The 56,011-nt window shown below is 62.0% G+C and carries 55 protein-coding genes (2 of these 55 cut by a window edge); 31 read left to right on the plus strand and 24 right to left on the minus strand.

The features are described from left to right. The 3 genes in view from hemL to ACZ5WQ_RS09035 are tightly spaced (at most 7 nt apart) and all read left to right on the plus strand, a layout consistent with a single transcriptional unit that may run on beyond the window. Positions 1 to 1,134 carry the 3' portion of a glutamate-1-semialdehyde 2,1-aminomutase gene (gene hemL / locus ACZ5WQ_RS09025; RefSeq protein ID WP_269686918.1) on the plus strand. It extends 147 nt beyond the left edge of the window, so only the last 1,134 of its 1,281 coding nucleotides appear in the window; the start codon falls outside the window, past its left edge; the stop codon is at positions 1,132 to 1,134. Further along, positions 1,131 to 1,781 (plus strand): hypothetical protein, encoded by a 651-nt coding sequence (locus tag ACZ5WQ_RS09030; protein ID WP_269686917.1) that lies wholly within the window; start codon positions 1,131 to 1,133, stop codon positions 1,779 to 1,781. Before hemL ends, ACZ5WQ_RS09030 begins: the two co-directional genes overlap by 4 nt. A 7-nt stretch (positions 1,782 to 1,788) precedes the next feature. Further along, the gene (locus ACZ5WQ_RS09035) at positions 1,789 to 2,397 is read left to right on the plus strand and encodes a tetratricopeptide repeat protein (RefSeq protein WP_228245265.1); all 609 of its coding nucleotides are present in this window, start codon (positions 1,789 to 1,791) and stop codon (positions 2,395 to 2,397) included. 18 nt (positions 2,398 to 2,415) lie between these two features. Here ACZ5WQ_RS09035 and ACZ5WQ_RS09040 read toward each other — a convergent pair whose 3' ends face one another. Then, positions 2,416 to 2,745, minus strand: a complete 330-nt coding sequence (locus ACZ5WQ_RS09040) for a DUF1820 family protein (protein WP_228245264.1) — start codon at positions 2,743 to 2,745, stop codon at positions 2,416 to 2,418. 143 nt (positions 2,746 to 2,888) lie between these two features. Between ACZ5WQ_RS09040 and miaB the strand changes: the two genes are divergently transcribed. The 5 genes from miaB (at position 2,889) to lnt (ending at position 8,211) form a co-directional block, all read left to right on the plus strand. Beyond that, positions 2,889 to 4,214, plus strand: a complete 1,326-nt coding sequence (gene miaB / locus ACZ5WQ_RS09045) for a tRNA (N6-isopentenyl adenosine(37)-C2)-methylthiotransferase MiaB (protein ID WP_088273496.1) — start codon at positions 2,889 to 2,891, stop codon at positions 4,212 to 4,214. Between the two features lie 145 nt (positions 4,215 to 4,359). Further along, positions 4,360 to 5,373 (plus strand): PhoH family protein, encoded by a 1,014-nt coding sequence (locus ACZ5WQ_RS09050; RefSeq protein ID WP_088273495.1) that lies wholly within the window; start codon positions 4,360 to 4,362, stop codon positions 5,371 to 5,373. Continuing rightward, on the plus strand, positions 5,363 to 5,821 hold the full coding sequence (gene ybeY / locus ACZ5WQ_RS09055; protein ID WP_233048309.1) for an rRNA maturation RNase YbeY: 459 nt from the start codon (positions 5,363 to 5,365) through the stop codon (positions 5,819 to 5,821). The genes ACZ5WQ_RS09050 and ybeY overlap by 11 nt, the downstream gene beginning before the upstream one ends. A 6-nt stretch (positions 5,822 to 5,827) precedes the next feature. After that, positions 5,828 to 6,667, plus strand: coding sequence for an HlyC/CorC family transporter (locus ACZ5WQ_RS09060; RefSeq protein ID WP_088273493.1), 840 nt, complete (start codon positions 5,828 to 5,830; stop codon positions 6,665 to 6,667). Between the two features lie 23 nt (positions 6,668 to 6,690). Beyond that, entirely contained in the window at positions 6,691 to 8,211 is a 1,521-nt protein-coding gene (gene lnt / locus ACZ5WQ_RS09065; protein ID WP_233048310.1) for an apolipoprotein N-acyltransferase, read from the plus strand. On the opposite strand, the gene ACZ5WQ_RS09070 is transcribed toward lnt, so the two are convergent. Next, complete coding sequence (locus ACZ5WQ_RS09070) at positions 8,164 to 8,340, minus strand: hypothetical protein (RefSeq protein ID WP_464383605.1); 177 nt, start codon at positions 8,338 to 8,340, stop codon at positions 8,164 to 8,166. The two genes, lnt and ACZ5WQ_RS09070, sit on opposite strands and share 48 nt — an antisense overlap. 276 nt (positions 8,341 to 8,616) lie before the next feature. Here ACZ5WQ_RS09070 and leuS point away from each other — a divergent pair, with 276 nt between their 5' ends. The 3 genes from leuS to holA are packed head-to-tail and all read left to right on the plus strand — an operon-like array spanning position 8,617 to position 12,825. After that, complete coding sequence (gene leuS / locus ACZ5WQ_RS09075) at positions 8,617 to 11,223, plus strand: leucine--tRNA ligase (RefSeq protein ID WP_464383606.1); 2,607 nt, start codon at positions 8,617 to 8,619, stop codon at positions 11,221 to 11,223. 20 nt (positions 11,224 to 11,243) lie between these two features. Then, on the plus strand, positions 11,244 to 11,789 hold the full coding sequence (locus ACZ5WQ_RS09080; protein WP_233048312.1) for an LPS-assembly lipoprotein LptE: 546 nt from the start codon (positions 11,244 to 11,246) through the stop codon (positions 11,787 to 11,789). A gap of 7 nt (positions 11,790 to 11,796) precedes the next feature. Beyond that, on the plus strand, positions 11,797 to 12,825 hold the full coding sequence (holA, locus tag ACZ5WQ_RS09085) for a DNA polymerase III subunit delta (protein WP_285676416.1): 1,029 nt from the start codon (positions 11,797 to 11,799) through the stop codon (positions 12,823 to 12,825). A gap of 11 nt (positions 12,826 to 12,836) precedes the next feature. Here holA and ACZ5WQ_RS09090 read toward each other — a convergent pair whose 3' ends face one another. The 3 genes from ACZ5WQ_RS09090 to ACZ5WQ_RS09100 form a co-directional block, all read right to left on the minus strand. Then, entirely contained in the window at positions 12,837 to 13,697 is an 861-nt protein-coding gene (locus ACZ5WQ_RS09090) for a universal stress protein (RefSeq protein ID WP_269686915.1), read from the minus strand. A gap of 17 nt (positions 13,698 to 13,714) precedes the next feature. Then, entirely contained in the window at positions 13,715 to 15,208 is a 1,494-nt protein-coding gene (locus ACZ5WQ_RS09095) for a SulP family inorganic anion transporter (protein ID WP_228245257.1), read from the minus strand. Between the two features lie 337 nt (positions 15,209 to 15,545). Beyond that, a complete protein-coding gene (locus ACZ5WQ_RS09100) occupies positions 15,546 to 16,976 on the minus strand; it encodes an IS1182 family transposase (protein WP_042858281.1) in 1,431 nt (476 codons plus the stop codon). Positions 16,977 to 17,192: 216 nt separating this feature from the next. On the opposite strand from ACZ5WQ_RS09100, the gene ACZ5WQ_RS09105 reads away from it, so the two are divergent. Beyond that, positions 17,193 to 18,494 carry a lytic murein transglycosylase gene (locus tag ACZ5WQ_RS09105; protein WP_269686914.1) on the plus strand — a complete coding sequence of 434 codons (1,302 nt, stop codon included), beginning with the start codon at positions 17,193 to 17,195 and terminating at the stop codon, positions 18,492 to 18,494. A gap of 123 nt (positions 18,495 to 18,617) precedes the next feature. Further along, positions 18,618 to 19,667, plus strand: a complete 1,050-nt coding sequence (lipA, locus tag ACZ5WQ_RS09110; RefSeq protein ID WP_233048316.1) for a lipoyl synthase — start codon at positions 18,618 to 18,620, stop codon at positions 19,665 to 19,667. Between the two features lie 33 nt (positions 19,668 to 19,700). Here lipA and lipB read toward each other — a convergent pair whose 3' ends face one another. The 11 genes from lipB to ACZ5WQ_RS09165 are packed head-to-tail and all read right to left on the minus strand — an operon-like array spanning position 19,701 to position 29,592. Further along, positions 19,701 to 20,333, minus strand: a complete 633-nt coding sequence (gene lipB / locus ACZ5WQ_RS09115) for a lipoyl(octanoyl) transferase LipB (protein WP_269686912.1) — start codon at positions 20,331 to 20,333, stop codon at positions 19,701 to 19,703. Next, positions 20,333 to 20,611 (minus strand): HP0495 family protein, encoded by a 279-nt coding sequence (locus ACZ5WQ_RS09120; protein ID WP_228245250.1) that lies wholly within the window; start codon positions 20,609 to 20,611, stop codon positions 20,333 to 20,335. Before ACZ5WQ_RS09120 ends, lipB begins: the two co-directional genes overlap by 1 nt. A gap of 11 nt (positions 20,612 to 20,622) precedes the next feature. Further along, positions 20,623 to 21,822 carry a D-alanyl-D-alanine carboxypeptidase family protein gene (locus ACZ5WQ_RS09125; protein WP_228245249.1) on the minus strand — a complete coding sequence of 400 codons (1,200 nt, stop codon included), beginning with the start codon at positions 21,820 to 21,822 and terminating at the stop codon, positions 20,623 to 20,625. A gap of 45 nt (positions 21,823 to 21,867) precedes the next feature. Continuing rightward, complete coding sequence (locus ACZ5WQ_RS09130) at positions 21,868 to 22,785, minus strand: septal ring lytic transglycosylase RlpA family protein (protein ID WP_464383640.1); 918 nt, start codon at positions 22,783 to 22,785, stop codon at positions 21,868 to 21,870. Next, a complete protein-coding gene (gene mltB / locus ACZ5WQ_RS09135; RefSeq protein ID WP_373314995.1) occupies positions 22,785 to 23,825 on the minus strand; it encodes a lytic murein transglycosylase B in 1,041 nt (346 codons plus the stop codon). Before mltB ends, ACZ5WQ_RS09130 begins: the two co-directional genes overlap by 1 nt. Then, positions 23,822 to 24,955, minus strand: coding sequence for a rod shape-determining protein RodA (rodA, locus tag ACZ5WQ_RS09140; RefSeq protein ID WP_228245246.1), 1,134 nt, complete (start codon positions 24,953 to 24,955; stop codon positions 23,822 to 23,824). Before rodA ends, mltB begins: the two co-directional genes overlap by 4 nt. Continuing rightward, complete coding sequence (mrdA, locus tag ACZ5WQ_RS09145) at positions 24,952 to 26,835, minus strand: penicillin-binding protein 2 (RefSeq protein ID WP_228245245.1); 1,884 nt, start codon at positions 26,833 to 26,835, stop codon at positions 24,952 to 24,954. The genes rodA and mrdA overlap by 4 nt, the downstream gene beginning before the upstream one ends. 3 nt (positions 26,836 to 26,838) lie before the next feature. After that, positions 26,839 to 27,306 (minus strand): 23S rRNA (pseudouridine(1915)-N(3))-methyltransferase RlmH, encoded by a 468-nt coding sequence (gene rlmH, locus ACZ5WQ_RS09150; protein ID WP_228245243.1) that lies wholly within the window; start codon positions 27,304 to 27,306, stop codon positions 26,839 to 26,841. 6 nt (positions 27,307 to 27,312) lie between these two features. Continuing rightward, the gene (gene rsfS, locus ACZ5WQ_RS09155) at positions 27,313 to 27,669 is read right to left on the minus strand and encodes a ribosome silencing factor (protein WP_088273476.1); all 357 of its coding nucleotides are present in this window, start codon (positions 27,667 to 27,669) and stop codon (positions 27,313 to 27,315) included. An 8-nt stretch (positions 27,670 to 27,677) separates the two neighbouring features. After that, a complete protein-coding gene (gene nadD / locus ACZ5WQ_RS09160; RefSeq protein WP_228245242.1) occupies positions 27,678 to 28,316 on the minus strand; it encodes a nicotinate-nucleotide adenylyltransferase in 639 nt (212 codons plus the stop codon). Positions 28,317 to 28,326: 10 nt separating this feature from the next. Further along, the gene (locus ACZ5WQ_RS09165; protein ID WP_285676418.1) at positions 28,327 to 29,592 is read right to left on the minus strand and encodes a glutamate-5-semialdehyde dehydrogenase; all 1,266 of its coding nucleotides are present in this window, start codon (positions 29,590 to 29,592) and stop codon (positions 28,327 to 28,329) included. 92 nt (positions 29,593 to 29,684) lie between these two features. Here ACZ5WQ_RS09165 and ACZ5WQ_RS09170 point away from each other — a divergent pair, with 92 nt between their 5' ends. Beyond that, positions 29,685 to 30,455: a DNA-3-methyladenine glycosylase gene (locus ACZ5WQ_RS09170; protein WP_464382205.1), complete on the plus strand. Its 771-nt coding sequence runs from the start codon at positions 29,685 to 29,687 to the stop codon at positions 30,453 to 30,455. Continuing rightward, positions 30,449 to 31,660 (plus strand): DedA family protein, encoded by a 1,212-nt coding sequence (locus ACZ5WQ_RS09175; RefSeq protein ID WP_228245238.1) that lies wholly within the window; start codon positions 30,449 to 30,451, stop codon positions 31,658 to 31,660. Before ACZ5WQ_RS09170 ends, ACZ5WQ_RS09175 begins: the two co-directional genes overlap by 7 nt. 3 nt (positions 31,661 to 31,663) lie before the next feature. On the opposite strand, the gene ACZ5WQ_RS09180 is transcribed toward ACZ5WQ_RS09175, so the two are convergent. Next, entirely contained in the window at positions 31,664 to 32,206 is a 543-nt protein-coding gene (locus ACZ5WQ_RS09180) for an LON peptidase substrate-binding domain-containing protein (RefSeq protein WP_269688687.1), read from the minus strand. Positions 32,207 to 32,452: 246 nt separating this feature from the next. On the opposite strand from ACZ5WQ_RS09180, the gene ACZ5WQ_RS09185 reads away from it, so the two are divergent. Continuing rightward, a complete protein-coding gene (locus tag ACZ5WQ_RS09185; RefSeq protein WP_088273471.1) occupies positions 32,453 to 32,908 on the plus strand; it encodes a MaoC family dehydratase in 456 nt (151 codons plus the stop codon). A 54-nt stretch (positions 32,909 to 32,962) separates the two neighbouring features. On the opposite strand, the gene ACZ5WQ_RS09190 is transcribed toward ACZ5WQ_RS09185, so the two are convergent. Next, positions 32,963 to 33,565: a flavin prenyltransferase UbiX gene (locus ACZ5WQ_RS09190; protein ID WP_233048320.1), complete on the minus strand. Its 603-nt coding sequence runs from the start codon at positions 33,563 to 33,565 to the stop codon at positions 32,963 to 32,965. Beyond that, positions 33,558 to 34,919, minus strand: a complete 1,362-nt coding sequence (mpl, locus tag ACZ5WQ_RS09195) for a UDP-N-acetylmuramate:L-alanyl-gamma-D-glutamyl-meso-diaminopimelate ligase (protein WP_464382206.1) — start codon at positions 34,917 to 34,919, stop codon at positions 33,558 to 33,560. Before mpl ends, ACZ5WQ_RS09190 begins: the two co-directional genes overlap by 8 nt. Positions 34,920 to 35,270: 351 nt before the next feature. Here mpl and ACZ5WQ_RS09200 point away from each other — a divergent pair, with 351 nt between their 5' ends. From ACZ5WQ_RS09200 to ACZ5WQ_RS09210, 3 genes are all read left to right on the plus strand, one after another. Continuing rightward, positions 35,271 to 35,717 (plus strand): GNAT family N-acetyltransferase, encoded by a 447-nt coding sequence (locus tag ACZ5WQ_RS09200; protein WP_088273468.1) that lies wholly within the window; start codon positions 35,271 to 35,273, stop codon positions 35,715 to 35,717. 184 nt (positions 35,718 to 35,901) lie between these two features. Then, positions 35,902 to 36,429, plus strand: coding sequence for an inorganic diphosphatase (gene ppa / locus ACZ5WQ_RS09205; protein WP_088273467.1), 528 nt, complete (start codon positions 35,902 to 35,904; stop codon positions 36,427 to 36,429). A gap of 68 nt (positions 36,430 to 36,497) precedes the next feature. After that, positions 36,498 to 37,283 carry a methyltransferase domain-containing protein gene (locus ACZ5WQ_RS09210; RefSeq protein ID WP_228245233.1) on the plus strand — a complete coding sequence of 262 codons (786 nt, stop codon included), beginning with the start codon at positions 36,498 to 36,500 and terminating at the stop codon, positions 37,281 to 37,283. Here ACZ5WQ_RS09210 and ACZ5WQ_RS09215 read toward each other — a convergent pair. From ACZ5WQ_RS09215 to ACZ5WQ_RS09235, 5 genes are read right to left on the minus strand one after another with little or no spacing between them, the layout of a single operon-like run. Next, a complete protein-coding gene (locus tag ACZ5WQ_RS09215) occupies positions 37,280 to 38,314 on the minus strand; it encodes a GGDEF domain-containing protein (RefSeq protein ID WP_464382207.1) in 1,035 nt (344 codons plus the stop codon). The genes ACZ5WQ_RS09210 and ACZ5WQ_RS09215 overlap by 4 nt on opposite strands. A gap of 41 nt (positions 38,315 to 38,355) precedes the next feature. After that, positions 38,356 to 39,708 carry an MATE family efflux transporter gene (locus ACZ5WQ_RS09220; RefSeq protein WP_464382208.1) on the minus strand — a complete coding sequence of 451 codons (1,353 nt, stop codon included), beginning with the start codon at positions 39,706 to 39,708 and terminating at the stop codon, positions 38,356 to 38,358. A gap of 4 nt (positions 39,709 to 39,712) precedes the next feature. Further along, positions 39,713 to 40,078 carry a translation initiation factor Sui1 gene (locus ACZ5WQ_RS09225; protein ID WP_088273464.1) on the minus strand — a complete coding sequence of 122 codons (366 nt, stop codon included), beginning with the start codon at positions 40,076 to 40,078 and terminating at the stop codon, positions 39,713 to 39,715. After that, entirely contained in the window at positions 40,075 to 40,620 is a 546-nt protein-coding gene (locus tag ACZ5WQ_RS09230) for an NUDIX hydrolase (protein ID WP_464382209.1), read from the minus strand. The genes ACZ5WQ_RS09225 and ACZ5WQ_RS09230 overlap by 4 nt, the downstream gene beginning before the upstream one ends. A 3-nt stretch (positions 40,621 to 40,623) precedes the next feature. Next, a complete protein-coding gene (locus ACZ5WQ_RS09235) occupies positions 40,624 to 41,583 on the minus strand; it encodes a DUF2333 family protein (protein ID WP_088273913.1) in 960 nt (319 codons plus the stop codon). A 175-nt stretch (positions 41,584 to 41,758) separates the two neighbouring features. Between ACZ5WQ_RS09235 and ACZ5WQ_RS09240 the strand changes: the two genes are divergently transcribed. The 12 genes from ACZ5WQ_RS09240 to ACZ5WQ_RS09295 form a co-directional block, all read left to right on the plus strand. Continuing rightward, positions 41,759 to 43,726, plus strand: a complete 1,968-nt coding sequence (locus ACZ5WQ_RS09240) for a methyl-accepting chemotaxis protein (protein WP_233048326.1) — start codon at positions 41,759 to 41,761, stop codon at positions 43,724 to 43,726. Between the two features lie 109 nt (positions 43,727 to 43,835). Continuing rightward, entirely contained in the window at positions 43,836 to 45,641 is a 1,806-nt protein-coding gene (gene dsbD, locus ACZ5WQ_RS09245; protein WP_464382210.1) for a protein-disulfide reductase DsbD, read from the plus strand. A gap of 137 nt (positions 45,642 to 45,778) precedes the next feature. Then, a complete protein-coding gene (gene aroQ / locus ACZ5WQ_RS09250) occupies positions 45,779 to 46,222 on the plus strand; it encodes a type II 3-dehydroquinate dehydratase (RefSeq protein WP_228245221.1) in 444 nt (147 codons plus the stop codon). Positions 46,223 to 46,253: 31 nt separating this feature from the next. Continuing rightward, a complete protein-coding gene (gene accB, locus ACZ5WQ_RS09255; RefSeq protein ID WP_233048328.1) occupies positions 46,254 to 46,709 on the plus strand; it encodes an acetyl-CoA carboxylase biotin carboxyl carrier protein in 456 nt (151 codons plus the stop codon). 19 nt (positions 46,710 to 46,728) lie between these two features. After that, complete coding sequence (accC, locus tag ACZ5WQ_RS09260; RefSeq protein WP_088273459.1) at positions 46,729 to 48,069, plus strand: acetyl-CoA carboxylase biotin carboxylase subunit; 1,341 nt, start codon at positions 46,729 to 46,731, stop codon at positions 48,067 to 48,069. Positions 48,070 to 48,195: 126 nt separating this feature from the next. Next, a complete protein-coding gene (prmA, locus tag ACZ5WQ_RS09265; RefSeq protein WP_464382211.1) occupies positions 48,196 to 49,074 on the plus strand; it encodes a 50S ribosomal protein L11 methyltransferase in 879 nt (292 codons plus the stop codon). A 71-nt stretch (positions 49,075 to 49,145) separates the two neighbouring features. Further along, positions 49,146 to 50,357, plus strand: a complete 1,212-nt coding sequence (locus ACZ5WQ_RS09270; protein ID WP_464382212.1) for a DUF3426 domain-containing protein — start codon at positions 49,146 to 49,148, stop codon at positions 50,355 to 50,357. A 272-nt stretch (positions 50,358 to 50,629) separates the two neighbouring features. After that, on the plus strand, positions 50,630 to 51,565 hold the full coding sequence (gene dusB / locus ACZ5WQ_RS09275) for a tRNA dihydrouridine synthase DusB (RefSeq protein ID WP_464383641.1): 936 nt from the start codon (positions 50,630 to 50,632) through the stop codon (positions 51,563 to 51,565). Next, a complete protein-coding gene (gene fis, locus ACZ5WQ_RS09280; RefSeq protein WP_088273456.1) occupies positions 51,562 to 51,885 on the plus strand; it encodes a DNA-binding transcriptional regulator Fis in 324 nt (107 codons plus the stop codon). The genes dusB and fis overlap by 4 nt, the downstream gene beginning before the upstream one ends. Before the next feature lie 82 nt (positions 51,886 to 51,967). After that, on the plus strand, positions 51,968 to 53,575 hold the full coding sequence (gene purH, locus ACZ5WQ_RS09285; RefSeq protein WP_464382213.1) for a bifunctional phosphoribosylaminoimidazolecarboxamide formyltransferase/IMP cyclohydrolase: 1,608 nt from the start codon (positions 51,968 to 51,970) through the stop codon (positions 53,573 to 53,575). Positions 53,576 to 53,667: 92 nt separating this feature from the next. After that, positions 53,668 to 54,948 carry a phosphoribosylamine--glycine ligase gene (gene purD, locus ACZ5WQ_RS09290; RefSeq protein WP_464382214.1) on the plus strand — a complete coding sequence of 427 codons (1,281 nt, stop codon included), beginning with the start codon at positions 53,668 to 53,670 and terminating at the stop codon, positions 54,946 to 54,948. A gap of 119 nt (positions 54,949 to 55,067) precedes the next feature. Next, positions 55,068 to 56,011, plus strand: partial view of a response regulator gene (locus ACZ5WQ_RS09295; protein ID WP_285676429.1) — the 5' portion only. 1,798 nt of this gene lie beyond the right edge of the window; the window shows 944 of its 2,742 coding nt (coding positions 1-944); the start codon lies at positions 55,068 to 55,070; the stop codon falls past the right edge of the window.

Here is a 56,011-nt window from a genome sequence, read left to right on the forward strand (position 1 = left end):
AAGCGCTACGTTGACTACGTCGGCTCCTGGGGCCCGATGATCCTCGGCCACAGCCACCCGGACGTGCTGGACGCGGTGCGTAATCAACTGCAGCACGGCCTGTCCTACGGTGCACCGACCGCGCTGGAAACCGAGATGGCCGAACTGGTCTGCTCGCTGGTGCCGTCGATGGATATGGTGCGCATGGTCAGCTCCGGCACCGAGGCGACCATGAGCGCCATCCGCCTGGCCCGTGGCTACACCGGCCGCGACAGTATCATCAAGTTCGAGGGCTGCTACCACGGTCACTCCGACAGCCTGCTGGTCAAGGCCGGTTCCGGCCTGCTGACCCAGGGTGTGCCCAGCTCCGCCGGCGTGCCAGCCGATTTCGCCAAGCACACCCTGACCCTGCCGTTCAACGACATCGAGGCGGTGCGCAAGACCCTGGCCGACGTCGGCCAGCAGGTCGCCTGCATCATCGTCGAGCCGGTGGCCGGCAACATGAACTGCGTGCCGCCGGCGCCCGGCTTCCTGCAGGGGCTGCGTGAGGCCTGCGACGAGCACGGCGTGGTGCTGATTTTCGACGAGGTGATGACCGGTTTCCGCGTGGCTCTCGGCGGCGCCCAGGCGCACTACGGCGTCACCCCGGACCTGACTACCTTCGGCAAGATCATCGGCGGCGGCATGCCGGTCGGCTGCTTCGGTGGCAAACGTGCGGTCATGGAGTGCATCGCCCCGCTCGGCCCGGTCTACCAGGCCGGCACCCTGTCCGGTAATCCGCTGGCGATGGCAGCCGGCCTGACCACCCTGCGCCTGATCAACCGTCCCGGCTTCCATGACGAGGTAAGCGCCTACACCAGCCGCATGCTGGCTGGCCTGCAGGAGCGCGCCGATGCCGCGGGTGTGCCCTTCGTGACCACTCAGGCGGGCGCGATGTTCGGCCTGTACTTCTCCGGTGCCGATGACATCGTCACCTTTGAGGATGTTATGGCCAGCGACGTTGAGCGCTTCAAAAAGTTCTTCCACCTGATGCTCGATGGCGGCGTCTATCTGGCACCCAGTGCCTTCGAGGCCGGTTTTACCTCGATCGCCCACGGCGAAACCGAGCTGAAGCTGACTCTGGATGCGGCCGAGAAGGCCTTTGCCGCGCTATGAGCCAGCTCGCCTACGGCCTGCTGACCCTGCTGCTGATCGCCGCCAGCTTCTGGCTGTGGCGACAGCGCAGGCCGCTGTCTGCCGCGGCTCGAGGGGCCATGACAGCCGCCTTGCTGGGGCTGGGTCTGGCTGCCGCAGCCAGCCTGCTGCTGAGCCTTGGCTCACTCGCAAAGGAGCTGGAACATACCCAGCGCATACTCGGGCTGGCGGCGCAGAACCTCAGCCTGCCGTTACTGGGTCTGGCCGCGTTCTACCTTGGCCGCGGCCTGCAATGGCAGCCGGCAGCCTGGGGCCGCATCCTGCTCGGCCTGATGGCCGCCTTTGAACTGCTGCGCCGGATGGACCAGCTGTTCGGCTACCAGTGGGTGATCAACAGCGCCGCGTTGCTGGTGATGCTCGCTGGTTGCCTTCTGGTCGCACGGCAAGACCGACGACCACTGCCCTTCGTGGCCCTCTGCGCCGTCGGCACGCTGACACCGTTGCTGCAACCGGGCGCAGCTCCCCTGGCTGAACTGTTTGTTCCGGGCGACACACTGCTTCTGCTATTCCCTGCCCTGCTGGGAGCGGCAGTGACAGTTGGCCTGTTGAGTGAACAGGCGCACAATAGATCACAACCTGAACCCGACGATCACCAGCCGAGGCCCTGATCCCGTCATGCAACGCCTGCTTACGCCCGCTGTCCTTACCGGCCTGCTTATGCTGCCGGCGTCCACCCTGCTGGCAGAGTCGGATAACCCGCTACTGATCAGTGCCGACGACCGCTGCGCCTTTGAACGGGTTGACGATGAAAGCCTGCCGCTGGCGCTGGACGCATGCCAGCGCGCGGCCGACGGCGGCGACATGCAGGCGCAATTCGAATTGGGCCAGCTGTACTACAAGGGTGAGCGCGTAGAGCGCAACTATGCGACCTCGCTGCAGTGGCTGGAAAAGGCATCAATCCAGGGTGAGCCCAGAGCCCAGTACCTTCTGGGTATGATGCACTTCAACGGCGAAGGCATCCCGCGCAACCTGCCGCAGGCCTACATCATCCTCAAGATGGCCGCCGTCAACGGCAATGATGACGCCATGGATGCTGCTGACCTGGTCGCGCAAGAGATGGACGCACAGGAAGTTCAGGTGGCCAACCATGTGCTCGGCACCCTGTTTCGGGACTATCTGGCGCAGATTCGAGAGGAACAGCTCAGTGGCACGATGGCGCCGGGCGCCCCCGTCGAGCCACCCGGTGATATCGACCAGACGGATCAGGAACTTCAGCAGCCTTGAGGCTGCTGCATGAGTCTGTCAGCCGTCGTTACGCGGCGGCATCGGGAAATGCATGATGTTGCTGCCGCCCTGAGCGTCGGTGATTTTTGGCGTGCCGACGCGTTCAACTTCGTCAATACGAATGATCGAGTGCACGGGAATGAAGCTGCGCTTGACCCCTTCAAACTGATTCTTCAGTTTCTCTTCGGCCGGATCGACCAGCATCTGTGACCGCTCGCCGAAGATCAGCTCTTCAATTTCCATGAACCCCCACAGCTCACTCTGAAAGATCTGCTGGGCGTAAAGCTCGAACACCTGTCCCTGGTTCTGGAAGATGACCCGGAAAACCGGTTGCTTTTCTTTGCTCATGACGGGTTGATCAACACCTTGAAAAACGTGGAAGGACACCGTGGCATCAGCCGCTCGGCGGGCGCGCATCATAGCACAGGGGGCGGCAGAAGCAGATGTGTGTATAATCGCCCCTTTTCCCAGCTAGCCCCCAGCACAATCCCATGGCCAAGAAACTCTTTATTCAGACCCACGGTTGCCAGATGAACGAGTATGACAGCTCGCGCATGGCAGACCTGCTCGGCGAACATCAGGCAATGGAGCTGACCGACAACCCCGATGAGGCGGATGTCATCCTGCTCAACACCTGCTCGATCCGTGAAAAAGCTCAGGAAAAGGTTTTCTCCGAGCTGGGCCGCTGGCGCCCGCTTAAAGAGAAGAACCCGGAGCTGATCATCGGCGTTGGCGGCTGCGTCGCCAGCCAGGAAGGCACCGCCATCCGCGATCGCGCCTCCTACGTTGACGTGGTATTCGGCCCGCAGACCCTGCACCGCCTGCCTGAGATGATCAACGCCGCGCGCACCACACAGCAGCCGCAGGTGGATGTCAGCTTCCCCGAGATCGAGAAGTTCGACGCCCTGCCCGAGCCACGCGTAGACGGCCCGACGGCCTTCGTATCGATCATGGAAGGCTGCAGCAAGTACTGCAGCTTCTGCGTGGTGCCCTACACCCGTGGCGAGGAAGTCAGCCGCCCGCTGGCCGACGTGCTGGCCGAGATCGTTCACCTGGCCGAGAACGGCGTCAAGGAAGTCACCCTGCTGGGTCAGAACGTCAATGGCTACCGTTTTGACGGTACCGACTTTGCCGACCTGCTGCACGCTGTGGCAGCGATCGACGGGATTGAGCGCATTCGCTACACCACCAGCCACCCGCTGGAATTTTCCGACGCCATCATCCAGGCCCACGCCGAGATTCCGAAGCTGGTGAAGTACCTGCACCTGCCGGTGCAATCAGGTTCCGACCGGGTACTGGCGGCGATGAAGCGCAACCACACCGCACTGGAATACAAGTCGCGCATCCGCAAGCTGAAAGCCGCAGTGCCGGATATTATCCTCAGCTCGGACTTCATTATCGGCTTCCCGGGTGAAACCGACCGTGATTTCGAGCAGACCATGAAACTGGTTGAGGACGTCGGCTTCGATTTCTCCTACTCGTTCATCTATAGCGCCCGTCCCGGCACGCCGGCGGCCGATCTGAATGATGACACGCCAATGGAGACCAAGAAGCAGCGCCTGCAGATTCTTCAGGCACGCCTGAACCAGCAGGGCTTCGAGAACAGCCGCCGCATGGTCGGCACCACCCAGCGCATCCTGGTCAGCGACTTCTCGAAGAAGGACCCGGGCATGCTGCAGGGCCGCACCGAGCACAATCGCGTGGTCAACTTCCGCTGCGACAACCCCGGCCTGATCGGCCAGTTCGTCGACGTCCGGATTGAAGAGGCGCTGCCACACTCGCTGCGCGGCACGCTGATCAGCAACACGGCACACTGAGCAGGTGTGCCCCGCCCCCGCTGCAAAACCGCCACCGTTGTACTGATAACCCAGTGACAGGTATGGATGGGCGGGTCTTTGCAGCGGGATATTTGCGCGCTATCCTGTGCGCTTCTCAGTGCCATATGGCGACCAACGGACCATTTTGAACGCGCCCCAGCATATCCATCGCTTCAGTATCGAACCTGTCGACCCCCGCCGCTTCGCCAGCCTTTGCGGCCAGTTCGATGAAAATCTCCGCCTGATCGAACAACGCCTCGGCATCGAAGTCCGCAACCGCGGCAACCACTTCGAGCTGATTGGCGACGATTCCCTGACCCGCTCTGCCGAAGCCGTGCTGCGTCAGCTGTATCGCGAAACCCGCAATACCGACGACCTGAGCCCGGATACCGTGCACCTGTATCTGCAGGAATCGGGACTGGAAAGCCTGGGCGAAAGCCTCAGCAATGGTGAAGACCACAAGCCGGTGATCCTGCGCACGCGCAAGATGAGCATCCAGCCGCGCGGCCCGAATCAGCAGAAGTACGTGCGCTCTATTCTCGAGCACGACATCAACTTCGGCATCGGCCCGGCCGGCACCGGCAAGACCTATCTGGCGGTGGCCTGCGCGGTCGATGCACTGGAGCGCGAGCAGATTCGGCGCATCCTGCTGGTACGTCCGGCGGTGGAAGCCGGCGAGAAGCTGGGTTTTTTGCCCGGTGACCTGGCGCAGAAGATCGACCCCTACCTGCGCCCGCTCTACGACGCCCTGTACGAGATGCTCGGGTTTGAGCAGGTTGCCAAGCTGATCGAAAAGCAGGTGATCGAGATCGCGCCGCTGGCGTACATGCGTGGCCGCACCCTGAACAACAGCTTCATCATTCTCGACGAGTCGCAGAACACCACACTGGAACAGATGAAGATGTTCCTGACCCGTATCGGCTTCGGCTCGACCGCGGTGATCACCGGCGACATTACCCAGGTCGACCTGCCCCGCGGCACCCGCTCGGGCCTGGCCCACGTCACCGAAGTGCTGAAAGACGTCAAGGGCATTGGCTTCACCCACTTCGAGTCCAAGGACGTGGTGCGACACCCGCTGGTCCAGCGCATCGTCGAGGCCTACGACCGCTTCGACGCGCTGCAGGAAGCTGCCCGCAAGGAGCGTCGCAATGAGCATTGAGCTCGACATCCAGCGCGCTTCCAGTGCACCCGATCAGCCCGACGACGACAGCTTCATACGCTGGGTCGGGCTGGCCCTGGGTACCGGCACCGACCGAGAACTGACCATCCGTCTGGTGGACGCCGATGAGGGCCGCCAGCTGAACAGCACCTATCGCGGCAAGGACTACGCCACCAACGTATTGTCCTTTCCTGCAGACCTGCCCCCCGAACTTGACCTGCCGCTGCTTGGCGACCTGGTGATCTGCGTCCCCGTAGTCGCCCGTGAAGCTGACGAGCAGGGCAAACCCCTGCACGCGCACTGGGCGCACATGGTCATCCACGGTTGCCTGCACCTGCTCGGCTACGATCACATCGAAGACGCCGATGCAGAAGAGATGGAAGCCCTGGAACGGGAATTGCTGGCAGAACTCGGCATAGCCGACCCCTATCTTGAAGATGATGAGTAAGGACCAATGAGCGAAGATCGATCGACCAACGGGCATAAGTCGTGGCTGGATAAACTGGTCCAGGCTTTTGTCCATGAACCCAAGAACCGCCAGGAACTGCTCGAGCTGCTGCGCGAGGCGCACAGTAACGAGGTTCTGGATATCGAGGCCCTGTCGATCATCGAAGGTGCGCTCCAGGTGTCGGACATGCAGGTCCGCGACATCATGGTGCCGCGCTCGCAGATGACTACTATCAAGGCAAGCCACAGCCCGCGCGAATTTCTGCCTGCAGTGATCGAAGCCGCCCACTCGCGCTTTCCGGTCATCGGCGAGAACGTCGATGATGTGCTGGGCATTCTGCTCGCCAAGGACCTGCTGCCGCTGCTGCTGGAAGAGAACACCGAGCGCTTCAACATCAAGGACATCCTGCGTTCCGCGACCTTTGTACCGGAATCCAAGCGCCTCAACGTGCTGCTCAAGGAGTTCCGCGCCACCCGCAATCACATGGCCATTGTCATCGATGAATACGGCGGCGTATCCGGTCTGGTTACCATCGAAGACGTGCTGGAGCAAATCGTCGGCGACATTGAAGACGAGCATGATGTTGACGAGGACAGTCAGATCAAACCGCTGCCCAGCGGTGATTATCTGGTCAAGGGCCTGACCCCCATCGAGGAGTTCAACGAACACTTCGAAACCGAGTTCTCCGACGAAGAGTTCGATACCGTTGGCGGGCTGGTCATGAACGCCTTCGGCCATCTGCCCAAACGCAATGAAGTGGTCGAGCTGGACGGTTTCCGGGTTCGCGTGCTGAACGCCGACAGCCGCCGGGTTCATCTGCTGCGCGTCACCCTGGTCAACCGCTAGCCGGCACCGATAAGGACATCTCCATGCATGCCCTGCTCAGCCGCCTGCGCGGCCCCGGCCTTGTCGGCCACCTGATCGCGCTGGTCGCCGGCGCGCTCAGCACCCTCTCCTTTGCCCCCTACAACATCTGGCCGCTGGGCATGCTCTCAGTGGCCCTGCTGTATCAGGGGCTGAAGGACGTCACGCCAAAGCAGGCCCCCCTGCGCGGTGGCGCCTGGGGGCTGGGGCTGTTCGTCTCCGGCGTTTCCTGGATCTATATCAGCATCCACGTCCACGGCAATGCCTCACCGCCGCTGGCCGCCTTGCTGACCGGCGGACTGGAACTGGGACTGGCTTGCTTTTTTGCACTGATGGCCTGGCTGTGGGTGCGTTTTCTGCGCCCGCAGGGCCCGTGGCTCGCCAGCCTGTGTTTCGCCCTGCTGTGGTTTGCCCAGGAAATGTTCCGCAGCTGGTTCCTCACAGGCTTCCCCTGGCTCTATCACGGCTATGCGCACACTCACAGCGCGCTGGCCGGCTGGGCGCCGATTGGCGGTGTCTGGCTGCTCGGCGTGATATCAGTGCTGATCGCCTGCCTGTTGACCGAGTGGCGTCTGCTGCGACGCCCACTGCAGGCGGCGGCCGTTGCTGCGCTGGTCGGCTTGTTCTGGGGCGGCGGGTTGCTGCTGCAATACGTCGACTGGACCGGGCCAGTCGGCAAGCGCCTGAGCGTCAATCTGGTGCAGGCCAACATAGAGCAGGCCAACAAGTGGGACCCGGCCTACATTACCCACACACTGGAACTGTACCGTGACCTGACCTACGCCCAACCGCCAACCGATCTGGTGGTCTGGCCGGAAACCGCGGTACCGGTCCTGCAGAGCCAATCGCTGTACTTTGTTGACGGCATCGCCGCCAATCTGGCGCAGCAAGGCCGCACCCTCATCACCGGCATCCCGGTCGATACCCACGATGGGCATGGCATGCGCATCTACAACGGCATCATGGTCGGTGGCAGCGAGCCCCGCAGCCAGTACCTGAAACAGAAGCTGGTACCCTTTGGCGAGTACGTGCCACTGGAAGGCCTGCTGCGCGGCCTGATCGATTTTTTCAACCTGCCGATGTCCAGCTTCAGTCGCGGGCCGGCCGATCAGCCGCCACTGCAGGCCGCCGGTTACCAGCTGGCGCCACTGATCTGCTACGAGGCGGTCTACCCCGATTTTGCCGCCAAGCTCGCCGCCCGGAGCGACCTGTTGATCACTATCAGCAACGACAGCTGGTTCGGCTCTTCCATTGGCCCGCTCCAGCACCTGCAGATGGCGCAGATGCGCGCCATCGAAAGCCAGCGCTGGATGATCCGTGCGACCAATAATGGCGTAACCGCGCTGATCGATCCGCGCGGCATCATTCGCCAGCGGATTGCGCAGTTTCAGCAGGAGGTATTGATCGGCGAGGTGCAGCCGATGACCGGGCAGACGCCCTATCTGCGCTGGCGCAGCTGGCCGCTGATAGTTATGGCACTAGCAATACTGCTGCCCGTTGCCTGGCGCCGGCGTCACGCCCGGTAGCGGCGTGCGAGTGGAGATGGCGACCAGAATCTGCTGTAGCAGCGCCATCTCCTCGGGGCTCAGCCCTTGCAGCTCGAGTTCACTCGGCAATTCCGGATAGCCACTGAGCCATTGCCGGGTGTGCGCCATATCCAGCGCCTGGTCCAGCCGTCTAAGCAAACGACCATAGGCACTGTCCTGTGGCTGTCGAGCTACCACCGAAGGCAATCCGCCACACATCTCGCACCCTCCCGCAGTAGCCTGAAGCAAGCCCCGGTGACCTGCCTTCCCACCTAGAGAATAGACCCACCGACCGGGTGTCTACCGAGCCGGCGACGAATGGCATGTGACTACCTGATGAGCGCCGGGTGGTGTATCCTGCCCCATTACTTTTTCACGTCACCACGAGTCACCAGACCCCACGCCATGCAAGAACAGTATTCACCGAGCGAAATCGAAGCCGCTGCCCAGACCGACTGGGACAATGCCAACGCTTTCAAGGTCAGCGAAACCCCCGACCAGGACACCTACTACTGCCTGTCGATGTTTCCCTACCCCAGCGGCAAGCTACACATGGGGCATGTGCGCAACTACACCATCGGTGACGTGATCGCCCGCTACCAGCGCATGCAGGGCAAGAACGTACTGCAGCCCATGGGCTGGGACGCCTTCGGCATGCCGGCGGAAAACGCAGCGATGAACAATAAAGTCGCTCCGGCTGCCTGGACCTACTCCAACATCGATTACATGCGTACCCAACTGAAAAGCCTGGGCCTGGCAATCGACTGGTCGCGCGAGATCGCCACCTGCAAGCCGGATTACTACCGCTGGGAGCAATGGCTGTTCACCCGCCTGTTCGAGAAGGGCATCATCTACCGCAAGAACGGTACCGTGAACTGGGACCCGGTCGACCAGACTGTTCTGGCCAACGAGCAGGTAATCGACGGCAAGGGCTGGCGCAGCGGCGCCGTGATCGAGAAGCGCGAGATCCCGATGTATTACTTCGCGATCACCAACTACGCCGAGGAGCTGCTGAGCTCGCTCGATGAGCTGACCGGCTGGCCCGAACAGGTCAAGACCATGCAGCGCAACTGGATCGGCAAGTCGGTCGGCATGGAAGTCCAGTTCCCGTACGACACCACCAGCATCGGCCACGACGGCACCCTGAAGGTTTTTACCACACGCCCGGACACCCTGATGGGCGCGACCTACGTTGCCGTTGCCGCCGAACACCCGCTGGCCACCCAGGCCGCGCAAAACAACCCCGAACTGCAGGCGTTCATCGACGAGTGCAAGCGTGGTGGTGTGGCCGAGGCCGACATCGCTACCCAGGAAAAGAAAGGCCTGCCGACCCCGCTGTACGTGCTGCACCCGCTGACCGGCGAGAAGCTGCCGGTATGGGTCGCCAATTACGTGCTCATGGGGTATGGCGAAGGCGCCGTGATGGCCGTACCGGCGCATGATGAGCGCGACTTTGCCTTTGCCAGCAAATATCGCCTGCCGATCAAGCCGGTAATCCGCACTTCTGCCGGCGACGAAACACCCGAACCCTGGCAGGACGCCTACGCCGAGAAGGGCGAGCTGATCAACTCAGAAGAATTCGACGGCCTGGACTACGACAGCGCCTTTACCGCCATTGGCGAAGTACTGAAGCAGAAAGGCCTGGGCGAGCCACGCACCCAGTTCCGCCTGCGCGACTGGGGTATCAGCCGTCAGCGCTACTGGGGCTGCCCGATTCCGATCATTCACTGCGACAGCTGTGGTGACGTACCGGTGCCGGATGACCAGTTGCCGGTAGTCCTGCCCGAAGACGTGATCCCCGATGGCGCCGGCAGCCCGCTGGCCAAGATGCCCGAATTTTATGAGTGCAGCTGTCCGAAGTGTGGCGCCGCCGCCAAGCGCGAAACCGACACCATGGATACCTTCGTTGAAAGCTCCTGGTACTACGCCCGCTACGCCAGCCCGCAATATGACAAGGGCATGGTCGACCCGGCTGCGGCCAATCACTGGCTGCCGGTGGACCAGTACATCGGCGGGATCGAACACGCTATTTTGCACCTGCTCTACGCGCGTTTCTTCCACAAGCTGATGCGCGACGAGGGCCTGGTCAGCAGCAACGAGCCGTTCAAGAACCTGCTGACCCAGGGCATGGTGCTGGCCGACACCTACTACCGCCTTGAAGCCAACGGCAGCAAGACCTGGTACAACCCGGCCGACGTGGATGTCGAGCGCGACGCCAAGGGCAAGATAGTTGCTGCCACCCTGCGCAGCGACGGCCAGCCGGTCGAGATCGGCGGCACCGAGAAGATGTCCAAGTCGAAGAACAACGGCGTTGACCCGCAGGCCATGATCGACCAGTACGGCGCCGACACCTGCCGCCTGTTCATGATGTTCGCGTCACCGCCGGACATGAGCCTGGAATGGTCCGACTCCGGCGTTGAAGGCGCCCAGCGCTTCCTGCGCCGCGTCTGGCGCCTGAGCCAGCAGCACCATGCCAGGGGCCCGGCCGCAAACGCCGACCTCACCAGCCTGAGCGACGAGCAGAAAGCCGTACGCCGCGCCATCCATCTGGCCATCAAGCAGGCCAGCCAGGATATCGGCCAGCACCACAAGTTCAATACCGCCATCGCCGCCGTGATGACCCTGATGAACGTGCTGGAAAAGGCACCGCAGGACGCCGAGCAGGACCGCGCCCTGATGCAGGAAGGCCTGGAAACCGTCGCCCTGCTGCTGGCGCCCATCGCCCCGCACATCTGCCACAGCCTCTGGCAGGCATTGGGTCACAGCGATGCGATCATCGACGCGCGCTGGCCGAGCGTCGACGAGAGCGCGTTGGTACAGGACAGCCTGCAACTGGTTATTCAGGTCAACGGCAAGCTGCGCGGTCACATTGAAGTCGCCGCCGACGCCAGCCGCGAGCTGATTGAAGCCACCGCGCGGGAAAACGAGAATGTGCTGCGCTTTACCGAGGGCCTGACCATCCGCAAGGTGATCGTCGTCCCGGGCAAGCTGGTCAACATTGTCGCCAACTGATTTTGCAACGGAGAGCCAAGATGTCACTGACCACCCCCCGCCTGCTGCTCAGCTGCGCCGTTCTCGGCGCCACCCTGCTCGCCTCCGGCTGCGGATTCCACCTGCGCGGCACCGGTGTCGACAGCGTCGAGCTGACCCAACTCGATGTAACGGCGCAAAACCGCTACGGCCGAACCTATCAGCAAGTGCTTGAGGCACTGGAAGTGGACGGGGTCCAGGTCACGCCGACCGCAGCCTATCGGCTGCAACTGCTGAACGAAGGTCAGGAGCGCAGAGCAGTAAGTTATACCAGCAGCTCGACTCCGGCAGAATACGAGCTGACCAGCAACCTGACCTTCCAGATCGCCGACCGTCAGGGTCGCCCGCTGATCGGTCCGGAAACCCTGGCCACACGCCGTATTTACGTCAACGATAAGGACAACATTATCGGCACCACCGAGGAAGAGGAGCTGCTGCGCCGGGAAATGCGTCAGGACCTCACCCGCCAGTTGCTGTTCCGTCTCTCCAGTATCAGCGAAAGCGACCTTTCCAGCCGCGAATCGCGTCTCGACCAGCAGGGCAACTGAGCAGGTAATGAAGCTCAACGCCCCCCAGCTGGGCAAGCAGCTCAGGGACGAGCTGGCCGCCGTCTACGTTGTCAGCGGTGATGATCCGCTGCTCTGTGGCGAGGCCTGCGACCTGATTCGCCAGGCCTGCCGCAACGCCGGCAGCGAGGAGCGCCAGGTTTTTGATGTGGACCGCAGTTTCGACTGGTCCCAGCTGTACGAAGCCAGCCACAGCCTCTCGCTGTTTGCCCAGAAGCGCTTGCTCGAACTGCGCATTCCCTCGGGCAAACCGGGTGACGCCGGAGCAAAGGCGTTACTGGCCTATCTGGAACAGCCTGCCGAAGACACTACCCTGCTGATCAGTCTGCCCAAGCTCGATGGCACGACCCAGCGCAGCAAGTGGGCAAAAACCCTGATCGAACACGCTGACAGCCGGTTCGTCCAGATCTGGCCGATTGAGCCTGCCCAATTACCCAACTGGATTCGCGAGCGCCTGCTTGCCGCCGGCCTGCAGGCTGGCCCCGAGGCGATCGACCTGCTCTGCGCGCGGGTGGAAGGCAATCTGCTGGCGGCGGCGCAGGAAATCGAGAAGCTGAAACTCTACTGCCCGCAGGGCCAGCTGAGCCTGGAGACGGTGCAGCAGGTTGTTGCCGATAGCGCCCGCTTCGACGTTTTCAACCTCAGCGATGCCATGCTGCAGGGGCAGCCGGAACATGCCCTGCGCATGCTTCATGGCCTGCGCGGCGAAGGGGTCGAGGCTCCGGTGATTCTCTGGGCTGTGAGCCGTGAACTGCGGGCCCTGGCCGATATGGCCCAGCAGCACAGCCGCGGCATACCGCTGGACAAGGTATTCGCCAGCCAGCGTCCGCCGGTCTGGGATAAGCGCAAACCCTTGCTCCGCGCGGCACTGCAACGCCATCCGGCGATGGCCTGGGAACGCTGGCTGGGCGATGCCCAAACCGTTGACGAGCAGATCAAGGGCCAGGCACCGGGTTCACCTTGGGATGGCCTGGCACGGATTCTGGTCGAGGCCTCGGGCGCGCGTCTGGCGCTCTGATTCAGGGGCGGTCAGCGCAGCAGCAGCAACGGGCACTCGGCATGGCGGAGCATGGACGTGGTCGTGCTGCCGACCAGAAACCGGCGAATGGGCGAATGGCCGTAGGCACCCATGACGATCAGATCCATTGCCTGCTCGCGCTGACAGGCCAAAAGCACCGAGTCCACCTCTGCGCCAGCGCGGATCTCGGCCGTTGCCGTGACGCCTGACTGCTGCAGCTGCAAGCGGGCGAACTCAAGAGCCTCCCGCGCGTCAGCGGTATCAGCACCGACCATCAGCAGGTGCATCGCCAGACCGGCCAACAAGGGACTCTGTAACAACAGGTCCAGTCCCTTGCGAACACTTGGGCTGTTATCGAAGGCCACCAGCACGCGCTGCGGTGAGCGGAATACGCCGGTAGAGACCAGTACCGGCCGATGCATGGTGCGAATTACGCTTTCCAGCTGACTGCCAACCTGGCTCGCTGCCGAGCCGCCGGCTTCACCCTGTCGCCCAACCACCAGCAGCCGGATATCGCTTTCCAGCTCCTGCAGGGTGTCGACCAGGCGCCCGTGGCGCTGCCGCAGAGCGGGTTCTGCCACTCCATCTGCGCGCACCCGGGCTGTCGCAGCATCGAGCATCAACTTGCCCTGTTCGCGCAGCAGGCGTGCACGTCGTTCGTCCAGCTCCGCCAGCTCGCTCAGCAGATGCTCGCGACTGCCCAGTCCGATGCTGCCGGACAGGTCGGCAGGCGATGCGCCGACGTTAGGCTCCAATACATGCAGCAAGGTCAGCGGCGCGGACAGGCGCAAGCTGGCCCAGGCGGCATAATCGCAGACCGCCTCGCTGGATGCGGAGCCATCGATGCAGGCCAGTACCTGTGGTTCGTTCATCCTGCTCTCCGTTGCTTTCAGTGACCGCCGATGTGGTCTACCGCATCAGGTTTGTCATGCACGCCAAACCGATCCACAATCGTGGCACTGGCCTCATTCAGGCCGATGACCTCAACCGCTGTACCCTCCCGGCGGAACTTGATGACGACCTTATCCAGAGCACCCACGGCGGTGATATCCCAGAAGTGGGCGCGACTCAGGTCAATCACCACCCTATCAAGCGCTTCCCTGAAATCAAAGCCCGCAGCAAACTTGTCCGCAGAACTGAAAAACACCTGGCCCACCACCTCGTAGCGACGCTCTTCGCCATCGGCGCTCAGCACGCTGCCGATATGCAGGTAATGACCAATCTTGTTGGCGAAAAACATTGCCGCCAGCAGCACGCCGACAAACACGCCATAGGCCAGGTTATGGGTCGCCACCACCACTGATACGGTGGCCAGCATGACCAGGTTGGTCGACAACGGATGGTGACGCAGGTTGCGGATCGAATCCCAGCTGAAGGTGCCGATCGAGACCATGATCATCACCGCCACCAGCGCCGCCATGGGAATCTGCCCGACCCAGTCGCTGGCAAACACCACCAGCACCAGCAGCACACTGCCGGCCACAAAGCACGACAGGCGGGTGCGACCACCGGATTTCACGTTGATCACCGACTGACCGATCATGGCGCAGCCCGCCATGCCGCCAAGCAGGCCCGATGCGATATTCGCTACACCCTGGCCCTTGCACTCACGGTTCTTGTCACTGCTGGTATCGGTCAGATCGTCGACAATCGTGGCAGTCATCATCGACTCAAGCAGCCCAACCACCGCCATCGCGGCAGAGTACGGCAGAATGATCATCAGCGTATCGAGGTTGAGTGGCACGTCCGGCCAGAGGAAGACCGGCAGGGTATCGGGCAACTCGCCCATATCACTGACAGTGCGAATATCCAGCCCGAGATAGATCGATACAGCGGTCAGCAACAGAATGCACACCAGTGGCGAGGGAATAACCTTGCCGACGCCCGGCAGCAAGGGGAACAGATAGATGATACCCAGGCCGGCGGCAGTCATGGCGTAAACGTGCCAGGTTACGCCAGTCAGCTCGGGCAGCTGGGCCATAAAAATCAGGATCGCCAGCGCGTTGACAAACCCGGTCACCACCGAGCGCGAAACGAAGCGCATCAGCGAGCCGAGCCGCAGATAACCGGCGCCGATCTGCAGCACACCGCACAACACGGAAGCGGCCAGCAGGTACTCCAGGCCGTGCTCGCGAACCAGGGTAACCATCAGCAATGCCATCGCCCCGGTTGCCGCCGAAATCATGCCGGGACGACCGCCGGTAAATGCGATCACCACCGCAATACAAAAAGAGGCATACAGGCCAACCTTGGGATCCACTCCGGCGATGATGGAGAAGGCGATGGCCTCAGGGATCAGCGCCAGGGCAACGACCAGGCCGGACAGCAGGTCGCCGCGCACGTTGGAGAACCATTCGCGGCGCAGGGTTTCGATGACAGTCATGGGCAGGCAAACCTGTTTTCAATTCAGAAGACGACACCGCAGCATCGTCAGGGTGCGGGGCCCCTGTTCACATGCGGCAACACAATGTCACATGCCCCGCGAAATCGCCGAAGGCGCGCGGGCAAGGAAGCAGGGTCAATAGAGGCCTCGAACTCTAGCATAAATGCCGGCATACGGCCCAGAGTGTGTAAAAACACTTTCGCATCTTGGGTGCCTCAGCCCAGTGCTCCTGGGCGAGGCGGTTTCCCAAGCAAATAGCCGCGATCAGCGCCAATAGCGCGTCAGAGCGTTTATGAAGCGCTTTGGCACCTCTTGGAGCAGCAAAAGCTGGGGCTTTTTACGCCGTCATCGCCTTCAACAGGCCTTCGGTGCCGATGATTTTCATCACCCGTTTCAAGTTGTAGGCGAGCACATTCAAGCTCATCTCCGTACTCACCCCGTTCAGCTTTCGGGTCAGGAAGTGCGTTGCGCCCATCCATTGTTTGAGCGTGCCGAAGGGATGCTCAACAGTCCGTTTTCGAACCCGCATCATATCCGGTGCTTGGTTCAACCGGCGCTGCATTTCCTCCAGCACTGCTTCATGCTCCCAGCGCCTTACTCGACGATTTGTGCTTGGTGTGCACTGGGTTTTCAGCGCACAACTCTGGCACTTAGAACTCCAGTAACAGTGCATATTCATGCCTTTCTCAACGCTGGAGAATCGCCAGATCAGGGCCTCTCCCGCCGGGCAGGTGTATTCGTTTTTCGTCGCGTCATACACGAAGGCATCTTTGTTGAATCGGCCTTCTGCTTTAGCACTGGAGGTCATCGGCTTCGGCACGTAGGCGGTGATGTTTGCGTCGTGACAGGCCAGGATTTCCTCGCCTTTGAAGTAGCCTCGGTCGGCGACTACCGACAACGTTTCTGCGCCGATAGCTTCACGTGCTTGCTTCGCCATTGAACTGAGTTGGTCACGGTCGGAACCGCTGTTGGTGACCTCGTGAGCAACGATCAAATGGTGCTGCGTATCGACCGCCGTCTGCACGTTGTAGCCGACGATACCGCTGCCGCGCGTCATCATCGAGCGGGCATCCGGGTCGGTCAGCGAAACCTGTTTATCTGGCGACTCGTTGAGCTGAGTTTCGATCTCCTGAAGCTCTTTCATCTGCGCTCTGAGCTTGGTTATTTTCTCTTCCAAGCTCGCAGTGTCTGGCGCAGAGGCGCTAGGAATCTGCCGATCAGCCGCATCGAGCGCGGCCAAATAGCGGCTGATGCTCGCCTCGATTTCTTCCATGCGCCGCTTCAGTTTGGCGCTGGTGAAATTGCGGTCACGGTTGTTCACTGCCTTGAATTTGCTGCCGTCGATGGCAACCAGGTTTTCGCCAAACAACCCCAACTGCTGGCAGAGCAAAACGAACTGGCGGCAGACGCCGCGAATGGCCTTGCTGTTGTCTTTTCGGAAGTTGGCGATGGTCTTGAAATCGGGCATCAAACGCCCGGTTAGCCACATGAGTTCGACGTTGCGCTGGGCTTCTCGCTCAAGACGTCGGCTCGATTGAATGCGGTTCAAGTAGCCGTAGATATAAATCTTCAGGAGGATCGCAGGGTGGTAGGCAGGTCTGCCGGTTTCGGCTGGAATGACCCCATCAAAACCTAGTTTGGCCAAGTCGAGTTCATCGACGAAAACGTCGACTACCCGAACCGGATTGGTATCGCTGACATAGTCGTCGAGGCTTTCGGGAAGTAAGGTGCTTTGACCTCGGTGTTCACCCTGGATAAACCGTTTCATGGGCTTCCCTTGCGATGAGATTTTCAGAAATCATAGCAAGGGTTCACCGGGGCGTTTTTACACACTCTGGGCCATTTGCCGCCCTTGCCGAGTCGCGCGTCACCTGTCATTGTCGGGTTTTGCTGCCGGAACCTTTCCAGTAAGACAACCTCGAAAAGCTCAAGGACGGGGCTTGTAAAGCACCCGACAGCCCAGACAAGAATCCAGAGAATCTGCATGCCAACACCCCTCAGCCGCAAGGCCCGCCTCCATCTGATCACCTCGTTCAGCCTTATCTGGCTCACCGCCTGCGCAGACGCACCCAGCGCCGCGCTCGCGCAAGCGGCACCGACCCAGCCGCCCGCCGCAGCCGTTGCGCCGGCAGCGGTGCCGGCACAAGCGCCCAAACCGCAGACATTCGCCCAATGGCGAGACAGCTTTCGCCAGGAGGCACTGGACAAGGGTATCGACGCCGAACTCTTTGACCGCGCCTTCGCAGGCGTCACCCCGGATGAAGATGTCATCAGGGCGGACCGCAGCCAGCCCGAGTTCTCCCGGCCAGTGTGGGCCTATCTCGACAGCGCCATGTCCAGCCAGCGGGTATCGACCGGCCGCAGTCGCCTGGCCGCCCAACGCGAGACGCTGAATGCCATCGAACAGCGCTACGGGGTAGACCGGCACATTCTGGCCGCCATCTGGGGGCTGGAGAGCAACTACGGCCAGAACATGGGAAACCGCCCGGTTATTCGCTCGTTGGCCACCCTGGCCCACGAGGGCCGACGCCCGCGCTTTGCCCACGATCAGTTACTGGCAGCACTGGATATCCTGCAGCACCGCGACATCGAACCGGCAGGCATGCTTGGGTCATGGGCAGGTGCCATGGGGCAGACCCAGTTTATTCCCACCACCTACAACCAGTACGCAGTGGATTTCGATGGCAATGGCAAACGTGATATCTGGAACTCACCAGCCGACGCCCTGGCCTCGGCTGCGCATTACCTGCAGCAATCCGGCTGGCGCTCCGGCCAATCCTGGGGCCAGGAAGTGCTGCTGCCAGCCAACTTCGATTATGCCCAGGCCGACCCGGCGGTGAAGAAGACCGTTGCCGAATGGCAAGCGCTGGGCGTCACCACCCCCGGAGGCCAGCGCCTTGCCGATAATCTGGCTGACCAGCGCGCCGCGCTGCTGCTGCCCGCCGGTCATCGTGGCCCCGCCTTCCTGCTGCTGCACAACTTCAGCACCATCATGCGCTACAACAACTCGTCGAGTTATGCACTGGCCATCGGCCTGCTGTCCGAGCGGTTTCAGGGTGGCGGACGGATCGTCGCCGACTGGCCGACCGATGACCGCCCACTGTCACGCAGTGAGCGCATCGAACTGCAGACCCTGCTGACCGAGAAAAGCCTGGAGCCGGGCGGCATCGACGGCATTATCGGCGCCAATACCCGGCGCGCCATTCGCAGCTTCCAGCAGCAACAGGGCTGGCCGGCCGACGGTTACGCCTCGGTCGAGCTGCTCGAGGCGTTGCGCCGGCCATGATCGTCAGCGCGCAGCTCAGCGCTGCGCGCGCTTGTGCCACTGTGGTAGAATTTGCGACGGCCACAAGCCGACCCGTGCCTATTTCAGCACCCTACGGAGCCTCTACCAGGAGCCCTGCCGATCATGTCCGACACCCCGCAGAAGTCCGTTGCCAGCGGCGAAAAGTTTCGCAACGCCCAGGGCATTGCCGCCATCAAGGATGGCCAGAAACGTCGCGCCAACACTGAACCCCAGGTGTTTTCGCCAAAGCCCAAGTGGTTGCGGGTCAAGGCACCGGGCGGTGACCGTTTTGAGGCAGTCAAACGTAATGTCAGCGAACATCGCCTGAGCACGGTCTGCCAGGAATCCCATTGCCCCAATATGGGCGAGTGCTGGTCCAACGGCACCGCCACCATCATGCTCATGGGATCGGTCTGCACCCGCGCCTGCCGCTTCTGCGCGGTGGACACCGGCAACCCGAACGGCTGGCTGGACAAGGAAGAACCGGAGAACACCGCGAAATCCGTCGAGCTGATGGCCCTGCGCTATATCGTGCTGACCTCGGTCGACCGGGACGATCTGGACGACGGCGGCGCAGCCCATTACGCCGCCTGCGTGCGCGCGATCAAGGCACGCACGCCCCAGGTGGTCGTCGAGGCCCTTACGCCTGACTTTGACGGCGAGCTGAGCGCGATTGAAGCGGTCGTTGATTCAGGCCTGGAAGTCTTCGCCCAGAACGTCGAAACCGTCGAACGCCTGACCCACGAGGTACGCGACCCGCGCGCCGGATACCGCAAGACCCTGGACGTGCTGGCCCACGCCAAGAAGCACCGTCCGCAGGTGCTGACAAAGACCAGCCTGATGGTCGGTCTGGGTGAAACCGACGACGAAATTCTGGAGACCTTCAAGGACCTGCGCGAAATCGGCGTGGATATCGTTACCCTTGGCCAGTACCTGCAGCCGACCCGCAATCACTTGGCGGTACAACGCTGGGTCAGCCCTGAAGAGTTCAACCGCTATCGCGAGATCGGTCTGGAGATGGGCTTTATGGAAGTGGCCGCCGGCCCGCTGGTGCGCTCCAGCTACCGAGCCGACAGGGTATTCGAGAAGAACAACCTGGGCCTGGCCACGCCTGCGCCAGTGCCGGGCCAGGCAGTCGACGCCAGCCTGATTCCGACCCTGAATCTGAGCTGAAACCGAGCCGGGCGCAGACGCGCCCGAACAACTCTACTCTGCGAAGTATCCAAGGCGCTTGCGTAGCGCCGTTGCCAGCTGCTCCTCGACCAGAAGCATATCCACCGGCCCCTCCACGTGCTCAGTCAGCTGGGTCATGCGCAGACCGGCGTAGCCACACGGGTTGATCCGCCGAAACGGCTCCAGATCCATATCCAGATTCAGTGCCAGCCCGTGGAACGAGCAGCCGCGGCGTACCCGCAGCCCCAGCGAGGCAATCTTGTCTGCACCAACATAAACACCCGGCGCATCCGCACGCGGCGCCGCCTCGACGCCATGCAGCGCCAGCACGTCGACCAGGCTCTGCTCCATGGCAGTCACAAGGTCGCGCACGCCCAGGTTCTTGCGGCGCAGATCCAGCATCAGATAGGCCACCAGCTGCCCCGGGCCATGATAGGTCACCTGACCACCACGCTCGACCTTGATGACCGGAATATCACCGGGCGCCAGCACATGTTCAGCCTTGCCCGCCTGCCCCTGGGTAAATACCCGGGGGTGCTGCAGCAGCCAGATTTCGTCGGGAGTATCGGCGCCACGCTCCTCGGTTAGCCGGCGCATGGCATCAAGGGTGGGCTGATAGTCCACCAGCCCGAGGCGGCGAATGACCAGCCCGGAAGGACCTGCCATCAAAGCACCATATGCACGCGACCGGTGGCCTTGAGGTCACGATGCAGTGCTTCGAGCTGCTCCTGACCAGTGGCCGTGATGACCACCCGCAGTGACAGAAAACGACCGTTCTTGCTGTCCCTGATCTCGACCGTGGTGGTATCGATGCCGGGGGCGTGTTTCTCCACCACCTCGCAGATCACCTCGGCAAAGTCGTCACCGGCAGTCCCGATCACCTTGATCGGGTACTGACAGGGAAATTCGATTTTTGGAGCCTGAGGCTCGGTTACATCGGCCATATGCGGCCTCCTCAATCAAACAGGCCGTAGAAGAACAGACGAATACTGTCCCACAGACGACCAAACAAACCGCCCTCTTCAACCGCAGTGAGTGCAACCAGAGGCGCCTTGTGAACAACCTCTTCACCGAGCTTCACCTCGACTTCACCCAACACGTCTCCCACCTGAATGGGGGCAATGAGCGGCTTATTCAAGCTCAGGCTGGCCTCCAGCTTGTCTGCCTGGCCCTTCGGCAGCGTCAGCATCAGACCGTCCTGCAGCCCCAGCTGCACGGAGCTCTGCGCGCCTTTCCAGACCCGTTCATCGGCCAGAACCTGACCCGGCTGATAGAAGGTTTTGGTTTCAAAGAAGCGGAAGCCCCAGGTAAGCAACTTCTGGGTTTCTGCGGCCCGGGCCGCCTCGCTCGTGGTGCCCATCACCACCGAGATCAGACGCATGTCATCGCGCTTGGCCGACGCTACCAGACAGAAACCCGCCTCGTCGGTGTGACCGGTCTTCAGGCCATCCACCGTACTGTCGCGCCAGAGCATCAGGTTGCGGTTGGGCTGACGGATATCATTCCAGACGAACTCCTTCTCACCGTAGATCGCATAGTGGGATTTCGGATCATCCCGAATGATCGCCTGCGCAAGAATCGCCAGATCACGGGCCGAGGCATAGTGATCCTCGGCCGGCCAGCCGGTCGCGTTGACGAAGTGCGTGTTGGTCATGCCAAGCCGCTGCGCTTGCGCATTCATCAGGTCGGCAAAGGCATCCTCGCTGCCGGCAACGTGCTCGGCCAAAGCAATACTGGCATCGTTGCCGGACTGGATAATGACGCCGCGCAGCAGGTCGATTACCGATACCTCGGTACCGACGCGGATGAACATTTTCGAACCACCCATGCGCCAGGCCTTCTCGCTGACCAGCACCGGATCATTCTCGCCGATCTGGCCGCGCTTGATTTCCTGACTGACGATATAGCTGGTCATCATCTTGGTCAGGCTGGCCGGCGGCAGGGGAGTATCGGCATTATGCTCCACCAGCACGGCGCCACTGTTGGCATCAATCAGCAGATAGCTGGTCGCTGCCAGCTCCGGCGCAGTCGGCACGATCGGCGCAGCCGCCGACGGCGCATTCAGGGTCGGGCGGGCCGGCGTCTGTGCCTGAGCGGTCAGCGTCAGAGCCGCGACGGAGGTAATCAGCAGGGTCGAAATCAGTTTTTTCAACATGGTGCTCACAATCAATGGTGGGTTGCGTTTACGCGGGTACTAAAATCAGTTGGAAGTGACCAATGCAGGCGTCCCCAGGTTGGCTACGCGCAGGGTTTCCATCATCCGTCGAGCCTCGTCCTGAGTATTCAGCGGCCCCACCCTGACACGATGCAGGGTACGGGAATCAATCTGTACCGGGCTGACCCGGACATTGCTGCCAACCAGGCCCATCACGCGCTGACGCAGCGCCTGTGCGGCCTGATCGGATGAAAATGCACCAACCTGAAGATAATACCCCCCGGCCTGCACGTTCTCGACCGGCTCTGGCGGCAGCGCGGCCATGACCGGTGCCGCGGCAACGGCCTCTCGGGTCACCAGATAGTCAGGGTTGTTCTGTTGCTGCCAGGCCACCGGATCAATGCCTTCGACCCGCACCCTGGCCGTACCCTGATCAGCAAACCCCAGTTTTTTTGCTGCGGCGAAGGACAGGTCGATAATCCGGTCCGAATAGAAGGGCCCACGGTCATTGACCCGGACAATCACCTTACGCTGATTATCAAGGTTGGTGACCTGAACGTAGGTCGGCAACGGCAAGGTCTTGTGTGCGGCAGACATCCCATACAGATCGTATACCTCGCCATTGGCGGTGTGCTGACCGTGGAACTTGGTGCCGTACCAGGACGCTGTGCCCTCCTCCCGATAGCTGCGGCCATCCTGCATCGGATGGTAACGCTGGCCAAGGACCGTGTAGGGCGACGCCTTGAATGCCCCGGTGTGCGGCGTCGGCACCGCATCCGGAATCAGCGATACATCCTGCATATAGCTGGGTGGCCCGTCACGCAGCGGCCGGCTGTCGGCCGGCGCGCCCGCAGCGGCGCCAGGGCTGGTCGAGGGTCCGCTCTGCGGATTGGATGAGCAGGCAGCGAGCGCGGCCAGAGCGCCGAGCAGCACATAACGCATGGATGACAGGACATTCGGCATCATTCGGGCCTGGCCTCACGTAACAGGTCTGCGAGTTGATGTACCACCATGGCATACATGACGCTGCGATTGTAGCGGGTGATGACGTACAGGTTGTTCAGACCCACCCAGTACTGCATTCGTTCCCCGGCGTCGAACTCGAAAGCCATGACCTGCTCATCGTCTGCCAGGGTGGCCTGCGGTGTCCAGCCCAGTGCCTTGAGTTCGCCAACACTCTGCCGCGCTTCCAGGCCCTTGGGCTCGGTCAACCCGTCCCGGTAGCGGTCGCCGCTGACCTGTGCCTCGATGGCGACCCGGGCGCCGTGTGTCCAGCCGTGCTGGTGGAAATAGTTGGCAACACTGCCGATCGCATCAACCGGGTTGTTCCAGATATCAACCTTGCCGTCGCCATCAAAGTCGACGGCATAGGCCTGGTAGCTGGACGGGATGAACTGGCCGAAACCCATCGCACCCGCGTACGACCCCTTGAGGGTCAGCGGGTCGATCTGCTGCTCACGGGTCAGCACCATGTAGCTCATCAACTGCTTGCGGAAAAAGTCGGCACGCGGCGGGTAGTCGAACCCCAGGGTCGCTAGCGCATCGAGGACGCGATACGAGCCCATGTTGCGGCCGTAGAAGGTCTCGACGCCGATGATAGCCAGAATCACCTCCGGCTCTACACCGTACTCCCGCTCGGCCCGCGCGAGCGTATCGGCATGTTCTGCCCAGAACGCCAGCCCACGCTCGATGCGCTGATCGGTAATGAAGATAGCGCGGTACTCATGCCAGGGTTTGACCCGCTCGGCCGGACGCGAGATCGCCTTGATGATGTTGTCCTGGTGCACCGCCTGATCCAGCAGTGCCTGCACGTGCTCGGCACTGAAGCCGTGCTCACTCTGCATCTGCCGCACAAAATCCGGTACCCCCGGATGATCAGGGCCATAGTCCCCCGCCTGCAAGGCGGCAGCGCCAGTGGCAAGCAGCGCGGCAGCCAGCGCCGTGGAGCAGGTACGCAACGCCGCGCCCAAACGGGCACGCCGGAAAAACGAAGATACGATCAATTTTGTGCCATCCATTTCTTGTGCGTCTGGATCGACATGAGGATTCCGAATCCGAGTAACAGGGTCACCAGCGAGGTTCCCCCGTAGCTGATAAACGGCAGCGGCACCCCCACCACCGGCAGCAGGCCGCTGACCATGCCGATGTTGACGAAGACATATACGAAAAAGGTCAACGTAATACTGCCCGCCAGCAGTTTGCAGAAAGCATCCTGGGCTTGCAACGTGATCACCATGCCACGGGCGATAACCAGCAGATAGACCCCCAGCAGCAGGCAGACACCCACCATGCCGAACTCCTCGGCCAGTACCGCGATGATGAAATCGGTATGCCCTTCTGGCAGAAAATCGAGATGAGACTGGGTGCCCTGCAGCCAGCCTTTGCCGAACACCCCGCCCGAGCCAATGGCCGCCTTGGACTGGATGATGTTCCAGCCGGAACCCAGCGGATCACTCTCCGGGTTGAGGAAGGTCAGCACGCGCTGCTTCTGGTAGCCATGCATGACGAAGTACCACATACCGGCCGCCGCCGGAGCCAGCGCCAGCAGGGCACCGATAATGTAGCGCCAGCGCAGGCCGGCCAGCAACAGGGCAAAAATGCCGGATGCGGCGATGAGCAAAGAGGTACCGAGATCAGGCTGCTTGAGAATCAGCAAGGTCGGCACAAATATGATCGCCAGGGTGACCACCACCTGCTTGAAGCTCGGCGGCAGATTACGCCGTCCGAGGTACCAGGCGACGCTCATCGGCATGACCAGCTTCATGATTTCCGACGGTTGGAAACGTGTCACCCCGGGGATCGTCAACCAGCGCTGAGCGCCCTTTGCCTCGGTACCCACCAGCAGTACGGCCAGCAACAGCAGCGCACCGCCTATGTAGGCAACCGGCACCCAGCGCTGCATAAAACGCGGCTGGAACTGCGCCACTACGATCATCGCCGAGATACCTACTGCGAAATACGCCATCTGTCGCACTACCATCGGCATGCTCTTGCCACTGGCGGAATAGAGAACAAAGGCATCCACCGTTGCCAGCGCAAGAATAAGCAGCAAGAGCCAAGGATCGACGTGAATGCGCATCCAGATCGACTCGCGCCGCCGAAGACCATGACTGGAAACCGGAATCGACTTCATTGTCCATTCTCCTGAGATTCGGCGTGCCCCTGCTGCTGCTCGGCCTCAAGGCGCGGCACTACCCAGGCGTCAAACACAGCCCTCACCACAGGACCGGCAACCCGGCCGCCCCCCTCACCGTTCTCGACCAGGGCAGCAACCGCGATCATGGGGTTCTCGGTCGGTGCAAAACCGACAAACAGGGCATGGTCGCGATGCCGCTCGCGCAGCGCAGCGGAGTCGTACCGCTCACCCTGGGCAATCGCTACCACCTGAGCAGTACCGCTCTTGCCTGCCATGTTGTAGGTCGCGCCTGCGGCTGCAGCCCTCGCAGTTCCATGGGGCGACTGCATGACATCCTGCATGGCCTGGGTAATGAAATCCCAGTCTGCGGGGTTGCGCAGCTGAATATTCGGCGGGGTCTCGGATTCGTCCGGCAGCACGCCTTCGGCGTTCTTCAACAGCCGCGGGCGGTGCCAGACACCGCGACTGGCAATCAATGCAGTGGACTGGGCCAGCTGCAGCGGAGTAGCCAGCATGTACCCCTGGCCAATGCCGGCAATCAGGGTTTCCCCCGGATACCAGGGCTGGCGGTACTTGGTGCGTTTCCAGCTACTGGACGGCATGAGCCCGGCAGCCTCTTCGTACATGTCGATCGATACACGCTGACCGATCCCGAACTGACTCATGAAATCGTGCATCCGATCAATGCCCAGCTTGTTGGCCAGATCGTAAAAGTAGGTATCGTTGGAACGGGCAATGGCATAGGACATATCAACCCAGCCGTCCCCTGAGCGATTCCAGTTGCGGTATTTGTGGCTGACATTGGGCAGTTGATAAAAGCCAGGGTCATAGACCCGACTGGTACGGGTTACCACACCCGCATCCAGACCCGCCAGCGCAACAATCGGCTTGATCGTCGAGCCTGGCGGATACTGGCCCCGCAGCACCCGGTTGAACAGCGGCTGGTCGAGCGAATCACGCAAGGCGCCGTAATCGGCATAGCTGATGCCGGTCACGAACAGATTGGGGTCAAAACCGGGCTTGCTGACAAAGGCCAGCACCCCGCCGGTGGCAGGATCGATAGCCACTACCGCGCCGCGGCGATCACCCAGCGCCTCCTCAGCTACCTGCTGAAGCTTGACGTCCAGCTCCAGAGTCAGATCGCGGCCGGGAATCGGGTCGGTACGATTGAGCACCCGCAGCACGCGGCCGCGGGCATTGGTTTCCACCTCCTCATAGCCGACGGTGCCGTGCAGCAGCTGCTCGTAATACCGTTCGATACCGGTTTTGCCGATGTAGTGGGTGCCGGCATAGGCGACCGGATCAATTGACTTGAGCTCCTGCTCGTTGATGCGGCCAACATAACCCAGAGCATGGGCAAAGTGATCGGCGAAGGGGTAATAGCGCACGAAGCTCGCCTGAACGTCGACGCCGGGCAGGCGGAACTGGTTGATCGCAATACGCGCAATCTGTTCCTGGGTCAGCTCGAACATCACCGGCACCGACTCGAACGGGCGACGAGCCTGCGACAGCCGGCGCTCTGCCTGCGCCGCGTCCTCCTCGCTGAGTTCGAGCAGGGACTTGAGCAGCTCGAAGGTGGCCGGCAGATCCTCAACCCGGTCACGGGTAATAGTCAGGCTGAAGCTGGGCCGATTCTCCGCCAGCACCACCCCGTTACGGTCGTAGATACGACCGCGAGTCGGCGGAATGGGCTGAACATGGACCCGGTTGTTCTCGGACAGCGTCGAGTGATACTCGTACTGGGTCACCTGCAGGTAATACATGCGCGCAACCAGCGCGCCAACCAGCCCCAGAATGAACACCGCAGCCAGAATCAGGCGACGCTGGACGATACGGGCATCATGGTTATGATCTTTCAGGTGAATCGGCTTGGCCATGAATCACTTGTGATAGGGATGACGATTGAGAATGGTCCAGGCCCGGTACAGCTGCTCCGCCAGCAGGATACGCACCAACGGATGCGGCAACGTCAGCGGCGACAACGACCAGCGCTGATCGCTGCGTGCGGCAACCTCTTCGGCCAGCCCCTCGGGGCCGCCCACCATGAGGTTCACGTTGCGCGCATCCAGCCGCCAGCTCTCGAGCTGCTCCGCCAGCGTCTCGGTAGACCAGGCGCGACCATTGACCTCCAGAGTCACGATACGTTCCCCCGGTTGCACCGCAGCCAGCATCTGCTCACCCTCACGGCGCATCAGGCGTGCCACGTCGGCATTCTTGCCGCGGGTCGTCAACGGGATCTCGACCAGCTCCAGAGGCAAGTCAGGCGGCATGCGCTTGGCGTACTCCTGATAGCCGTCCTCGACCCAGCGCGGCATGCGTGAGGCCACGCTGATCAGGCGAATGCGCAAGGTCGATTACTCCGTCGGCTGGTGCTGTGCCCGACGTGACTCGGCGCTCTGCCACAGGCGCTCAAGGTCATAGAACTCGCGGGTAGCCGGCTGCATGATGTGCACGACCACATCGGCCAGATCGACCAGCACCCACTCGCCAGACTCCTTGCCCTCAACGCCCATCGGTTGACGGCCGGCATCCTTGGCCTTCTCCACGACGTTGTCTGCCAGCGCCTTGACCTGACGGTTGGAGCTGCCGCTGGCGATAATCATGTAGTCGGTAACGCTGGTGTGTTCGCGCACATCGATCTTGACGATGTCCTTGGCCTTCAGCTCTTCGAGCGCGTCGACCACCAACTGAACCAGTTCTTCAATCTGCATGTAGATTTTCAATCCTTAGTAGAGGGCCGATACAGCCCTTCGTTTTCAATATAGTCAAGCACCGCATCCGGCAACAGAAAACGCGGCGACGCGCCGCTGCCTACCAACGTGCGAATATGGGTTGCCGAGATTGCCAGCGGCGTCTGCGACAGGCAGATGATCTGCCCGTGGCTGCGCTCGGGCTGGTCTGCGCTGCGCGCGGCCAGCAAATCCTTGAGCACCTCCGGCACTTCGAGGTCGTAATCAGGGCGCTGCAGCACAACCAGATTGGCCAACTCCAGCAGCGACTCCCAGCGGTGCCAGCTCGGCAGTCCGCAGAAGGCATCCCAGCCCAGCACCATGAACAGAGCCACGTCCGATCCCAGTTCCTGGCGCAGCGATTCCAGTGTTTCTACCGTATAGGACGGGCGTTCACGCTGCAGCTCCCGATCATCCACCTGCAGACCGCCACCCTGCCCCAGCGCCAGCTCCACCATCCGCAACCGCTGTGCAGCTGTGGCTCCCGGCATTCCGCGGTGTGGTGGACGGGCACTCGGTATCAGCCTCAGCTCATCCAGCTGCAGCTGCTCGCACACTTCAACCGCACTGCGCAAATGCCCGAAATGCACCGGATCAAAGGTGCCGCCAAGCAGGCCGACACGGCGCATCAATAACGGCTCACTGACGGATATGGCCGTCACCGAACACCACGTACTTTTCGCTGGTCAACCCTTCCAGGCCAACCGGACCGCGAGCGTGAATCTTGTCGGTGGAAATACCGATCTCCGCACCCAGACCATACTCGAAGCCATCGGCAAAGCGGGTCGAGGCGTTGATCATCACCGAACTGGAATCCACTTCGGCAATGAACCGACGGGCACGGGTGTAATCTTCCGAGACCATCGCATCGGTGTGCTGCGAACTGTAGATGTTGATGTGCTCAATCGCGGCGTCCATGTCGGCAACGATGCGGATCGACAGAATCGGCGCCAGATACTCGGTTGACCAGTCTTCTTCGGTCGCGGCTACCGCCTCCGGCAGCAGCGCGCAGGTCGCCGGGCAGCCACGCAGCTCAACGCCCTTGGCGGCATAGAGCGGGGCAACACGTGTGAGGAACGACTCGGCGACGGCTTCGTTAACGAGCAGCGTCTCCATCGCGTTGCACACGCCATAGCGGTGGGTCTTGGCGTTGATGACGATGGCCTCGGCCTTGTCGAAATCGGCGCGGTCATCAACGTAGACGTGGCAGATGCCGTCCAGGTGCTTGATCACCGGCACACGCGCGTCCTTGCTGATGCGCTCGATCAGGCCCTTGCCGCCGCGCGGCACGATCACGTCAACGTATTCGGGCATGGTGATCAACGCACCCACGGCGGCGCGATCGGTGGTTTCCACCACCTGCACGACCTCGTTGGGCAGACCCGCTGCCGCCAGCCCTTCACGCAGGCACTCGGCGATCGCTCGGTTGGAATGGATGGACTCGGAACCACCACGCAGAATGCAGGCATTGCCGGACTTGAGGCACAGACTGGCAGCCTCGACGGTCACGTTCGGACGCGACTCATAGATGATGCCGATCACACCGAGCGGCACGCGCATCTTGCCAACCTGGATGCCCGAAGGCAGAAACTTCATGTCGCGAATGGCGCCCACCGGGTCGGGAAGTGCCGCCACCTGGCGCAAGCCTTCGACCATAGCGGCCAGACGGGCCGGCGTGAGCGCCAGACGGTCGAGCATCGCCTCATCAAGGCCGTTGTCGCGGCCGGCCTGCAGGTCCAGCTCATTGGCTGCAACCAGACGCTCGGCGGCCGCTTCAATCGCCTCGGCGGTAGCCAGCAGGGCAGCATTCTTGACGGCGGTCGGGGTGCGGGCAATCACTCGCGAGGCCTTGCGGGCCTTCTGCCCCAGCTCGGTCATGTATACCGCTACCTGTTCAACGCTCATGCTGTCACCTGCCCCTGTCTGGCCAAATGCGGCATTATAGCGGGCTCGCCATTGGCTTGACAGCGCCGCCTGCGGTCGCTGTGCAATTCAATGTGTCATGCAACCCCTGCTACCATGATCCCATGCCCGATACCCGTACCAACCGTCCCTCTCCGACCCCGTTGCCAGAGCGGTTCTTTCAGCGCGACGCACGCGAACTGGCGGTTGCGCTGTTGGGCAAGGTCATTCGCCGACGGCTCGGCGACCAGTGGCTGGCCGCCCGCATCATCGAGACCGAGGCCTACCTGCTGGAGGAGCGCGGCAGTCACGCTTCGCTGGGGTTCACCCAGGCCAGGCGCGCCCTGTTCATGGACCCTGGCACCATTTACATGTACTACGCCCGTGGCGGCGACTCGATGAATTGCAGCGCGCTGGGCGAAGGCTGTGGCGTACTGATCAAATCAGCGCATCCGGTCATCGATGCCATCAGCCCGCCAAGCAGCCTCACGCGCATGCAACAACTCAACCCGCAGCGCAATGGCCAGCCACGCCGTCCCGAGCGCCTGTGCGCCGGACAGACGCTGCTGTGCCGCTCGCTGGCCATTCGGGTACCGGAATGGAACGCCCGCAGGTTCGATGCACACTGGCTGCTGATTGAGGATGACGGCTACCGCCCCGAGCAGGTGATTCAGGCTCCTCGCCTCGGCATTCCGAGCGGCCGCGATGAACATCTGCCGTATCGCTGGGTAGACGCTGCCTATGCCCCGCACTGCACCCGCAACCCGCTGGGGCGCAGCCGACTGCCCGGCCGCGACTATCGGACAATGGATCATGCACAGGCTCTGGCCAACGCCAGCGCGAGCACAGGGGATGTGACATGCTGAGTTCCCTCACGGACTGGCTGGCAAGCCACCAGCAGTGGCTCGGCATTGCCATTTTCCTGGTCTCGCTCACCGAATCGCTGGCGGTAGCCGGACTGGTGGTGCCTGGCGTCTTCCTGCTGTTCGCCATTTCCGCACTGGCAGCGGGCGCCGGCGTATCACTGACCGAGGCCGTCATCTGGGCCTTTGCCGGAGCCGTGCTGGGCGACTTGCTCAGCTTTGCCCTGGGCCGCTGGTTTCATCAGGACATTCGCCGCCTCCCGCTGTTCCGGCGCAATCCGCAGTGGATTGACCAGGGGGAACGCTTTTTCCGCCGCTACGGCTGGCTAAGCGTGGTACTTGGCCGCTTTATCGGCCCGCTGCGCCCGATCATCCCGATGATCGCCGGCATGTTCGACATGCCTGCCTGGCGCTTTATCGCCATCAACGTTCTTTCGGCTCTGGCCTGGGCGCCTGCTTACCTTATTCCCGGCTACACCGCAGGGCAGGCAGCAAGCTGGGCCGTCCCCCCACTGTTCTGGGGCCAGGCGCTGAACCTGGCCGCCGGCGCCGCGATTGTGCTGGGCGGTAGCCTTTACCTGTTGCGCTGGCAGCGCCGCTGGAGCCCGCTGGCAGCTGCCGGCCTGTGCCTGCTGGCACTGCTGGTGCTGATCCTGCAGCAGCACACACTGGATGTATTCAGCGCCACTCTGGTTGCCAGCCGGGAGCACCTGCAGCTGCCTGGCCTGCCAGCGCTTGCCCGGCCACAGCCGGAGGTGCTGCTGCTGGCCCTGCCGATCCCCCTGAGCCTGCTGCTGGCCCGGCAATGGGGCGCGTGCTGGCTGCTTCTGCTCGCCCTGACGCTGACCCTTGCTCTGAGCTGGCTGGCCGAGCTGTCCACGGCCAGCAGCATTGCCGCCCTGATCACGGCCATGCTGGGAGTCAGCATCGTGCTTTGCAACCGGGGGCAGGGATTCTGGACCCGGGTCAGCTGGTTACTCTATCCGTTGCCACTGCTGGCGCTGCTCGACAGCAACCTGCTGCTGCAACAGGTTGCCGATCCGATGGCGCTGCTGAGCAGCCTGCTGTGCGCCAGCAGTGCAGTGCTGCTGTCCAGCTGGCTGGTCCAGCGCGCCAGCCCGCTGGCACCAATGCCGCCCCTGGCAAGACTGCTGGTCGCATCCTGGCCTTATCTGATCGCATGCTGGTTGCTGCTGACGGCACCGTAGCCTTTATGCCTGCATTTGCGCCAGCCAGTCACCAATCTGATCAAGCCGCTCCAATGGCGGCGTCATTGCCAGCAACGAGGTCTTCTGTTCCATGCTGAGCGGCAGCAGATAGCCCAGCTGCCAGGCCAGCGCCTGCTGACTCCCGGCAACCGCCGGCATCTGCAGATTGCTGACCAGCGGGTGTTCCAGCAAAGCCGCGTGCAACGCCAGCAACTCGTCGTGCTCGGCCTCCAGCGGCGCATCGAGGGCCTCCGGCAACCACTGTGCTTCAGCACATACCAAGCCATCGGCGGCCACCTCGACCTGCGCAAGCCGAGCCCGGCGGTGCCCCTCGACACGAATCCCCAACAGGCCGTTGTCGCGCTGCTGCCAGTCAATAATCCGCGCCTCGCAGCCAATGGCGCTGAAACGCAGGTTGCTCGAACCCACCTCAGAACCTTCCTCAAGCCCGACGACAACGAAACCCTGCTGCTGACGAAAGCAGCGGCTGACCATATCGAGATAGCGCGCTTCAAATATCTGCAAATCCAGATAACAGCCCGGCATCAACACGGTCTTCAGCGGAAAAAGCGCGACCTGCTCGCTCACAACATCCCCCTTGCCATCAACTGCGACACGACATAGCCTGCCGACAGGTGGTCGAATCATTCAGCAAACCTATGGAAGCCCGGCTTGCATTGACCGCCGCCCGCCCCACTTGCAACCATGCCTGCGAGCATTATTTTCCTGCGGCAGGGTAGCAACAATGCCACGGGCACGCACACCCTCACAATAAGAGTCACGGAGAGCACGATGAAAGCCATTCCCGTTTCTGAACTTACGTCCCTGATCGGCAAGGATATGGGCCATTCTGACTGGCTGCAGATCGACCAGGAGCGCGTCAACCAGTTCGCCGAGTGCACTGGCGACCACCAGTTCATCCACATTGATGAAGAAAAGGCCAAGCAGACCCCGTTTGGCGGCACCATCGCTCACGGCTTCCTGTCACTGTCGCTGCTGCCGGCCCTGTCAGCCGGCCTGATGCCGCGTCCGGAAGGCCTGAAAATGGCCGTCAACTACGGTATGGACAGCCTGCGCTTCATCCAGCCGGTGCGCGTGGGTTCGCGCGTTCGTCTGCACACCACCATTCTCGACGTGACTGAGAAGAACCCGGGACAGTGGCTGATGAAAGCCCGCAACACGCTGGAAATTGAAGGCGTCGACAAGCCCGCGTTCATCTCCGAAGGCCTGTCGCTGTACTTCGTCTGATTCAGACAAGTGCTGCAACCCGCGACCCACGACAGCTGGGTCGCGGGTCGCGGGCTACTCTCCCCAGCGCGGGATAAGTGCCTGCTCCATCCCCAACTGCCCCAGAATCCGCGCCACCACAAAATCGATCAGATCATCAATCGACTGCGGCTTGTGATAAAAGCCGGGACTGGCCGGCATGATGACCGCCCCCATCTGACTGAGCTTGAGCATGTTTTCCAGATGAATGCTGGAGAACGGCGTCTCGCGTGGTACCAGAATCAGTTTGCGCCGCTCCTTCAGCGCCACATCCGCCGCCCGCTCGATCAGGTTGTTGCTGGCTCCGGTTGCAATCGCCGACAGCGTGCCGGTCGAACAGGGACACACCACCATCGCCGCTGGCGCGCCGCTGCCCGAAGCCACCGGCGCCATCCAGTCCTGCTTGCCATACACCCGGATCTGCCCTTCGGCCGCCTTGAACTGCGCGGTCAGGTATTGCTCCAGTGCCTGCGGCTTGGGCGGCAACCGCCACTCGGTTTCCGTTGCCGCGACCAGCTGCGCTGCCTGCGAAATCAGAAACGACACTTCTACCCCGGCCTCGACCAGGCAGCCAAGCAGCCGCATCGCATACTGCACGCCCGAGGCACCGGTTACCGCCAGCGTAACTCGCTCAACCATGGCGCGCCTCCAGGGCCTGAATCAGGCGCTGATGAATACCACCAAAGCCACCGTTACTCATCACCACTACCCGTGTTTGCGGGGTCGCCGCAGCGACCACCTGCTCGACAATGGCATCCAGATCACTGGCCACCTGCGCAGGTACAGGGCTATCTGCAACTACACTCTCAAGCGACCAGTCCAGCCCTGCCGGCTGATACCAGAACACCTGCGAGGCATCACAAACGCTGGCCGGCAACGCAGCCATGTGACTACCCAGACGCATGGTATTGGAGCGCGGTTCAATTACCGCAATCAACGGCGCGTCACCGATCTGCGCCCGAATACCGGCCAGCGTGGTCGCAATCGCCGTTGGGTGATGGGCAAAGTCATCGTAGACGCTGATGCCATTGATCTCGGCCAGCTTCTCCATGCGCCGCTTGGCATTGCGGAACCCGCCAAGCGAAGCGATACCCTGCGCCGGCGTCACGCCAACGTGACGCGCGGCCGCAAGCGCCGATAGCGCGTTGGCAACGCTATGCTGGCCGGTCTGCTGCCATTCGGCGACGCCCTGCAGCTCCCCATCGAGCCAGACTTCAAAGCGCGAGCCGTCGTCACTCAGCAGCCGGGCCTGCCAGTTGCCGCCCTCGCCGGTGGTCTGGCACGGGGTCCAGCAGCCCATCTTGATCACGCGCTGCAACGCCTCATCCTGGACCGGATGAATGATCAAGCCGGTAGCCGGAACCGTACGCACCAGATGGTGGAACTGCCGCTCGATGGCGGCCAGGTCCGGGAAGATATCCGCGTGATCAAACTCAAGGTTGTTCAGCACCGCCGTGCGTGGACGGTAGTGCACGAACTTGGAGCGCTTGTCGAAAAAGGCGCTGTCGTACTCGTCCGCCTCGACGACGAAGAACGGCGTGCCCCCCAGGCGCGCGGAAATCCCGAAGTTCTGCGGCACCCCGCCGATGAGAAAGCCGGGCGACATGCCGGCGTCTTCCAGCAGCCAGGCCAGCAGACTGGAGGTCGAGGTTTTGCCGTGGGTGCCGGCTACCGCCAGTACCCAGCGATCCTGCAACACATGCCGCGCCAGCCATTCGGGGCCGGACATGTAGGGCATGCCCTGATCCAGCATGTACTCCACCGCCGGGTTGCCGCGGGCCATGGCATTGCCGACGATGACCATGTCCGGGGCCGGCTGCAGATGCTCGGGACTGTACCCCTCCTGCAAGGCAATACCCTGTTCGCTGAGCTGGGTACTCATCGGCGGATAGACATTGGCGTCCGAGCCGCTGACCTGATGGCCCAGTTCGCGTGCCAGCAACGCCAGCGACCCCATGAACGTACCGCAGATGCCGAGAATGTGGAGATGCATGAAATGTCCTTGTCACAATCGAATGGCTACAGCTTACGCTGAAAGCTGAAAGCTGAAAGCTGAAAGCTGAAAGCTGAAAGCTGAAAGCTGAAAGCTGAAAGCTGAAAGCTGAAAGCGCAACAGCATGGCGACGGCCGGCAGTATGTCAAGCATCGGAACCACCTGAACGCCTGCCGCCGCGCGACAGCGCTCCAAAAGCCGGCCGACACAACGCGTCTGTGCGCCCGCAAGCACCGCATCCCAGCTTTTTTAGGGGCCTGCGATTGCAGATTCAAAAGTACTGATGCACGATGCTGTTAATGACCACCCAAAACCTGCCAGCCACTTAATGACCATAATTGGAGCACTCGTATGCGCATAGTCCAGGCTGATATCGATCGACTCGACGAGGTGACGCCGCTCTTTATCAAGTACCGCGAGTTCTACGGCCAGCCGCCGCTGCCCGAGGCATCGCGCCGCTTCCTCGAAGCGCGGCTGGTACACGAACAGGCCATCATTCTGATCGCCGAGGATGAAGACAGCGGCAAGGCCCTCGGCTTTTGCCAGTTCATTCCCAGTTTCTCGGCCCTGACGCTTGCGGCCAGCTGGGTCCTCAAAGGCATCTACGTCACCGAGGAGGCGCGTCGTCAACTGGTTGCCGACAAGCTGATCAATCACGCCAAGAACATGGCGCGCGAGGCCGGGGTCAAGCGAATGACCGTGATGACCGGCGAGGAAAACGTGGCTGCACAAAGTCTGTATCGCTCGCTGGGCTTCTCCAACGACCACGATTTCATGTACTTCGCACTGAAACTCTGACGCCCTGCGCCGCCGCGCCGATGCACGCGTGGCGGCGCTTGTGTGCCCATTTCCCGACAGCCGTGGCCGACACTCTCGGCCAGAGCACATCTACGACCAAGGTTCACCCCGTTTTTGCTTGGTATCGGCCGGCGATGCGCCTATAATGCCGGCCAGTTTTCAACTATGGCCCCTCAGGTAACCCATGAGCTACGACAAGATCCCCGCCGGCAAAGACATTCCCAACGACATCTACGTCGCTATCGAAATCCCAGCCAACCATGCGCCGATCAAGTACGAGATCGACAAGGACAGCAGCACCCTGTTCGTTGATCGCTTCATGGCGACCCCGATGTTCTACCCGGCCAACTACGGCTACATCCCGAACACCCTGGCTGACGACGGCGATCCGCTGGACGTGCTGGTCGTTACCCCGCATCCGGTCGCTCCCGGCGCAGTTATCCGTGCACGCCCGGTTGGCGTTCTGCACATGACCGACGATGGCGGCGGAGATGCCAAACTGATCGCCGTCCCGCACGACAAGCTGAGCGTGCTGTACCGCGATATCAAGGAATACACCGACCTGCCGGAACTGCTGATCCAGCAAATCCAGCACTTCTTCGAGAACTACAAGGATCTCGAACCCGGCAAGTGGGTCAAGATTGACCGCTGGGGCGGCGCTGATGAAGCCCGCGCGGAAATCGTCAAGGCTGTAAACGCTTACCAAAAATAAGCGTTTCGCCCCGCTAAAAAGCCGGCCACAAGCTGGCTTTTTTTATGCCTGCACGGCAGAGTCTCGCCATGACCGACCGCTACTTTGACCACCTGGGCGCCCGTTTCGCCCAGCGCATCTATGACAGCCCCAAGGGTGCCATTCGTCTGGCCGTGTTGCAGCGCGACCTGCAGCAATGGCTGCCGGCATTGCTGCAGGCAGAATCGCCGCTGCACATTCTCGACATTGGCGCCGGCCTCGGCCAGATCAGCGGCTGGCTGGCTGGCCTCGGCCATCAGCTCACCGTCGCCGAACCTTCAGAAGCGATGCTTGATGCGGCCCGTGAGCGCATCAACGCCAGCAACCCCGCCCTGCCCGTACGCTTCATGCAGGCGCCGCTGCAGGATCTCGCCGCGCAGGGTGAACGGTATGACCTGGTGATCTGTCATGCGGTACTGGAATGGCTGGCCGACCCGGCGCAGGCGCTGCAGCAACTGGCCGCCCTCGTGCAGCCCGCCGGCGCGCTGTCCCTCGCGTTCTACAACCGCGACGCACTGATCTACAAGAATCTGGTCAAGGGTCAGTTCAAAAAGCTGCGCAAGAAGCCGTTGTCCGGCCAGGGCACGAGCGGGCTGACCCCGCAGCAGCCGATTGACCCGCGTGACGCCATGCAGTGGATCGCCGCGGCGAGCCTTAGCTGCCTGGCCACCAGCGGCGTACGGGTGTTCTATGACTACATGCCGGAGCCCTTCTGCAGTAACAGCAGCCTCGAAGATCTGATTGAATACGAGCTGCGCTACAGCCAGCATCCTGCCTACCAGCATCTGGGACGCTACCTGCACTGGTGGCTGCGCCCGGCTACTACGCTCGACTAACCGCGAACCACACGGTTACGCCCCTCACGCTTTGCCCGGTAAAGTGCAGCATCAGCACGGGCGATGAGATTCTGAGCAGCGCCATCCACATCCTGCGCTGCGGCCAATGCGGTCCCCAGGCTGATGGTAACCTCCAGCGGACCATCTTCCAGCTCGAAGGCGTGGCGACAAAAACTCTCGCGCAAACGCTCTGCAACGGTATCCAGCTCATCCTGACCCTGTACCAGCGCTAATACCGCCAGCTCCTCGCCGCCCAGCCGCAATGCCAGGTCGTGCGGACGAATCGTCGCCACCATGCGCTGGCCGGCCTGAATCAGCACTTGGTCACCACCAGCGTGCCCACGCTCATCATTGATCCGCTTGAAATGATCCAGATCGCCATAGACAAAGCCGACCAGCAACCCCTCGCGCTCGGCACGACTGATGATCGCAGGCAACATGGTGCGCAACCCCTGACGGTTCCACAACTGCGTCAATGGATCAATCAGCGCCCGCCGCTCGGCCGCACCCAGCGCCTCCTGCAGCCAGACCGCATCCATGCGCAACTGATGCGCAACAAACAGGGCCTCCAGCAACTGTTGAAAGTCGCCCATCGCCTCACGTTCGCTGTCGGTCAGCTCACGCGGCGCGGTATCGTGCACACAGAACGAGCCGATCCTGCTGCCATCGGGCGCATGCAGGGCAATGCCCGCATAAAAACGCACAAACGGATAGCCGGTTACGGCCGGATTATCGAAAAAGCGCTCATCGGCGTGCGCATCCTGCACGTAGAGAATATCGTCGGACAGAATGGTGTGACCGCAGAACGAAACGTTGCGCGGCCCTTCAAGATTCGTCGCTCCGATGCGCCCCTTGAACCACTGGCGATCAGAGTCGATCAGGGTCACCAGCGTACTGCCCACGCCAAACATCCGCTGAGCGATGCGCAGCAATGCATCAATATGCGGATCAGGTGGCGTATCCAGCAGTTGCATGGCGCGGAGCGCGGCCAGACGCTGCTGTTCATCTGCCGGTATGGACGCCTCTATCATTGCTCTTCTCCCATTACTGCCCAGCCCTTTCAGCATCACTTCTAATCTAGCTGCATCCAGCGGTCCGTGCGCCAGAGCCAGGCAAACCAGCCCCCCAGAAGCAGCGAGCGCAACGCCATAAACGTCAAAAAGCCAAACCAGACAAGATGATTACCTTGGCCTTGCAAGGCCCACGCCAGCGGCAAGTAGCACACCAGCGCGAGCAGCATGGTATTGCGCATGGCCAACGCGCGGGACGCGCCGATGAACAAGCCGTCAAGCAGATAACTCCAAACGGTCACCAGCGGCATGATCGTAACCCAGACCAGATACTGCCGGGCCAGTGCCCTCACCTCCGGCAAATCCGTAAGCAAACGAATGAGCAGATCGCCGCCCAGAGCAAACGCCGCAACAAAAGCCAGGCTCAGCACCAGCGACCAGCCGGTGGTAATCACCAGCACCTGGACCAGCCCACGCTTGTCCCGCTTGCCCAGGGCGTGACCGCCAAGCGCTTCGAGCGCGTGTGCCAGACCATCAAGCGCATGGGAGGTAATCAGCAGAAAGTTGAGCAGCACCGCGTTGGCCGCGACCACCTCATCTCCGAGCCTGGCACCCTGCACCACCAGCAGATAGAACACCGACTGCAGCGCCAGGGTACGAATGAGAATGTCCCGATTGACCCGCAGCAGCGGCGCCGCGCCTTTGAGCCTGAGACCTCGCACCCAGTCAAACGCCCCGGGATATTGCCGCAGGGTAGACCGCACAAGCGCGAGCCCGAGCAGCAAGCCGAGCACATCACCGCAGACGCTGGCCCAGGCCGCACCCTGCACGCCCAGATCCAGCCCAACCACCAGCAGCACATCCAGCAGCATATTGGTCAGGTTGACGGTCAGCAGCATCGCGAACGGCACGCGGCTGTTCTGGGCGCCGATAAACCAGCCGATCAGCACAAAGTTGGCCAGTGCCGCCGGCAGACTGATCAGGCGAATCTGAAAATAGGCGCGGGCCTGCTCAAGCAGCGCCTCACTGCTCTGCAGATAGTGCAGCCCCATATTTAGCAGCGGCGTGCGAAACAGCCAGACCAGTGCACTGATCAACACCGCCAGCCAGATTGCCTGCAGCAGGATACGTCGGAGCTGATCGCCATCTGCGCTGCCACAGGCCTGCGCCGCAAACCCGGTGGTACCCATGCGCAGAAAGCCCGTTGCCCAGAGCACGAAGGTAAACAGCGTGCTGCCAACAGCCACAGCGCCCAGATGATGAGCCCCGTCCATATGCCCGATAACCGCGGTATCGACCAACCCGACCAGCGGCACACTGATATTGGAGAGAATCAGCGGCAGCGCGATATGCCAAACCCGGCGCTGCGCCAGCGGGTCGCGCCAGGCGCTCAGCAGTTGCCGCCGAAGGATCACCCGCTCAGCCTCCGGCGCGCTTGACCTTGAACCCTTCCGCCACCAGCAGCTCGCAGACCTGATCGGCCTTGTCGCCCTGAATCTCGATAATGCCGTCCTTGACCGCGCCGCCACAGCCGCAGCGATTCTTCAGCCGCTTGGCCAGCGCCTTGAGGTCATCGGCGTTCAGCAGTACACCGGTCACGGTGGTTACCGTCTTGCCACCGCGGCCTTTGGTTTCCCGGCGCACCCGGGCGATGCCGTCACCCTCGGGGATAGCCTGGTCAGCACAGCGACATTGCGCCACCGGCTGTTCACAGCCCGGGCACAGACGCCCGGCATCGGTCGAATACACCAGGCCACCCAGGGCCTGCAAACCGGTTTTTTTCATGCATGAAGTTCCAATGACGAGTGTTGCAACAGACGCGCCAGCGCTTCCAGGGAGTCGGGAGCGTATTGCTCCCCCGCACGCTGCCAGTCACTGCGCGGGTCTACCCAGCGCACCGCTTGCACCTCTTCCGGCTGCAGCGTCAGCGGGCCATCCCAGCGGCAACTGAATACCCCGCCCCACAGCTGGCTCTCGGCCGAGTTGAAGAAAAATCGGAAGTGTTCGGTCAACGGCACACCGGCTACCCCCAGCTCTTCGGCCAGCTCCCGTTCAGCGCCCTGCAGATAACTCTCACCAGCCGCCACTACACCGCCAGCGGCCACATCCCAGAAGGAAGGATACAGGCGCTTGTGCGGCGTGCGCTGATGCACACACAGCTCACCACGGGAGTTGAATACGAAGATAAAGGTACAACGGGTAATCAGGCCACGGGACTGGGCGTCGGCACGCGACACGATACCCAGTTCACGATCCTGCTCATCGACATGAATCACCCGCTCGCTGCCGGAGGCCTGAAGATAGGCCGCGATGTGTTGCTGATCCACAAATCAGCCCTGTTCCAGCAAGCGGCGCAGCTCAATCATGCCGGCGTTGGCACGGGACAGATAGTTGGCCATGACCAGCGAATGGTTGGCCAGCATGCCGAAGCCGTCACCATTCAGCACCATCGGACTCCACAGCGTCTGCTGGGTGGCTTCCAGTTCACGGATGATCTGCTGCAGGCTTACCAGCGCGTTCTTCTTCTCAAGCACATCGGCGAAGTCATGCTCAACCGCACGCAGCAGTTGCACCAGGGCCCAGGAAGTACCGCGAGCCTCGTAGAACACGTCGTCGATTTCCAGCCAGGGCGTTGTCTCGCCAAGCTTTCCGCCGGTCGTCAACGGCGCGCGCCCCACACTGGCAGACAGGCGTTGCGACATGGAGCCAAGACGGGTGCTGACATCCCCTACCCAGCTGGAGAGGTTGTCTGCACGGGAGTAGAAGTCCGCCTCACCGCGTTGCAGGCGTTCGATATAGCTGTCGAGTGAGCGAATACCGTCGCGATATTCGCTTTCGCTGGCCGGCATGGCCCAGCTGTTGTTGTCGAAATGCAGCCGCGGCTCCGCCTTGGCCAGATCACGGTCCTCGGTAGACTGCGACTGCGAACGCGCCATATCGCGGCGCAGCGCACGGGTCATGTCACGCACCTGAACCAGCACGCCATACTCCCAGCGCGGCATGTTATCCAGCCACAGACCGGGCGGCATGATGTCGTTGCTCAGGTAGCCACCCGGCTTCTCAAGCAGGGTCTGCACCACAGCTCGCAGGGTGCGGGCGGTGTATTCGCCATTGACCATCTCGGGTTGCGGGGCACCGGCAACCGGCTCCAGATCAGGCTCGCTGCTCCAGTACCAGCCCACCAGCAGGCAGATAAAGAGCCAGACCACAACCAGTGCGAGCACTGCACTGCTTACCAGTGAGCCATGACCGTCGCCGCCCGTAGCTGCGTTGCGCTTGCCAAATTTCATATTCCGACTCCTGTGGCTGTTCTGCGGACCAGCATATCACGGCTGTTTGAATGTGCTGCGCAGATCAGCGCAAACGCACTGCCGGGGGCGCGCCATCATCCGGCCAGCGCATTCATCAAGCTGTCACACAACTGACATTATTATCCCGGCAGTCCGATTCTACCGGGGTACTGCCATGCGCCTGAAATCTCTCACCCTGTTCAATACCGTGCTGCTCGCTGCTGCCGGCGTAGCGCTGGGTGCCAGCCTGTGGTGGTCGCAACAAGCGTTGAAGGCTCCCTATGCACTGATGGACGCCTATCTCAACATGGTCGGACAGACCCAATCCCTGCAACAGGACACCGAGGCCTACCGCCAGCACGGTGATGCCCTGCGCCTGCAACAGGCCCAGAATACGGCTGCCGCCTTGCAACAAAACCTGCAGCAGTTCCCGGAAACCATCCGCCAGCCATTCGACGCACCTCTGGCAGAGTTTGTCGAGTTTATGCAGACCGATCTGCTGGCGGTCGGCAAGCTGGCCGGTGATCCGCAGGCATTACTGATTCAGGCCGAGCGCGAAGTGCTGGCCGAGCTTTCACACCTGGCTGCCTACAGCCGCGACGGACAACGCCAGGGCGCTGAGGCGGCGGCAGATTATGTGCGCCTGATTGACGAATTGCAGGCCAACCTGGTGCGGATCAGCCTGGCAAGAGCCCGCCTGTTCAGCCAGAACGATCCCGCCTTGATTGAAAACCTGCAGCGCCTGCTTGCCACCACACGCCAGAACGCCGACGAGCTCGACCGGCTGCCGCTGCTCGGCGTGGTCGAGGCGCAGCAGAAAAGCAACGACCCCTTCGCCTCATTGCTGGGTGTCGATACAGGCAGCAAGGCAAGCGCCAGCGACCCTGGCAGCGACTACAAGCGCGCCCTGCAATCGCTGCTCAACCGCTACCCGGCAGAACTGGAACGAACCAGCGCATTGATCAGCGAGCGCGCCAGACTGCAACAGATCACCGGCGAGCGGATCGCCGGCCTGCTGCAAGGGGCCGAGCAAATGCGGCCGGCACTGACCGCTGCCCGCGACCGTGTCACCGCCCAGGTGCGCAACGTTCAGTTGGGCATCATCGCCATGCTGATTCTGATCGCGATTCTGATCGAGCGCATGCAGCGCTCCCTGGCCAACGGCATCAGCCAGTTCGCGCCGGTCCTGTCGACCTACGCCGGCGGTGACTTCACCAAGCCCGTTGCTACCCGCAGTCGGGTACAGGAACTGAAACAGCTCGAGCATTCGGCCAACCAGTTGCGCCAGTATCTGATCGAACTGGTGACCACCATCAATCAGCAGGCCGAGGCACTGAGCGGCACCAGCGACGACCTGGAAAGACTGTCTGCCGACACCCATGACCGGGCAGCCCAGCAACAGCGCGACACCCAGTCAATCAACCAGGATATCGGCGGCATGGACGAAGCCATCCGTCTGGTGGCCACCAACGCCGGCGAAAGCGCCGAGCTGGCACGGATCGCCAACCGCGAGGTGCGCGATGGCCAGCAGGTGATTGGCGGCACCATCGCCCAGATGCAGCAACTGGTGGTCGAGGTACAGAACAGCGCCCGTACCATCGACCGCATGGTGGCCGAATCAGACACCATTGGCAGCGTGCTGGAGGTTATTCAGGGCATTGCCGAGCAAACCAACCTGCTGGCCCTGAACGCCGCCATTGAGGCGGCCCGGGCTGGTGAGGCCGGGCGCGGTTTTGCCGTGGTCGCCGATGAAGTGCGGGGGCTGGCCCAGCGCACTGCCGGCTCGACCCAGGAAATCCGTCAGCTTATCGAACGGCTCCAACAGGTGGCTCGCCAGTCCGCCGGTCAGATGGAAGAGCAGGTCAAGCACGCACGCAATACCGCAGAGCAAGGCCAACTGGCGGACGCGGCACTGGGCCGCATCGTCAACGCCATCGAGCGCATCAATGAATTGGCCGAGCATATCGCAACCCACACCGACGCCCAGTCTGATCGGGTGCGCACCATCCGAGAAAACAGCCAGCAGATTCACCATCTGAGCGAGGCCAACCTCGGCATGGTGGTGCATACCCGCCAGCATACCCAGCAGATCAGCCAGCGCAGCCGCGCCCTGCTGTCGGCGGTCTCCGCCTTCCGAATCTGACCGGCTGAGCCATTCAGCAACAATTGCGGCACTGCGCCTCATGGCCAGTGCCTTTCACCTGCCTGCGTCAGCCTTTATGATGACCGTCCACTTTTCGGTCGGTTATCCCATGCGCGCGTTTCGTTTTTGCCTGATGCTGCTGGTATTGCTAAGCGCCAGCGTCCACGCCCAACTCTCCGGCAATGGCTCTCTTACCGGGCTGATCCAGAGCGGCAGCAGCCAAAATACCTTTCTGCCGGTTCATCAGGCCTTTCGCCCGGATATTCTTGACGCCAGCGCGCAACAGGTCACGGTCATCTTTGAAATGGCGCCTGGTTACTACCTGTATCGCCACCGCCTGCACCTGAGCAACCCGCAAAGCCCGGACCAAGACCTGCAGATCAGCCTGCCGGAAGGCAAACACAAGACAGACGAGTATTTCGGCGACGTTGAGGTCTACTACGACCAATTGCAGATTCAGCTCGACGCCAGCCAATTGACCGCAGGTCAGACCCAGCTGCGGGTCGGCTTCCAGGGCTGCGCCGACGCGGGTCTTTGTTACCCGCCGGAAACCGTCATGCTGGATCTGCCGGCACCGGCTACCGGCGGCACCACAGCAAGCAGCAACGCCTCTGCCACAGAGCCGGCAACGGCAACAGCCCCCGACGATCAGGAGCATGATCGCCTGATGACCTGGCTGCTGTTTCTGCTGGCCGGCATCGGCCTGACCTTTACCCCGTGCGTACTGCCCATGCTGCCGATTCTCTCCAGCATGGTGTTGGGCCGCAGCCATATCAGCCGTGGCCGCGCGCTGTCGCTTTCGCTTGGCTACGTGCTTGGCATGGCCGTGACGCTGGCCATTGTCGGCGCCCTGATCGGCAGCTTCGGCGCCGCCCTCAACCTGCAGGCGCGGCTGCAATCACCCTGGATACTGGGCACCTTCGCGGTGTTCTTCGTGCTGTTCGCACTGGCCATGTTCGGCCTGTTCGATCTGCGCTTGCCCGAGTTCCTGCGCGAACCGCTGGAACGCCTGAATCGCCGAGCCCACGGCGGCTCGCTGCCCGGCGCCACTGCCATGGGTGCGCTGTCGACACTGGTGGTATCGCCCTGCATCTCTGCACCGCTGGCCGGCGCGCTGGTCTACATCAGCAGCACCGGGGACACCATAGGCGGCGGCCTAAACCTGTTCGCCCTGGGTCTGGGCATGGGGGTGCCGCTGATTCTGGTAACCCTGTTCGGCAAGAGCCTGCTGCCCGGTTCCGGCCCGTGGATGGAAACGGTCAAGCATCTGTTCGGCTTTGGCTTGCTGGCAGTCGCCATCTGGCTGCTTGAACGTGTCCTGCCGGGCCCGATAAGCCTCGCCCTGTGGGCTGCATTGGCCGCAGGTCTCGCCGTGCGGCTCGGGCTGATGCAAGGCGGCAACTACCTTCGTCAGACCATAGCCCTGCTGTTTGCGCTGTATGCCGCAGCCGCGCTGTTCGGCGCACTGGCTGGCGGCGAAGACCCGCTCAGGCCGCTGCAGCCACTGGCTGGCGGCAGCGCGACTCAGCCGGCCACTGCGGCTTTCACGCTGATCAGGGAGCCCGTCGAACTCGAACGCCAGCTGGCTTTGGCTGCCGAGCGCGGCCAGCCCGCGATCGTCGATGTTTATGCCGACTGGTGCATCAGCTGCAAGATCATGGAGCGCACCATCCTCAGCCAACCAGAGGTACAGGCACTGCTGGCCAACCATCTGCGCATCAAGCTTGATCTGACCGACAACAGCCCGGAACAACGAGCCTGGCTGACCCGCCACCAGTTGTTCGGCCCACCCGCCTACCTGTTTTTTGCCACCAACGGACAGGAACGCCGTGACCTGCGCATTCAGGGCGAAGTCTCACTGGAAGAATTCAGCAGCCTCGCCAGCCAGTCCGCGCAGGAAAAGATTGCGCCATAATGCAGCCATCATGCTGACATCTGATGTCAACAGTCCACTTCTGGACAGGCCGACCTGATTACGGCAAACTGCCGGAAAAATCTTGACTGACGGGTCACTGCCGCAGCGCACCCGTCCTGCAATGGAATACACGCACAATGGCCAGCATCCTGGTCCTCCACGGACCCAACCTGAACCGCCTCGGCAGCCGTGAACCCGGCGTCTACGGCGCGACGACACTGGATCAGATCAACCAGCACCTGCGCGAACTGGCCAGCCAGCAGGGGCATCATCTGCTCAGCCTGCAAAGCAACGCCGAGCATGAGTTGATCGAACGCATTCATGCCGCGGGTGACGAAGCCATCGACTTCATCATCATCAATCCGGCTGCTTTTACCCACACCAGCGTCGCAATACGTGACGCATTGCTCGCAGTGAGCATCCCATTCATCGAAGTTCACTTATCCAACGTGTATAAGCGCGAACCCTTCCGTCATCACTCCTACTTTTCGGACGTAGCCGAGGGAGTGATCTGCGGTCTGGGAGCCAAGGGCTACGAGCTGGCCCTGCAAGCCGCGATACACAAGATCGACCAAAACTGATTACGCAACCTGCTCTGGAGTGCATGCATCAATGGATATTCGCAAAGTCAAAAAACTCATCGAACTTCTGGAAGAGTCCGGCATCGACGAACTGGAAATACATGAGGGCGAGGAGTCGGTTCGCATCAGCCGTCACAGCCAGCACGCACCGGTACCGCAGTATCAGGTAGCCCCTGCTCCGGCCCCGGTTGCCGCCGCGCCTGCACCGGCCGCCGCACCGGCCGCCGAGCCAGCAGCTCCGGCCGAACCGAGTGGCCACCTGGTTCGCTCGCCGATGGTTGGCACCTTCTACCGCTCGCCGTCCCCGACTGCGGCCGTATTCGTTGAAGTGGGCCAGACCGTCAAGGCCGGCGACGTGCTGTGCATCGTCGAGGCGATGAAGATGATGAACCACATCGAAGCCGACAAGAGCGGCGTGGTCCAGGCGATTCTGGTAGACAACGGCCAGCCGGTCGAATTCGATCAACCGCTGTTCAGCATCGCCTGAGCCCGGGCCGGAGGCTTAGATGCAAAAAGTACTAGTTGCCAACCGAGGTGAAATTGCCCTGCGCGTGATCCGCGCGTGCAAGGAACTCGGTCTGAAAACCGTGGCAGTGCACTCCACTGCCGACCGCGAGCTGATGCACCTGGCCATGGCAGACGAAACCGTCTGCATCGGCCCGGCACCGGCGACCGATTCCTACCTGAATATTCCGGCGATCATCAGCGCTGCAGAGGTCACCGGCGCTGACGGTATCCACCCCGGCTACGGCTTCCTCGCCGAGCGTGCAGACTTTGCCGAGCAGGTGGAAAACTCCGGATTCACCTTCATCGGCCCGAGCGCCAGCGTGATCCGCCTGATGGGCGACAAGGTCTCCGCGATTGCCGCCATGAAGGAAACCGGCGTACCAACCGTGCCCGGCTCCGATGGCCCACTGCCGGAAGACGAAGCCGAGTGCCTGAAGATTGCCCAGCGCGTCGGCTACCCGGTCATCATCAAGGCCGCCGGTGGCGGTGGCGGTCGCGGCATGCGCGTCGTGCATGAAGAGTCCGAGCTGATCAAGTCGATCAAGCTGACCCAGGTTGAAGCGGGCGCTGCCTTCGGCAACCCGATGGTCTATCTGGAAAAGTTCCTGACCAATCCGCGTCACGTGGAAGTGCAGGTACTGTCGGACGGTCAGGGCAATGCCGTTCACCTGGGCGACCGCGACTGCTCGCTGCAGCGCCGTCACCAGAAGATCATCGAAGAAGCGCCGGCACCCGGCATCGACGAGAAGGCGCGCGCCGAAGTTCAGGCCCGCTGCGTTCAGGCCTGTATCGATCTGGGCTACCGTGGCGCAGGCACCTTCGAGTTTCTGTATGAAAACGGCGAGTTCTATTTCATCGAAATGAATACCCGCGTACAGGTTGAGCATCCGGTTTCGGAAATGGTCACCGGCATCGACATCGTCAAGGAGCAGATCCTTGTCGCATCGGGCCAGCCGCTGAGCATTCGCCAGGAAGATGTTGTCATTCGTGGCCACGCCATCGAGTGCCGCATCAACGCCGAAGATCCGAAGACCTTTATGCCCAGCCCCGGCACGGTCACCTTCTTCCACGCTCCAGGCGGCAACGGCATCCGTGTCGACTCCCACCTGTACAGTGGCTACAAGGTTCCGCCGAACTACGACTCGCTGATCGGCAAGCTGATCGCCTACGGCGCGACGCGCGATGAAGCGCTTGCACGTATGCGCAACGCCATCGACGAGCTGGTAGTAGACGGCATCAAGACCAACACAGCACTGCACCGTGAACTGGTCCGCGACCCCGGCTTCTGCAAGGGCGGCGTCAACATTCACTATCTGGAGCACAAGCTGGCAGGGAAGTAACTGCAAGCTGCAGGCTCACAGCGTATTATCTGCACCATTCGGGGGAGCGAATTATCGCTCCCCTTCTTTTTCTGCTGATCTTGCAGCTTGAAGCTTGCCGCTTGAAGCTGCGCCAAAGGAGCCCCCATGTCCTGGCTGCAACTGCGTCTTGCCATCACCCCTGAACAGGCCCCCGCGCTGGAAGATCAACTGCTCGACCTGGGCGCGGTATCCGTGACCTTTATGGACGCCGAAGACCAGCCCATTTTCGAGCCGGATCTGGGCACTACCCCGCTGTGGTCCAACACGCACTTGCTTGCCCTGTTCGAGGCCGATACCGACCCGGATGCCCTGCTTCAGCATTTGCGCCTGCTGTGGCAAGCCGAGCTGCCAGCGCATGAGCTGGAGCAGATTGAAGATCAGGACTGGGAGCGCAGCTGGATGGACAACTTCCACCCCATGCATTTCGGTGAGCGCCTGTGGATCGTGCCCAGCTGGCATGCAGCGCCAGAGCCGGACGCGGTCAACCTGTTGCTGGACCCCGGTCTGGCGTTCGGTACCGGTACCCACCCGACGACATCACTGTGCCTGCAATGGCTGGACGCACAGCAGCTGCAAGGCAAGACACTGATCGACTTCGGCTGCGGCTCAGGTATCCTGGCCATCGCCGGCCTGTTGCTGGGTGCAGAGCACGCCGTCGGTACCGATATCGACATTCAGGCACTCGAGGCCTCGCGCGACAACGCCCAGCGCAACCAGGTTGCCGATGACCGCTTTGATCTCTATCTGCCCGAGCAGATGCCGGATACACCGGCTGATGTGCTGGTGGCCAATATCCTCGCCGGCCCGCTGGTCAGCCTGGCGCCGCGTCTGGCCAGCCTGGTAAAACCCGGGGGCCTGCTGGCCCTGTCCGGCATCCTCGCGGAACAGACCGACGAGATTCTGCAGGCTTACCGCGACGACTTCGAGCTGGACCCGGTCGCCAACCAGGAAGGCTGGATTCGGGTCAGCGGCCGTCGCCGGTGACAGCCCGCCCCTGATCCGGGCAGAATACCGACTCGAACAGCAAACCTCCGCAACAGGACAGCCGGCCATCCATGAGTGAACTGCAGGTCACCCAGTGCCCCTTCTGCAAGACGCACTTTCGTCTGACTCATGAGCAACTGCATGCCGCCGCAGGGCATGTCCGTTGCGGCGCCTGCCTCAAGGTGTTCAACGCCTTGCCTCAGAGCGCAATGGCAGACCTGCCGGCAGCGCCCGAACGGCCCGTGAGCTCCCATCGGGAGGATTTTCTGATCCATGACGACCTGGAACTGGACGACCTGGATCTGGAAGCCCTGGGTCTGGACGAGTCCATTCTCGACGAGATCAATCCATCTGCAGCTGGCAGCCCACCCCCTGCAACCGGCGACGTCGACCCTGCAGATGACGTGACGCCGGCCCGCGGTAAAACCGACGCCAGGATCGGAACCAGCCTTGACGCATTGATTGAAGATGAGCCGGATCTCGACGAATCCTTTCTGGCGACGCCACCTGCGCGTGATATCGGCCCGTTAAGCGCCAGTCGCTCGACCACCAACGATACCGCCTCAGCGCCGGCACAGGTGGTGCCGTCCACTCCCCTCATGCCCGACGACCGCATCGTGCCGCAACCGGACGACACCGACGAGCCGATACACCGTGATCGCAGGGAGCCCGCGTTCTCAGTGGTGCCCGATACGGAGACGGACAGCGTACCGGCACAAAGAGAGCCGGCCTTTGGCGATCTGCTGCACCTGCCGGAGCTGGAAGATGAGCCCTTGCCGTTCGAAGCACCACTTAGCCGACGTCGCGCACGCCACAACTGGCTGTGGGGCATCCTGTGTCTGCTCGCAATAGCGGCTCTGGCCACCCAGGCTGCGCTGTACAACCTGGATGCGTGGGCGCGCAATGCACAGTTGCGCCCCACGCTGGAGAGTATCTGTCTGATTACCGGCTGCCGCCTGCCGGCGCGCGTCGATATCAGCCAGATTCGGAGCAGCAACCTGCTGGTCCGCCCGCACCCGGAGTTTCCGAACACGCTGGACATCAATCTCATCATCTACAACCGAGCCGATTTCGACCAGCCATTCCCGGTCATCCGCATGGCATTCAGCGATAGCCGCGGCCGCGTTACAACGACCCGCGACTTTCGTCCCACCGAGTACCTGGCCGGCGAGCTGGCGGGGCGCACTCTGATGCCGTCACAGACGCCGATACATATCGCCTTGAGCATGGTCGCCCCGAGCCAGCAGGCAACCAGTTACCAGCTGGACTTCGTCACGCCCTGAGCCTTTCGTCGGCGCGCACCGCTGGCTGTCGCGCGGTGCCGCCAATTGGCCTAAACTCGCTGGTCAGCTGTACAAAAAACACCCAGAACAGTCTTTAACCGGTCATGCTTTGCGGGTATCATGTGCGCCCTTTTCGCCCATCTTCGCCCTGAGCCAGAGCGGACGGGATACAGCGACCCGCCAGCCGCACTGAAAACCGACAGTACAGGGATGGACCAGCAGTGATCAGTATCGGACCCTATCAACTCACCAATCGTGTGATTCTGGCCCCGATGGCCGGCGTTACCGATCAGCCCTTCCGGCAGCTGTGCCGGCGACTGGGTGCCGGGCTGGTCGTGTCCGAAATGGTGACCAGTGATACCCGGCTGTGGAACAGCCGCAAGTCACGTCTGCGTCTGGTGCATGAGGGTGAGCCCGAGCCACGCTCGGTGCAGATTGCCGGTGGCGATCCCGAGATGATGGCACAGGCGGCGCGGATGAACGCCGAGCTGGGCGCACAGATTATCGACATCAATATGGGCTGCCCGGCAAAGAAGGTTTGCAACAAGGCCGCTGGTTCTGCGCTGTTACGCGACGAGCCGCTGGTTGCAGCCATCTGCGAGGCCGTGGTTCAGGCCGTTGATATTCCCGTTACCCTGAAAATCAGGACCGGCTGGGATCCGGAGAATCGCAACGCCCTGCGGGTAGCGCGGATTGCCGAAGACAGTGGCATTCAGGCGCTTGCCGTGCATGGCCGCACCCGCTCCGAGCTATACACCGGTCACGCCGAGTACGACACCATTGCCGCAGTCAAGCAAAGCATCCGTATCCCGGTATTCGCCAACGGCGATATCACCAGCCCGGACAAGGCCCGCCAGGTCCTGCAGCACACTGGCGCTGACGCCGTCATGATTGGCCGTGCTGCCCAGGGCCGCCCGTGGATCTTCCGCGAGATTGACCACTTTCTGCGTACAGGCCAATACCTTCCGCCCGCGTCACTGGATGAGCAGCAGCAGATTCTGACCGACCATCTGAGCGCACTGCATGCCTTTTACGGCGCCGAGCACGGCGCCCGTATAGCCCGCAAGCACGTCAGCTGGTATCTGCAAACCCTGCCTGGCGCCACCGAGTTTCGCAGGGAGTTCAACCGCATTACCGATGCGCACCAGCAACACATCGCCATCACGCATTACTTCGCCCGTCTGCTGGAAGGAGATCTGGCAGCATGATTTACGACACCACCCTACCTGATGGAAGCCACACCGTGAGTGACAGCAGTCAATCCATCATCCCGGCAACCGGGATTGATGACATCCGCACCCCGAGAACGCTGCGCGACAGTGTCGAAGAGGCCCTGCACAACTATTTCCAGCATCTCGAAGGCCAGGACGTTACCGACGTCTACAACATGGTGCTTTCGGAGGTCGAAGCACCGCTGCTTGAGAGCGTGATGAATTACGTCAAGGGCAACCAGACGCGAGCCTCGGAAGTGCTGGGCCTGAACCGCGGAACGCTGCGCAAGAAGCTCAAACAGTACGGACTGCTCTGAAGCTGCCAGCCAGAATTGCCTCCACTTGAAGCTTGAGGCTTGTAGCTTGAAGCTGATTTTTTGAACCTAGCCTGGATCCAAGATGACCGATCAAACTACCCGCCTGCCGGTACGCCGCGCACTGATCAGCGTTTCCGACAAGACTGGCATCGTCGACTTTGCCCGCGAGCTTACCGCCCAGGGCGTTGAAATCCTCTCCACCGGTGGCACCTACAAGCTGCTGTGCGAACAGGGCATCAAGGCTGTTGAAGTAGCCGACTACACCGGTTTTCCGGAAATGATGGACGGCCGGGTCAAGACCCTGCATCCGAAGATCCACGGTGGTATCCTCGGTCGTCGCGACCTCGATGGCGACGTCATGGCGCAGCACGGTATCCAGCCAATCGACATGGTCGTGGTCAACCTCTATCCGTTCGCCGCCACCGTCGCCAAGCCCGGTTGCACCCTGCCCGACGCCATCGAGAACATCGACATTGGTGGCCCGACCATGGTTCGCAGCGCAGCAAAGAACCACAAGGACGTCGCCATCGTCGTCAACGCCAGCGATTACGACAGCATCGTGGAAGCCCTGAAGAGCGGCGGCCTGACCTACTCCCAGCGCTTTGACCTGGCCCTGAAGGCGTTCGAGCACACCGCTGCCTACGACGGCATGATCGCCAACTACCTCGGCACCATTGAGCAGACCCGCGACACCCTGAGCACCGAAGACCGCGCTACCTTCCCGCGCACCTTCAACAGCCAGTTCATCAAGGTGCAGGACATGCGCTACGGCGAGAACCCGCACCAGGCCGCCGCCTTCTATAAGGAAGCTGCCCCGGCCGAAGCCAGCATCGCCACCGCGACCCAGCTGCAGGGCAAGGAACTGTCCTACAACAACGTAGCCGACACCGACGCCGCGCTGGAATGCGTCAAGAGCTTCACCAAACCGGCCTGCGTCATCGTCAAGCACGCCAACCCCTGCGGCGTGGCGGTGGTCCCGGAAGACGAAGGCGGCATCCGCAAAGCCTACGATCTGGCCTGGGCAACCGACAGCGAATCCGCCTTTGGCGGCATCATTGCCTTCAACCGTGAGCTGGACGGTGCCACCGCCGCCGCCATCGTTGAGCGTCAGTTCGTTGAAGTCATCATCGCCCCGCGCATCAGCGCCGAAGCCCGTGCTGCGGTCGCCGCCAAGGCCAACGTGCGCCTGCTGGAATGCGGCGAATGGGGCACCGAGCGCAGCGCCGACTGGGACTACAAACGCGTTAACGGGGGTCTGCTGGTGCAGAGCCGCGATATCGGCATGATCACCGCAGATAACCTCAAGGTGGTTACCAAGCGCGCGCCCACCGAACAGGAAATCCACGACCTGGTGTTCGCCTGGAAAGTCGCCAAGTTCGTCAAATCCAATGCCATCGTCTACGCCAAAGGCCGCCAGACCATCGGTGTCGGCGCCGGCCAGATGAGCCGCGTCAACTCCGCCCGTATCGCCGCCATCAAGGCAGAGCACGCCGGCCTGCAGGTTGCGGGTGCGGTCATGGCATCCGATGCCTTCTTCCCGTTCCGCGACGGTATCGACAACGCCGCCAAGGTGGGCATCAGCGCCGTTATCCAGCCCGGCGGCTCCATGCGCGATCAGGAAGTGATTGACGCAGCCGACGAAGCCGGCATGGCCATGGTCTTCACCGGCATGCGCCATTTCCGTCACTAATCCCTGAGCCGCAAGCTGCAAGCCGCAAGCAGAGCGCCCAAACAGCGCCGCTTGCAGCGTGAAGCTTGAAGCTCTCTCCACAGGAGAGTTACATGAATGTACTCATTATCGGCAGCGGCGGGCGTGAGCACGCGCTGGCGTGGAAAGTGGCGCAGGACGAGCGCGTCGAGAAGGTCTTTGTCGCCCCAGGCAACGCCGGCACAGCGATTGAGGCCAAGTGCGAAAACGTCGCCATCGACGTGCTGGAACTGGACAAGCTGGTTGCCTTTGCCAAGGACAATGTCAGCCTGACCATCGTCGGCCCCGAAGCCCCGCTGGTTGCTGGTGTTGTTGACCGTTTCCGCGCGCACGGCCTGCCCTGCTTTGGCCCGACCGCCGGGGCCGCGCAACTGGAAGGCTCCAAGGCCTTCACCAAGGACTTTCTGGCCCGTCACCAGATTCCAACTGCCGAGTACCAGAACTTTACCGAGATCGAGCCCGCGCTGGCTTACCTGCGCGAGAAAGGCGCACCGATCGTCATCAAGGCCGACGGCCTGGCTGCTGGCAAGGGCGTGATCGTTGCCATGACGTTGCAGGAAGCCGAGGATGCCGTGCGCGACATGCTGGCCGGCAACGCCTTCGGCGAAGCAGGTTCACGCGTGGTCATTGAGGAGTTTCTCGACGGCGAAGAGGCCAGCTTCATCGTCATGGTCGACGGCGAACACGTGCTGCCGATGGCGACCAGCCAGGATCACAAGCGCGTTGGCGACGGCGATACCGGCCCCAATACCGGCGGCATGGGCGCCTACTCCCCTGCCCCGGTGGTGACCGACGAGGTCCACCAGCGGGTCATGGAACAGGTCATCTGGCCGACCGTGCGCGGCATGGCTGCCGAAGGCAACATCTATACCGGCTTCCTCTACGCCGGTCTGATGATCGACGCCGACGGCAATCCCAAGGTCATCGAGTTCAACTGCCGTTTCGGCGATCCGGAAACCCAGCCGATCATGCTGCGCCTGCAATCAAGCCTCGTTACCCTGGTTGAAGCAGCCAATGCAGGCACCCTGGATCAGGTCAGCGCCCAATGGGATCCGCGTTGCAGTCTCGGCGTTGTGCTGGCTGCCGGCGGCTACCCTGCCGACTACGCCAAGGGCGACGTCATCAGCGGACTGGAAGAGGCGGTCAGCGACAATGGCAAGGTGTTCCATGCCGGCACTGCGCTGAAAGATGGCCAGGTCGTTACCAGCGGCGGTCGGGTCCTCTGCGCCACCGCGCTTGGCGAGACCGTCAAGGCCGCCCAGCAGGGCGCTTACGAGCTGGCCCGACAGATAAGCTGGAAAGGGAGCTTCTACCGCAGCGATATCGGCTACCGCGCCATCGCCCGGGAGAGCTGAACAAGGCACGGCCGGACAGGAGACTGTCCGGCCGTTGCATTTCTGCAGGCAGATGGCTGCGCTATACTGGCCAACGCATTGTATCAACCGGACACCAGAACCAAGGACAGGACTCAATCGTGAAGCAGATCAGCTCGTTGATACTCGCCCTGATTCTGGGTATCGCCTTCACGTTCACTACCTGGATCGACAAGGTACAAAGCGGCACGCCCGCTTATCGAACCTATGTCGACGCCAGCGGCGAGTTGCTGCTGCAGGACATCCTGTCCAACCGCTACGCCAACCGCTTCGTACCCGCACCTTCCGCGCCTCTTAGCCTGCCCGGCAAACCGGGTGCGCTGTGGGTCGAAGTCCGTCTCGACAATGTCGAGAACCGATTACTGATCCTCGAAAACCCCAGCATCGCGCTGATCGAGGTCTATCGATTGCAAAACGGCGAGGCCAGCCACCTCTATCGCACGGGCAGCCGGATGCCGGCCGACACCCGGCCATTGCCATTCCATGGCTTTGCTTTCCCGCTTGAGGCCAGTACCAGCGCTGGCGACACCCTGATTCTGCGCCTGCAGAACGATTACCCGCTGAGCACCCGAATCGAGCTACTGGATGTCAAGGAAGCCTCGGCACGCCACAGCATGCAGCAGACGCTCCAGGGCATACTGGTCGGTCTGATGCTGGCCCTGGTGCTGCATTGTCTGTTGCACGGCGTGCTGGGACGCGACCCGTTCCACCTGCTGCTGGGCGGTGCAAGCCTGCTGATGTCGATCAGCAGCCTGAGCGGTTTGAGCTGGATTGCCGAGGCTATGCCGCGACTGTACGGTCATCCCGGCGAAATCGTTCATCTCAGTGCCTATCCGCTGCTGGCCCTGCTGACGTGCTCGCTGCTGGGTAACGACAGCCGCAGCAATCGACGTCATGCCATTTACGCAGCTGCGGTCGTAACGGCACTGCTGACAGCTGGCTGCGCGGTGTTCCCGTCGCTTTCGCGTCTGCTCATCCATACCGTTCACATCGGCCTGCCCGCGGCCCTGCTGCTGCTTGCGTACTGGGTAAGCATCCGCGAGCA

The organism is Halopseudomonas sp. T1L2 (assembly GCF_055397385.1).

Excerpts from the sequence above, each read along its gene's own strand:
- ACZ5WQ_RS09030 (WP_269686917.1), top strand. The coding sequence starts at position 1,131 with ATGAGCCAGCTCGCCTACGGCCTGCTGACCCTGCTGCTGATCGCCGCC.
- ACZ5WQ_RS09035 (WP_228245265.1), top strand. The coding sequence starts at position 1,789 with ATGCAACGCCTGCTTACGCCCGCTGTCCTTACCGGCCTGCTTATGCTG.
- ACZ5WQ_RS09040 (WP_228245264.1), bottom strand. The coding sequence starts at position 2,745 with ATGAGCAAAGAAAAGCAACCGGTTTTCCGGGTCATCTTCCAGAACCAG.
- miaB (WP_088273496.1), top strand. The coding sequence starts at position 2,889 with ATGGCCAAGAAACTCTTTATTCAGACCCACGGTTGCCAGATGAACGAG.
- ybeY (WP_233048309.1), top strand. The coding sequence starts at position 5,363 with ATGAGCATTGAGCTCGACATCCAGCGCGCTTCCAGTGCACCCGATCAG.
- ACZ5WQ_RS09060 (WP_088273493.1), top strand. The coding sequence starts at position 5,828 with ATGAGCGAAGATCGATCGACCAACGGGCATAAGTCGTGGCTGGATAAA.
- lnt (WP_233048310.1), top strand. The coding sequence starts at position 6,691 with ATGCATGCCCTGCTCAGCCGCCTGCGCGGCCCCGGCCTTGTCGGCCAC.
- ACZ5WQ_RS09070 (WP_464383605.1), bottom strand. The coding sequence starts at position 8,340 with ATGGCGCACACCCGGCAATGGCTCAGTGGCTATCCGGAATTGCCGAGT.
- leuS (WP_464383606.1), top strand. The coding sequence starts at position 8,617 with ATGCAAGAACAGTATTCACCGAGCGAAATCGAAGCCGCTGCCCAGACC.
- ACZ5WQ_RS09080 (WP_233048312.1), top strand. The coding sequence starts at position 11,244 with ATGTCACTGACCACCCCCCGCCTGCTGCTCAGCTGCGCCGTTCTCGGC.
- holA (WP_285676416.1), top strand. The coding sequence starts at position 11,797 with ATGAAGCTCAACGCCCCCCAGCTGGGCAAGCAGCTCAGGGACGAGCTG.
- ACZ5WQ_RS09090 (WP_269686915.1), bottom strand. The coding sequence starts at position 13,697 with ATGAACGAACCACAGGTACTGGCCTGCATCGATGGCTCCGCATCCAGC.
- ACZ5WQ_RS09095 (WP_228245257.1), bottom strand. The coding sequence starts at position 15,208 with ATGACTGTCATCGAAACCCTGCGCCGCGAATGGTTCTCCAACGTGCGC.
- ACZ5WQ_RS09100 (WP_042858281.1), bottom strand. The coding sequence starts at position 16,976 with ATGAAACGGTTTATCCAGGGTGAACACCGAGGTCAAAGCACCTTACTT.
- ACZ5WQ_RS09105 (WP_269686914.1), top strand. The coding sequence starts at position 17,193 with ATGCCAACACCCCTCAGCCGCAAGGCCCGCCTCCATCTGATCACCTCG.
- lipA (WP_233048316.1), top strand. The coding sequence starts at position 18,618 with ATGTCCGACACCCCGCAGAAGTCCGTTGCCAGCGGCGAAAAGTTTCGC.
- lipB (WP_269686912.1), bottom strand. The coding sequence starts at position 20,333 with ATGGCAGGTCCTTCCGGGCTGGTCATTCGCCGCCTCGGGCTGGTGGAC.
- ACZ5WQ_RS09120 (WP_228245250.1), bottom strand. The coding sequence starts at position 20,611 with ATGGCCGATGTAACCGAGCCTCAGGCTCCAAAAATCGAATTTCCCTGT.
- ACZ5WQ_RS09125 (WP_228245249.1), bottom strand. The coding sequence starts at position 21,822 with ATGTTGAAAAAACTGATTTCGACCCTGCTGATTACCTCCGTCGCGGCT.
- ACZ5WQ_RS09130 (WP_464383640.1), bottom strand. The coding sequence starts at position 22,785 with ATGCCGAATGTCCTGTCATCCATGCGTTATGTGCTGCTCGGCGCTCTG.
- rodA (WP_228245246.1), bottom strand. The coding sequence starts at position 24,955 with ATGAAGTCGATTCCGGTTTCCAGTCATGGTCTTCGGCGGCGCGAGTCG.
- mrdA (WP_228245245.1), bottom strand. The coding sequence starts at position 26,835 with ATGGCCAAGCCGATTCACCTGAAAGATCATAACCATGATGCCCGTATC.
- rsfS (WP_088273476.1), bottom strand. The coding sequence starts at position 27,669 with ATGCAGATTGAAGAACTGGTTCAGTTGGTGGTCGACGCGCTCGAAGAG.
- nadD (WP_228245242.1), bottom strand. The coding sequence starts at position 28,316 with ATGCGCCGTGTCGGCCTGCTTGGCGGCACCTTTGATCCGGTGCATTTC.
- ACZ5WQ_RS09165 (WP_285676418.1), bottom strand. The coding sequence starts at position 29,592 with ATGAGCGTTGAACAGGTAGCGGTATACATGACCGAGCTGGGGCAGAAG.
- ACZ5WQ_RS09175 (WP_228245238.1), top strand. The coding sequence starts at position 30,449 with ATGCTGAGTTCCCTCACGGACTGGCTGGCAAGCCACCAGCAGTGGCTC.
- ACZ5WQ_RS09180 (WP_269688687.1), bottom strand. The coding sequence starts at position 32,206 with ATGCCGGGCTGTTATCTGGATTTGCAGATATTTGAAGCGCGCTATCTC.
- ACZ5WQ_RS09185 (WP_088273471.1), top strand. The coding sequence starts at position 32,453 with ATGAAAGCCATTCCCGTTTCTGAACTTACGTCCCTGATCGGCAAGGAT.
- ACZ5WQ_RS09190 (WP_233048320.1), bottom strand. The coding sequence starts at position 33,565 with ATGGTTGAGCGAGTTACGCTGGCGGTAACCGGTGCCTCGGGCGTGCAG.
- mpl (WP_464382206.1), bottom strand. The coding sequence starts at position 34,919 with ATGCATCTCCACATTCTCGGCATCTGCGGTACGTTCATGGGGTCGCTG.
- ACZ5WQ_RS09200 (WP_088273468.1), top strand. The coding sequence starts at position 35,271 with ATGCGCATAGTCCAGGCTGATATCGATCGACTCGACGAGGTGACGCCG.
- ppa (WP_088273467.1), top strand. The coding sequence starts at position 35,902 with ATGAGCTACGACAAGATCCCCGCCGGCAAAGACATTCCCAACGACATC.
- ACZ5WQ_RS09210 (WP_228245233.1), top strand. The coding sequence starts at position 36,498 with ATGACCGACCGCTACTTTGACCACCTGGGCGCCCGTTTCGCCCAGCGC.
- ACZ5WQ_RS09215 (WP_464382207.1), bottom strand. The coding sequence starts at position 38,314 with ATGATAGAGGCGTCCATACCGGCAGATGAACAGCAGCGTCTGGCCGCG.
- ACZ5WQ_RS09225 (WP_088273464.1), bottom strand. The coding sequence starts at position 40,078 with ATGAAAAAAACCGGTTTGCAGGCCCTGGGTGGCCTGGTGTATTCGACC.
- ACZ5WQ_RS09235 (WP_088273913.1), bottom strand. The coding sequence starts at position 41,583 with ATGAAATTTGGCAAGCGCAACGCAGCTACGGGCGGCGACGGTCATGGC.
- ACZ5WQ_RS09240 (WP_233048326.1), top strand. The coding sequence starts at position 41,759 with ATGCGCCTGAAATCTCTCACCCTGTTCAATACCGTGCTGCTCGCTGCT.
- dsbD (WP_464382210.1), top strand. The coding sequence starts at position 43,836 with ATGCGCGCGTTTCGTTTTTGCCTGATGCTGCTGGTATTGCTAAGCGCC.
- aroQ (WP_228245221.1), top strand. The coding sequence starts at position 45,779 with ATGGCCAGCATCCTGGTCCTCCACGGACCCAACCTGAACCGCCTCGGC.
- accB (WP_233048328.1), top strand. The coding sequence starts at position 46,254 with ATGGATATTCGCAAAGTCAAAAAACTCATCGAACTTCTGGAAGAGTCC.
- accC (WP_088273459.1), top strand. The coding sequence starts at position 46,729 with ATGCAAAAAGTACTAGTTGCCAACCGAGGTGAAATTGCCCTGCGCGTG.
- prmA (WP_464382211.1), top strand. The coding sequence starts at position 48,196 with ATGTCCTGGCTGCAACTGCGTCTTGCCATCACCCCTGAACAGGCCCCC.
- ACZ5WQ_RS09270 (WP_464382212.1), top strand. The coding sequence starts at position 49,146 with ATGAGTGAACTGCAGGTCACCCAGTGCCCCTTCTGCAAGACGCACTTT.
- dusB (WP_464383641.1), top strand. The coding sequence starts at position 50,630 with ATGGCCGGCGTTACCGATCAGCCCTTCCGGCAGCTGTGCCGGCGACTG.
- fis (WP_088273456.1), top strand. The coding sequence starts at position 51,562 with ATGATTTACGACACCACCCTACCTGATGGAAGCCACACCGTGAGTGAC.
- purH (WP_464382213.1), top strand. The coding sequence starts at position 51,968 with ATGACCGATCAAACTACCCGCCTGCCGGTACGCCGCGCACTGATCAGC.
- purD (WP_464382214.1), top strand. The coding sequence starts at position 53,668 with ATGAATGTACTCATTATCGGCAGCGGCGGGCGTGAGCACGCGCTGGCG.